Origin of the sequence: Ostreiculturibacter nitratireducens (assembly GCF_032670585.1) — a bacterium.
Lineage (GTDB): Bacteria > Pseudomonadota > Alphaproteobacteria > Rhodobacterales > Rhodobacteraceae > Ostreiculturibacter > Ostreiculturibacter nitratireducens.
The window spans coordinates 221,402-276,078 of sequence record NZ_JAVQHL010000003.1 but is presented as its reverse complement, the minus strand read 5'-3'; the positions used below and the strand labels follow the sequence as shown (position 1 = coordinate 276,078).

Here is a 54,677-nt window from a genome sequence, read left to right as displayed (position 1 = left end):
CGGCCGCCCCGTCGTACCGGACGTGTAGTTCAGCGCGAGGCTTTCCCATTCGTCCTCGGGCATGATCCAGTCGAAGGCCGGATCGCCTTCCGCCAGAAGATCCTCGTATTCGGTGTAGCGGCCGCTGGCCGGGTGGCCCGCCTCGGGGTCCGCGACCTCGATGATCTCCGGGCCCGGGCCCTCCATCGCGGCGATGGCCGCTTCGGCAAGCGGCAGGAGAGCGGTGTCGACGAGGACCATCTTCGCTTCGCCATGGCCGAAGATGTAGGCAACCGTGTCGACGTCGAGCCGCGTGTTGATCGTGTTCAGGATGGCGGCTGCGGCCGGCACCCCGAAATGCGCCTCGGCCTGGGCCGGGACGTTGGGCAGAAGCGTCGCCACCACGTCACCGGGGGCGATTCCCCGACCCGCGAGGGCCGAGGCGAGCCGACTCACCCGGCCGTAGTATTCGGGATACGAAAAACGACGCGATCCGTAGACCATGGCGGTCCGGTCTGCGAAGACGTCGGCGGCACGGATCAGGTGTGAAAGCGGTGTCAACGGCACGAAATTTGCCGTTCGTCTCTCAAGTCCGCGTTCGTCCTTCAGCCAGCCCATACGCTCCTCCGCGTCGATTTCGATGTCGTTTCCGGACGCGCATTTTGACGCGGCCCGGGGTTCTTGGAAAGCACCGAAAGGGCGAGAGGTGCAGGATGTCAATGGCCATGGTTATCGGAGGCAGCCGGACGCTGGCTGCGGCGGGGATGATCCTCGTCTACGCCGTGGTGATAGGCTTTACCGACAACTACGTCCGCCTGATCGCCTCCGAGGCCGGTCTGTGGCAGTTCCACGCGACGCGGACGGCGATGGCGCTGGTCCTGATCGCGCTGGCCGCGGCACCCTTCGGGCTGAAGCTTCGGCCGATCCGCCCCCGCGCCGTACTCGCGCGGAGCCTCGTTCACGGCACGGCGATGCTGTTCTACTTCGGGTCCCTCGCTTTCCTACCCGTGGCGCAAGTGGCGGCGGGCCTGTTCACGGCGCCGATCTTCGTCCTCCTGATCTCGCGCTTTGCCTTCGGCCGCAGGATCGGCCCGTTCCGGCTCGTCGCGGTGGCTATCGGCTTCGTTGGTGTCCTGTTCGTTCTCGGGCCGGGTCAGGAGGCGCCCATCGGGCTCGCGAGCATCCTGCCGGTCTTCGCGGGGGCGCTCTATGCGATGGGCAACATCGCAACGCGGGACTGGTGCGAGGGTGAAAGCGGGGCGGTCCTGACGCTCGGCTTCTTCCTTGCCCTTGGCTTCTACGGGCTGGTCGGGATGACCGTCCTCGCCCTCTGGCCCCTTCCCGTGCCCGCGGGCGAGGATGGCTTCATCCTTCGCGGCATTGTCGTTCCGAGCGCGACCTTCCTTGTCTGGACATTCGTGCAGGCGGCCGGCTCCCTCGTCGCCGTGGGGGCGATGGTGAAGGGTTACCAGCTTGCGGACGCAAGCCGCGTGTCGGTCTTCGAATACATGGTCCTGCCAGCGGCCGCGATGTGGGGCTGGGCGATCTGGGGCGAGGTGCTCAACGCCCGAGCCATATTCGGCGTCCTCCTGATCTTCGCGGCGGGCACCGTCATCGCCCTGCGCAACAAGTGAGCCCGCGCGGGACTTTCCTCTGCCCGCTGCCTTTGCTAGGCCTGCCCTAGCGCCCGGGTCCCGCCGCGAGGAGGTCTTCGTGACAACGCTGATCGTCACCGCCATGCGGGATGAAGCACCCTACCTGCTGGAGTGGGTCGCCTACCACCGAATGATCGGTGTGGATCATTTCCTGGCATTCTCGAACGACTGTTCCGACGGAACCGACGCGATGCTCGACCGGTTGGAGGAGGTGGGGCTCGTCACCCATGTCCGCAACGACAAGGTGACGCGGAAGGGTGTCCAGTGGACGGCGCTCGACCTCGCGCGAAAGCACCCGGTGACCGAGACGGCGGACTGGATCCTCGTCAGCGACGTGGACGAGTTCGTGAACGTCAAGGCCGGGAACGGGCGGATCGAGGATCTGGTCGCGGCCGTGCCCGATGCCGACGCGATCGCGCTGACATGGCGGCTCTTCGGATCGAACGGGGTCGTGGATCAGTGCGACCTTCCGGTGATCGGGCAATTCACCCGCGCCGCGCCGTTCCCCTGCCACGCGCCCTGGCAGGCGAGCCAGATCAAGACCCTGTTCCGCAACAACGGGCTTTACAGGAAGCTCGGCGTGCACCGGCCGAAGGACCGCGCGAAGGGAAAGCGGGAGCCGGTCTGGGCCAACGGTTCGGGCCAACGCCTTGGCCCCGAATTTCTGGACGAGGCCGTAATCACCTACGGGCAGGCCGCCGGAATGGAGCTTGCCTGCCTCAACCATTACTCGGTCAAGTCGGCCATGTCGTTCCTCGTCAAGTCAGAACGGGGGTTGCCGAACCGGGCGAGCAAGCCGATCGACATCGGCTACTGGGTTGACCGGAACTTCAACACGGTCAAGGAAACGTCGATCCTGCGGCACCTGCCGGACTTGCAGGCGGCGCTGGCGGAGCTGCTGCGGGACGAGACGCTCGGTCGGCTCCATGACGCGGCGCTGGCCTGGCACCAGGCGCGCGCGGCGGAGGTCATGGATCGACTGGACGGTCTGGTTCTTCTGCTGCGGATCGTCGGGACCGAAAGGCGTGACATCGACCCCGCTCTGGCGCGGAGGCTTCTCATGAAGCGGGTCGAGATCCGCAGGCGCGACCGGGCCGGCGACGACTAGCTCTCGACGGTCAGGCCGCCTTCTTTCCGGCGCCGAAGCGGCCGTAGAAGCTCTCGCCTCTCGCGGCCATCTCGCGCAGGAGATCCGGCGCCGCGAAGCGGGGACCGAACTTCGCCGCAAGCCCGCTGCAAAGGTTCACCGCGCGCTCCGCCCCAAGCATGTCGAGCCAGGAGAACGGCCCGCCGGACCAGGGCGCGAAGCCCCAGCCGAGGATTGCGCCCACGTCGCCCTCGCGTATGTCGGTCAGGACCCCGTCTTCCAGCGCGCGCACCGCTTCGAGCACTTGCGAGAAGAGAAGCCGGTGCTTGACCTCCGAAAGGTCGGGCTGTTCGGCGGCTTCGGCGTATTTCGCGGACAGCCCCTCCCAAAGGCCGATCCGCTTGCCTGCCTCGTCATAGGCGTAGAAGCCCGCATTGGCCTTGCGCCCAAGACGACCTTCGTCCGCCATCCAGAACAGCACCTCGTCCACCTCGCCGTCAGGGTAGGTGTCGCCCATCGCGGCCCTGGTGGCCTTGGCGATCTTCACGCCGAGGTCGATCGAGGTCTCGTCCACGAGTTGCAGCGGCCCGAGCGGCATGCCGACAAGCTTCGCCGCGTTCTCGATTAGCGCCGGGGCGACGCCTTCCCTCACCATCCGGATGCCTTCGTTGATGTAGGGGATTATGCAGCGGTTCGCGTAGAAGAACCGCGCGTCGTTCACCACGATCGGCGTCTTGCGGATCTGGCGGACGAAGTCGAGCGCCTTGGCAACCGCCGTGTCGCCGGTCTCGGCGCCCCTGATGATCTCGACAAGCATCATCTTGTCGACGGGCGAGAAGAAATGGATGCCGATGAACTGGTCCGGCCGCTTCGACGCCCTGGCGAGTTCAGTGATCGGCAGCGTCGAGGTGTTGGTGGCGAAGATGCAGTCCGCGCCGACAACGGCCTCGGTCCTTGCCGTTACCTCGGCCTTCACCTTCGGGTCCTCGAAGACGGCTTCCACGATCAGGTCGCAGCCCTCGAGCGCGGCGTAATCCGTCGTCGCGCTGATGCGGGACAGGACCTCTTCCTTCTTCTCCGCCGTGACCTTGCCGCGCTTCATGCCCTTGTCCAGCAGCGCCTCGGAATGCGCCTTGCCCCGGTCGGCTGCCTCCTGCGTCGCGTCGATGAGGACCACCTCGATCCCCGCACTGGCCGAGACATGGGCGATCCCGGCCCCCATCATCCCGGCACCGAGGACGCCGACCTTCTTGACGGACTGGTCGGGCACCGAGGGACGGTTCGCGCCCTTCTCAAGCGCCTCCTTGTTGATGAAGAGCGATCGGATCATCGCGGAGGAGGAGGGGTTCATCAGCACGTTGACGAACCAGCGCGCCTCGACCCTCAAGGCGGCGTCAAAGGGGACGAGCGCGCCTTCGTAGACCGCGCTCAGCAGCGCCTTCGCCGCCGGGTAGACGCCCATCGTCCGGCCCATGACCATGGCGTTCGCGCCGACGAAGGTCATGTAGCCTGCCGGATGATAGGGTGCGCCGCCGGGCATCTTGTAGCCCTTCTGGTCCCAGGGCTTCACGAGGTCGGCGTCCTTCGCCGAAAGCACCCATTCCTTCGCGCGGGCGAGAAGCTCACCGGCGGGCACGACCTCGTCGACGACGCCGGCGGCCTTCATCTTCTTCGGCTCCTGCATCTTGCCTTCCAGAAGGAAGGGAGCCGCCGCCATCGGCCCGAGCTTGCGGACGAGCCGCGTCGTGCCGCCCGCGCCCGGGAAGAGGCCCACCATGATCTCCGGCAGACCGATCTTGGCCTTCGGGTTGTCCGCCGCGATGATCCGGTGGCAGGCCAGAGGCACCTCGAGCCCGATCCCGGCGGCCGTGCCCGGAAGCGCCGCGACGACCGGCTTGCCGCCCTTCAGCGTCTTCGGGTCCATTCCGGCGCGCTCGATCTTCCTCAGAAGCCCGTGCATCCGCATGATGCCGTCGAAGAGGCCCTGGGCCGGGTTCTCACCTGCCTCATCCCTCATCCGGGCGAGGATGTTGAGATCCATCCCCCCCGCGAAGTCCTTCTTGCCCGAGGTGATGATCACGCCCTTGACGGCTGCGTCGGCCAGAGCCCTGTCGATGCATTCATCGAGTTCGGCGAGACCCTCGAAGGACATGACGTTCATCGACTTGCCCGGAACGTCCCAGGTGATCGTGGCGATGCCGTCCGGATCTTTCGCGTAATGGAATTCGGTCATTTCGTCCTCCTCCGGGCGTGTTCGGTTCCGTCGCTGCGAAGATAGCGCCGGGCGGTGCCGTCCTTGTGCGTGATCAGGTCGTGATCGGGGTAATGGATGGTGTCGCGTTCGTTCCTCGCGCCGATGACGAGGTAGCGCGCGGGCCGGTCCGACCGGTTGTCCAGCCGGTGGCCGACGGGCGATCCCGCAGGCCAGGCGGCGGCGTCGCCCGCCCGCAGGACCGTCTCGGCATCCTCGACCAGCACGACTTCGCCCGACAGGACGTAGATCATCTCGTCCTCCGTCTCGTGCCAGTGTCGCCGCCCCGAGCGGGAGCCGGGCGGCAGCTCCTCGATGAAGGCGCCGAACTGCGTCAGTCCACCGGGGTCCGAGAGCAGCCGGAACGAATAGGGTCCCGTCCCGCCGCCCAGCACCGGATGGACGGGGTCCGGTTCCTCCACGAAGCCGGCAGAAGCGACCTTCGGCATCACGGGGCCTCGTAGTCCCGGCCGTCCTTGTGTGTGAACCGGGCCCTTCCGTCCGTGATTTCCACCACCAGGTCAACGTCGGAATAGGTCGCGATTTCGTGCTTCGAGCGCGTCCCGACGACGAGGAAACGCGCCTCGCGGTCGCTGCGGTTGATGAAGTGATGCCCGTTCCGGTCTCCGGCCGGGAAGGCGGCGCAGTCGCCCGGCCGCATCACGAATTCGCCTTCGTCCTGGACGAGGACGCATTCGCCCTCCGTCACCATGACGAACTCGTCCTCGTTCTTGTGCCAGTGGCGGAGCGAGCTTTTCGCGCCGGGCTCGAGGATGATCAGGTTCGCCCCGAACTGCGTGAGCCCGCCCGCGTCGCCAAGGCGCAGCGAGGAGCGGCCATTCATCTGCGACGCGTAAGGCTCGGGATAGATCGAGCCGGTGCGCGGCGCGATCCTGGACTGGTCGATGATACCCATCATATCCTCTCGATGATCGTTGCGGCACCCATGCCGGACGCGACGCACAGCGTCGCGAGGCCCGTGCCCTTGCCGGTTCGTTCCAGTTCGTCGAGGAGCGTGCCGATGATGATCGCACCGGTCGCGCCCAGCGGATGGCCCATCGCGATGGCGCCTCCGTTCACGTTGACCTTGTCGGCGGGCACGTCGAAACGCTGCAGGAAGCGCAGGACGACCGCCGCGAAGGCCTCGTTCACCTCGAAGAGGTCGATGTCGGAGATCGACATCCCCGACTCCTTCAGGATCTTCTCGGTGACCGGAACGGGGCCCGTCAGCATGATCGTCGGATCGGTCCCGATCTTCGCCGTGGCCCTGATCCGGGCGCGCGGCTCGAGGCCGTGCGCCTCCCCGAATTCCTTGTTCCCGATCAGGAGGGCCGCAGCGCCATCCACGATCCCCGAGGAATTGCCCGCGTGGTGGATGTGGCGGATTCGTTCGAGGTGCGGGTATTTCATCAGCGCAACCTTGTCGAAGCCGGGCATCGTTTCGCCCATATCCTTGAAGGACGCCTTCAGCGCGCCAAGGGCCTGCATGTCGGTGCCCGGCCGCATGTATTCGTCGCGGTCGAGGATCGCGAGGCCGTTCTGGTCGCGGATCGGGACGATGGATTTCGCGAAGCGCCCGTCCTCCCACGCCGCCGCGGCCCTGCGCTGGCTTTCGACGGCGAGCGCGTCGGCCTCGTCCCGGGTGAAGCCGTATTCGGTGGCGATGAGGTCGGCCGAGATGCCCTGTGGAATGAAGTAGGTTTTCATCGCGATGCTCGGATCGACCGCGATCGCCGCGCCGTCAGAACCCATCGTGACCCGGCTCATCATTTCCACCCCGCCCGCGATGTAGGCCGATCCCGCGCCGCCCCTCACCTGGTTCGCCGCAAGGTTCACCGCCTCCATCCCCGACGCGCAGAAACGGTTGATGGACAGGCCGGGGATGCTTTCGTCAAGGTCGGACAGCAAGACCGCGGACCGAGCGAGGCAGCCGCCCTGTTCGCCGACCTGCGTGGCGTTGCCCCAGATCACGTCCTCGACCGCGTGGCCGTCGAGCCCGTTGCGCTCCTTCACGGCGTTCAGGATCTTCGCCGAAAGCGCGACCGAGGTGACCTCGTGCAGCGCGCCATCGGCGCGGCCCTTGCCGCGGGGGGAGCGGACGGCGTCGTAGATATAGGCTTCGGTCATGCTCTCCTCCGTCATGCCCGGTCCGAGGGGCGGCCGGGCATCATGTCATAAGGGTGCTTCCAGCCGGGCAGGGCCGCGATGCGGTCGAGCCAGCGGTCGATGTTCGGCCAGTCCTTCCGGTCGAAGCCGAAGGGTTCGGGGTAGTAGAGATAGCCGCAGCAGGCCATGTCGGCGATCGTCGGTCCGGCACCGACGATCCAGTCGCGCCCCTCGAGGTGCCGGTCGAGGACCTCCAGCGCCGCCTTGAGGCGCCCGGAGAGCCAGCGGATCACCTCTGCCGGGCGTTTCTCTTCCGGCACGAAGTTCATGAGGAACCGCAGCGTGCCGGCCTGTGAGGACATCTTGTGATTGTCCCAGAGAATCCAGCGCAGGACCTCGCGTTCTTCCCGCGGCGTCGCGCCGCCGAGTTTCCCGGTCTTCTCCACGACGAAATACTGGATGACGCCCGACTGGGTCAGAACCTCGTCGTCCGCAACCAGCACGGGCGCCTCGCCCATCTCGTTCAGGGCGCGGAATTCGGGGCTGCGCGTCGCGCCCTGGAAGAAGTCGACGAAGACCGGCTCCCATTCCAGCCCTGCGATGCTGAGGGTCAGTGCCGCCTTGTAGGCGTTTCCGCTCTCGCCGAAACAGTGGAGCTTCATGGCCATCTTGTCCTCCCTGGCCCTCCGTCTGGCGCGTCGGGCATCCGCTGCAAGGCTACCTCAGAAATCGACCTCGTCGAGCGCCATGACCGGTTCCGCGCCGGACTGGATGCGGGCGAGGTGCATCTTCGTCGCGGGCAATTGCCGCGCCATGTAGTAGCGCCCCGTCGCGATCTTCGCCTCGTGGAAGGGCCGGTCCGGCGCGCCCGCGGCCAGCGCCGCCATCGCGGCCCTTGCCATCCGCGCCCACATCAGGCCGAGGCACACATGCCCCATCAAGTGCATGAAGTCGTAGGACCCCGCGAGCGCGGCATTGGGGTTCTTCATCCCCTCCTGCACGAAGAACATGCTCGCCGCCTGAAGGTCCTTCGACGCCGCCTTGAGGGGGTCGAGGAACCCTGCCTTCAGCGCCTCGTCGCCGTCGTTTTCCCTGATGAAGGTCTTCACGATCTCGAAGAAGGCCATGACATGCTTGCCGCCATCCGCGGCGAGCTTCCGTCCGACGAGGTCGAGCGCCTGCACGCCGTTCGCGCCCTCGTAGATCATCGGGATCCGGGCATCGCGGGCGAACTGGCTCATCCCCCATTCCTCGATGTAGCCATGCCCGCCGTAGACCTGCTGCGCCCCGACCGTCGCCTCGAAGCCCTTGTCGGTAAGGAACCCCTTGATGACCGGCGTCAGGAGAGAGATCAGCCCCTCGGCCGCCGCGTCGTCGGCGCGGCGCGCCTTGTCGATCAGCGAGGCGCCCCAGTAGGTGAAGGCGCGGGCGCCTTCGACGAAGCTCTTCTGGTCCAACAGGTTCCGCCGCACGTCCGGGTGGACGATGATCGGGTCGGCGGGGCCGTCGGGGTTCTTCGCCCCGGTCACGTCGCGGCCCTGCAGGCGGTCCTTGGCATAGGCGACGGCATTCTGGTAGGCGGCTTCCGCCACGGCATAGCCCTGAAGGCCGACGCCGAGCCGCGCCTCGTTCATCATCGTGAACATGGCCTTCATGCCGCCGTGAAGCTCTCCGAGCAGATAGCCCGTCGCGCCGTCGTAGTTCATCACGCAGGTGGCGCTGCCGTGGATGCCCATCTTGTCCTCGATCTTGCCGACCGAGACGGCGTTCCGCCGCCCAGGGGAGCCATTCTCCATCACGAGGAACTTCGGCACGATGAAGAGAGAAATGCCCTTCGTCCCCTCGCCGCCGCCCGGCGCCTTCGCGAGGACGAGGTGGATCACGTTCTCCGACAGGTCGTGGTCGCCGGCGGAGATGAAGATCTTCTGCCCGGTGATGCTGTATGTCCCGTCGCCCTGCGGCTCTGCCTTCGTCCGCATGATGCCGAGGTCGGTGCCGGCATGGGGCTCGGTCAGGTTCATGGTGCCGGTCCAGTCGAGGCTGACCATCTTCGGCAGGTAGGTGGCCTTCTGCTCGTCTGTCCCATGGGCGAGGATCGCGCCGATCGCGCCGTGGGTCAGGCCCTGGTAGGTGTTGAACGCCATGTTGGCCGAGACGAAGATCTCGCCCACGGCCGTGCCCATGAGGTAGGGCAGGCCCTGGCCGCCGTATTCGGGGGGCAGGTCGAGCCCGTTCCAGCCACCCTCCCTGACCCGGTCGAATGCCTCCTTGAAGCCCTCGGGCGTGTAGACAATGCCGTTCTCCAGCCGGCATCCCTCCTTGTCGCCCACCGCGTTCAGGGGCGCGAGAACCTCGGAGGCGAGCTTGCCGGCCTCGTCGATGACCGCCGCGGTGAAGTCCTGCGCAAGCTCCTCGTAGCCGGGGATTCCGCTTTCGGTCACGTTCAGCACATCGTGCAGGATGAACTGAATGTCCTTCGCGGGGGCGGTGTAGCTTGGCATGTCCTGCTCCGTTCTTGTCGTCAGGCGGCGGTCTGCTTCTTCATTTCGGCGATGACCTTTTCGCCCCATTGGATCTGGTCGGTGAGCTCGGCGATGGCCTTTCCCAGCTCCTCATGCTGGGCACGCATCTCGGCCAGGCGTTGCCGCGCGACTTCGACCGTGCGCGTCAGCTGTGTCTGCTGCTGGTCGCCCATGTCATAGAGATCGAGAAGCTGGCGGATGTCCTCCAGCGAGAAGCCGAAGCGCTTGCCGCGCAGGATCAGCTTCAGCCGCGCCCTGTCTCGGCGGGTGAAGAGGCGCTTCTGGCCTTCGCGGATCGGGGAAAGAAGCTCTTTTGCCTCGTAGAAGCGGAGCGTGCGCGGCGTCACGTCGAAGGCGTCGCACATCTCTCGTATCGTCATCAGGGCATCATTCATGATGCTGCCTTTCATGAAACGGTCGTTTGCACTGAGCCGCAGATTGGGCACTCGATCATACGATACAAGCAAAGTTTACGTGCACGTCAACGTGACGTGGCGTCACGAGGCACTGGGCGAAATTTTCGCGAAAACACCGCGACGAACCGCGCAAGAATCTGAGCGCCGGAAAAGGTGAAAATCGCTTGGAATCAGGGATTCAGGGCTGTGATTGAAGCGTCGCTTCAGTCTCGTCCCGCAGCCGTCTCAGGTCCCGTATCGCGGCGTCGAGTTCGTCGCGCTGGCGTTCCAGTTCCTTCAGTTGCCGGTCCGCCATTCCGATCCAGACCTGGTACTGCTCACGCGTACCCTTCGCGTCGTACAGAAGAAGCCACTGCCGGATATCCTCCAGCGAAAAGCCGAAGCGGCGGCCGCGCAGGATGAGCGTCATCCGCGCGATCTCGCGGGGACCGTAGAGACGGCTGCGCCCGTCCTTCCGCGGCTCGAGAAGCTCGATGTATTCGTAATAGCGCAGCGTTCGCGGCGTGACGTCGAAACGCGCGCACATCTCCTTGAAGCTGAGTATCTGTTCGGCCATCGCGCTCCCTCGGGCGCAACACTAGTGCCCGCGAAGGTGCGGCGCAATTCCCCGTCAATCGGCGCCTTCCCCTTGCTAAGCGGCCGGCGTCGCGCCAGAAAAAGAACGCGATCGATTGGCGGCGAACGGGGGAACGGCACGTGGAAGACGAGCGGACGAAGGCGGCCCGCAAGTTCATCGAGGCGATCCCGCATTCCCGGGCCCTCGGCATGCAGCTGGAAGAACTCGGTGACGGGGTCGCGGTGATTTCCATGCCCTATGACCTCAGGCTCGTCGGCGACCCGCAGACCGGCGTGATTCACGGTGGCGCGGTCTCGGCGCTGATGGACACCTGCGGGGGCGCATCCGTGATGAGCCATCCGTCCGGGCCGAACGGCACGGCGACGATCGACCTCCGGATCGACTACATGCGCCCGGCGACGCCGGGCCAGAGGATCACGGCGCGCGCCGAATGCTACCATGTCACCCGTTCGGTGGCCTTCGTCCGCGCGACCGCGCATGACGAGGACGCCTCGCGGCCCGTCGCAACCGCGACCGGCGCCTTCACCGTCGAAGGCGCGAAGGAGATGAAGGAATGAGCCGCCCGCGCCCCGAGCCCGTGCAGATCGTGAAGCAGAGGCGCGACGCCGCGCTCCGCGCCCTCGTCCACGGGGTCCCCTACATCCAGTTCCTGGGCATCGAGTTCGACCGCAGGGGGGACGAGCTGACGGCAGTCCTGCCCTTCGACGACAAGCTCATCGGCAATCCGATCCTGCCCGCGATCCACGGCGGCGTCACGGCCGCCTTTCTGGAGGTAACCGCGATCATCGAACTGTCGTGGTCGCTCCTTTGGGAAGAGATGGAAACGGGCCGGCTCGACCTCGCGACGCTCGACCCGATGCACCTGCCTCGGCTGCCGAAGACCATCGACTTCACCGTGGACTACCTCCGCTCCGGGCTGCCGCGCGACGCTTATGCAAGGGCGCGCGTGAACCGTTCCGGCCGCCGCTACGCAAGCGTCCACGTGGAGGCCTGGCAGGACAACCGGTCCCGCCTGTTTGCGCAGGGCACCGGGCATTTCCTGATGCCGCGCAACGATGCGTGAGATAACGCACGCCCGCGTCCTGAGGATCGCGGGGCCCATCGTCCTTTCGAACGCGACGGTGCCGATCCTAGGCGCGGTGGATACCGGCGTCGTCGGCCAGCTGGGGGAGGCCGCTCCCATCGGCGCGGTGGGGATCGGCGCGGTGATCCTCACGACGATCTACTGGGCCTTCGGCTTTCTCCGGATGGGAACTTCGGGGCTCGTCGCGCAGGCGCATGGCGCCGGCGACGGACGGGAGACCGGCGCGATCTTGATGCGCGCGCTTCTCGTCGGCGGGGCGGCGGGGCTCCTGTTCATCCTCCTGCAACTCCCGCTTTTCGCCGCCGCCTTCGCGATCGCCCCGGCCTCCGAGGAGGTCGAGACGCTTGCACGCAGCTATCTCTCGATCCGCATCTGGGGAGCTCCGGCGACCATCGCGCTTTACGCCGTGACCGGCTGGCTCATCGCGATTGAACGGACGCGCGGCGTGCTGGTGCTGCAACTCTGGATGAACGGGCTTAACGTCGCGCTCGACATCTGGTTCGTGCTTGGCCTCGGCTGGGGGGTGGAGGGCGTCGCCATCGCCACCCTGATCGCGGAGTGGACGAGCCTCGCGCTCGGCCTCTGGCTCTGCCGCGCGGCCTTCGCGGGGGAGGAGTGGCACGACTGGGCGCGGATCTTCGACCGGGCGCGGATCGCCCGGATGATGCGCGTGAACGGCGACATCATGCTGCGGTCCGTACTCCTCCAAGGCAGCTTCACCGCCTTCATCTTCCTCGGCGCACATTTCGGCGACGTGACGCTTGCCGCCAACCAGGTGCTGATCCAGTTCCTCCAGATCACCGCCTACGCGCTCGACGGGTTCGCCTTCGCGGCGGAGTCGCTTGTCGGTCAGGCCGTGGGTGCGCGGGCGGCGATGCAGGTGCGGCGGGCCTCCGTCATGACCTCGCAATGGGGTGTCGGCGGCGCGGTGGTCCTGAGCCTCGGCTTCCTCGTCCTTGGGCCTCTGCTGATCGACCTCATGGCGAAGGCGCCCGAGGTGCAGTCCGCCGCGCGCCTCTACCTGCCCTGGATCGTCGCGGCGCCGGTGATCGGTATCGCCAGCTGGATGTTAGACGGCATCTTCATTGGCGCGACGATGACGCGGGACATGCGAAACGCGATGCTCGTTTCGGTCGCGATCTACGTCGTGGCGCTGGTGGCCCTGCTGCCGGTCTTCGGCAACCACGGGCTCTGGGCCGCGCTCATGGTGCTCAACTCGGCGCGCGGCGTGACGATGGCGCTGCGCTACCCGCGGGCGGAGAGACTGGCGGCAGCGGAGGCTTCGCCCGCCTGAACTCTGCACGGTCTCGAGTTCAGAGGATTTCCAGCACGGCCTCCGGCGGACGGCCGAGCGCCGCCTTGCCGTTCGCGAAGACCACTGGACGTTCGATCAGAACCGGATGCTCCGCCATCGCCGCGATGAGGGTGGCGTCGGGCGCGTCCTTCGTCAGGCCGAGGTCCCGGAAGGCCGCTTCCTTCGTCCGCACGAGCGCTATGGCCGGCTGGCCGAGAAGCTGAAGCGCCTCGGTGATCTCCTCGGCGCTGGGCTGGTCCTTGAGGTAGAGCCGCACCTCGGGCGCGATGCCGCGCGCCTCGAGAAGCGCGAGCGTCTCGCGCGATTTCGTGCAGCGCGGGTTGTGCCAGATCGTGACGGTCACAGCCATGCCTCCCTGCCGGAGCCCACCGCATCGGCGACCGAAGCGAAGCCGTCGCGGGCGAGGAGCGTATCAAGCCCCTTCGCGATGCGGGCCGCGAGCGACAGCCCGCCATAGACGAGGCCCGTGTAAAGCTGCACCGCCGTGGCCCCCGCACGGATCTTCGCATAGGCGTCCTCTGCCGAGGCAATGCCGCCCACGCCGACAATCGGCAGCCGGCCCTCGGTCATCGCGGACAGACGTGCCAGAACCCGCGTGGATTTCTGGAACAGGGGCGCGCCCGAAAGCCCTCCTGCCTCGCCGCGATGACGGCTCGCGAGGCCCTCGCGCGAGAGCGTCGTGTTGGTGGCGATCACGGCGTCGATGCCGGAGGTCAGCGCGATCTCCGCGATGTCGGCAAGCTCCGCCTCGGACAGGTCGGGCGATATCTTCAGGAAGACCGGGATTCGGCGTTCCAGACCGTCGCGCACGGACAGCACACCGGCAAGCAGACCGCTCAGCGCCTCCTTGCCCTGCAGGTCGCGCAGACGCTCCGTGTTCGGCGAGGACACGTTGACCGTGGCGAAGTCAACGTGCGGACCGCAGTGTGCCAGAACCGCGGCGAAATCGGCCGCGCGGTCGGTGCTGTCCTTGTTGGCGCCGAGGTTGAGGCCCACGGGGATGCCCTGCGGATGCCGCTCCAGGCGCGAGGCGATCGCCTCCATCCCCTCGTTGTTGAAGCCGAAGCGGTTGATCGCGGCGCGGTCCTCGGTCAGCCGGAAGAGGCGCGGGCGGGGGTTTCCGGGCTGCGGGCGGGGCGTCGCCGCGCCCACCTCGATGAAGCCGAAGCCCGCGCGCATCAATGGCGCGACGGCCTCCGCGTTCTTGTCGAAGCCCGCGGCAAGCCCCACGGGGTTCGGCAGCGACAGGCCGCAGAGCTTGGTCGCGAGACGCGGCGAGGTCACCGGGCCGGGCAACGGCACGAGGCCCATGCGCAGCGCGCGTATGGCGAGGCCATGCGCCTTTTCCGGATCGACACGACGCAGCGCGGCAAGGCCGAGTTGCTCGGGCAGGCTCATGGAACGCCCTCTGGAAAGATGTGGCCCGTGGCCCCGAGCGGCAGCGACTTGTCCCAGACGACCTCGTCGAGGCTGAGCGGCCGGTAGAGATGCGGAAAGAGCTGTCCGCCGCGCGACGGCTCCCACCGCAGCTCGGGACCGAGGCGCGTGCTGTCGAAGGCGACGAGGACGAGATCGCTTTCGCTGGCGAAGTGCTTCGCCGCGGTTTCCGTCACCTGCTGCGCGGTGGAGAAATGGATGAACCCGTCGGAAAGGTCGACGGGTGCGCCGAGGGTCTGGCCGGCGGCGCGGAACGCATCCCATTCGGGGCGGCGGAAGATCTTGTAGATCAGCATGGGCGTCACATGCCCGCTCCGGGCCCTTCGGTCAATCCCGGCCGCGCGGCGGTGCGTCATAGGTCTGTGACAACGTGCCGTTAGGTCACGGAAGCGCGGCCTTTGACTCAATGCGGAAGTGGCCGCAATCTATCGTCATCTGGCCCAGAAAGGAGTTTCCCATGAAGTCCCGGCTTCTTGCATCCGTCGGCGCACTGGCGCTTTCCGCCGGAGCCGCCTCGGCGGACTATTCCCTGACGATCCTGCACACGAATGATTTCCACGCGCGTTTCGAACAGATTTCGAGATTCGACTCGGCCTGTGGCGATGAGGACGCCGCCGAGGGCAAGTGCTTCGGCGGCACGGCACGGCTCGTGACCGCGATCAACGACGCCCGCGCACGCAGCAACAACAGCATCCTTCTCGATGGCGGCGACCAGTTCCAGGGCACGCTGTTCTACACCTACTACAAGGGCGCGGCCTCGGCCGAGTTCATGAACAAGATGGGCTATGACGCGATGACCGTGGGCAACCACGAATTCGACGACGGGCCGGAAACGCTCCGCGGCTTCATGGACACGGTGCAGTTCCCCATCCTCATGTCGAACGCCGACGTCTCGGCCGAGGGTCTGTTGTCGGGCGCGATCCAGAAATCCGTCGTCATCGAGCGCGGCGGAGAAAAGCTTGGCCTGATCGGCCTGACACCCGTCGACACGCCCGAGATATCCTCGCCGGGCAAGAACATCACCTTCACGGACCCGGTGGGGGCCGTTCAGGCAGAGGTCGATAAGCTGACGGCCGAGGGCGTGAACAAGATCATCGTGCTCAGCCATTCGGGCTACGAGGTGGACAAGCGCATCGCGGCAGAGGCGACGGGCGTCGACGTGATCGTGGGCGGGCACTCGCACACACTTCTGTCGAACACGGCCGAGAATGCCGCCGGTCCCTACCCGACGATGGTGGGCGCGACCGCGATCGTGCAGGCCTATGCCTATGGCAAGTTCCTGGGCGAGTTGAACGTCACGTTCAACGACGCGGGCGAAGTGACCGAGGCGACGGGCGAGCCGCTGATCCTCGACGCGGCCGTGGCGCAGGACGAGGCGACCTCGGCGCGGGTCCAGGAACTCGCGCAGCCCCTCGACGAGATCCGCCAGAAGGTCGTGGCCGAAAGCTCCGAGGAAATCGACGGCAGCCGCGAGAACTGCCGGGCGATGGAATGCGAAATGGGCAACCTCGTCGCCGACGCGATGCTCGACCGGGTCAAGGGTCAGGGCATCCAGATCGCGATCCAGAACGGCGGGGGTCTGCGCGCCTCCATTGACGCGGGTCCGGTCACGATGGGCGAGGTGCTGACGGTCCTGCCGTTCCAGAACACGCTGTCGACGTTCCACGTCAAGGGTTCGACGATCGTCGCGGCGCTCGAGAACGGCGTGAGCCAGGTCGAGGAGGGCGCCGGCCGCTTCCCGCAGGTCGCGGGCCTGTCGTTCGTCTGGGATCCGGCGGCCGAACCGGGCAGCCGCATCGTCTCTGTCAGCGTCATGGTGGACGGGCAGGCGCAGCCGATCGAGCCCGATACGGTCTATGGCGTCGTGTCGAACAACTTCGTCCGCAACGGCGGCGACGGCTACAGCATGTTCGCGACCGAGGCGACCGATGTCTATGACTTCGGCCCGGACCTCGCGGATGTGACGGCGGAATACCTGGCCGCGGCGGGCCCCTACACGCCCTATCTCGACGGCCGGATTTCGAAGAAGGAATAGTGGATAGATCCAGAAGGCCGCATCGGCCAGAGAAGGGCGCGCTGGACGGCGCGCCCTTTTTCCTTGGCGCATGGAACTCAAGTTACAGACGCCTAACCCTCGGTTTACGCGGCGCCGAATAAACCCTTGGTGCATGGTTGGCGCAGCGCGGAAGGGGCTAGGTCCGGGGCGTTGCCGGCATGTGGCCGGCGCGACCAAACGGAGTGACACAATGAAAAGACTTCTGATCGCCACCGCCTTCGCCGCCGTTGCCGTGCCCGCGCTTGCCGAGCCGAGCTGCGAAGCCACCGACGCCCCGGCGCCGGTTTGGGAAGCCATCAAGTCCTTCGAGGAGCAGGGCGGCCAGGTCGTGGCGTTCAAGATCAACGACGGCGGCTGCTACGAGATCTACGGCAAGGTCGATGGCGCCAAGTACGAGGTCTTCTTCGAGCCGAAGACGGGCGAAGAGATCGAGCGCATCGAAGACTGATCGATATTCCCTGGACAGAGGAGGCGCATCATGGCCGTTCCGAACGAATCGAAATCCGTCCGCGTCTGGGATCTCGGGGTGCGCCTCTTCCACTGGGCGCTGGTGACCTGCTTCGTCGCTGCGTATCTGATCGAGAGGCCGCGCGACCTGCATGAGGCATTCGGCTACGCCGTCGCGGGGCTGGTGGCGTTTCGCCTGGTCTGGGGGGTAATCGGCACGCGCCACGCGCGTTTCACCGATTTCGTCCCCGGCCCGCGCCGCTTTCTTGGATATCTCCGCGACATGATCCGCGGGGTGGAGGCGCGGTATCTGGGACACAACCCGGCGGGCGGCGCGATGATCATCGCGCTGCTGACGATCCTTGCGGGAATCTGCGCGACCGGCGTGATGATGGGCATGGACGCCTATTTCGGCGAGAGTTGGGTAGAAGAGGCCCATGAAGCTCTGGTCTCTGTCGCGCTGGCGCTCGTCGTCCTGCACGTCGCAGGCGTCGCGTTGTCGAGCCTGCGCCACGGGGAAAACCTCGTGCACGCCATGATCACCGGGCGCAAGGCGAAGGGCGAACACCGGGCCTGAACCGGGCGCTCGCGCCAATTCCCCCGGCTTGCGCGGGAAGCGGGGGAGGCTATCCTCCACCTCATGTGCGGACGTTTCGCGATCACACTGCCGCCCGAGGCGATGGCACGGCTATTCGAGGCCGTGCCGGGCAACGACGTGCCGGGGGGCGAAAGGTTCAACGTCTGCCCGACGCAGACGATCGCCGTCTGCACCGCCGGTAAGGGCGGGCGACGTCTTCGCGGGATGCGATGGGGGTTCCTGCCACACTGGTACAAGACACCGACGGATGGCCCCCTCCTGATCAACGCGCGGTCGGAAACGGTGGCGGACAAGCCGGCGTTCCGGGCGGCCTGCCGGGAGAGGCGCTGCCTTGTGCCCTCGGACGGGTTCTATGAATGGACGCGGGAGGAGGGCAAGCAGCCGTTGCCCTGGTTCATCCGCCGGGCGGATGGGGAGCCGATGGTCTTCGGCGGGATCTGGCAGGATTGGGAGAGGGAGGGCGAAAGCCTCACGACCTGCGCGATCGTGACCTGCGAGGCGGGCCCCGGCATGTCCTCAATCCACAACCGCGAGCCCCTGGTCCTCGAGAGGGAGGATTGGGGCAAGTGGCTCGGCGAGGAGGGAAAGGGTGCCGCCCTCCTGATGAAGCCCGCGGCGGAGGGGGTGCTGACCTGGCACCGGGTCGGGACAAAGGTGAATTCCAACCGCGCGGAGGGGGCGGGGCTGATCGAGCCCATCTGACGGCGGGCCGGGACATACGAAGCAAGGCAAGGCCCGGCGCAGAACGCCCGTCGGGTCGCGTCCGCACGGGACTTTCCGGACCGCTCCCGAAACCGAAAAAACGCGGCCGCGCTTTCTTGACCTGCGACCGAGTTTCGCTTACCTCAAGCCTCGTGCGGGTATGGTGAAATGGTATCATGAGAGCCTTCCAAGCTCCAGGTGCGGGTTCGATTCCCGCTACCCGCTCCAGCCTCCGAACCTTGAGTGTGATCGGCCGCTGCGCCAAAGCGCCGCTTGCCCTGACGTGCCACTGCCCCTAAACCCCTTCGGGACGTGGAAAAGGGGACGCCATGGCGCGAAGACCGGAAGTGGCTGGGAGCGAGGATAGAGCTTCGTCGAAGCGGGTGGGGGCGCTGCGCGCGCTGTTCCCGTTCGTTGCTCCCTATCGGAAGCTGGTCGTAGCCGCGGGCTTCGCGCTGACGCTGACCGCGACGATCAGCCTCGTCCTGCCGATGGCGGTCCGCCGCGTGGTCGACGGATTCGGCGCGGGGGCGGAACTCCTCGACCAGTATTTCGGGGCGGCGCTCGCGGTCGCGGCGCTTCTCGCGCTCGGGACCGGGCTTCGCTACTACCTCGTCACGCGGCTTGGCGAACGGGTCGTGGCGGACATCCGCCGCGCGGTCTTCGACCGGGTCATCGGCCTGTCGCCTGCCTTCTTCGAGAAGGTGATGACGGGCGAGGTGATCAGCCGCATCACGACCGACACGACGCTGATTCAGTCGGTCATCGGGTCCTCCGTCTCGGTCGCGCTCCGGAACGTGCTCATCCTCATCGGGGGCATGGCACTGATGCTCCTCACCTCGGCGAAGCTGACGGGGCTCGTCCTCCTGATCGTGCCGGCGGTGATCGTGCCGATCGTGGTGCTGGGGCGCCGGCTGCGTGCGCTGAGCCGCGAGAACCAGGACTGGATCGCGGCCTCCTCGGGCTCGGCATCGGAATCGCTTCTCGCTGTCCAGACGGTTCAGGCCTTCACCCATGAGGACGCGAGCCGGGAGAGCTTCGGCACGGTCACGGAGAAATCCTACGAAGCGGCTCGCAAGCGTGTTGGCACGCGGGCAGTGATGACGATCATCGTCATCTTCCTCGTCTTCGCGGGCGTCGTGGGTGTTCTATGGGTCGGCGCGCGGGACGTGCGGGAGAATGTCATGACGCCCGGCGAACTCGTGCAGTTCGTCATCTACGCGGTGATGGTCGCCGGCTCCGTGGGCGCCCTGTCGGAGATATGGGGCGAGCTTCAGCGCGCGGCGGGGGCGACGGAGCGGCTGGTGGAGCTTCTGTCGGCCGGGGACTCGGTCAACGACCCGGCGAAGCCCCTGGCGCTGCCCCGACCCGCGAAGGGCGAGATCGGGTTCGAGGGCGTCCGCTTTCACTACCCGGCGCGGCCGGAACATGCGGCCCTGGACGGTGTCGACCTGAAGGTAAAGGCGGGGGAAACCATCGCGCTCGTCGGCCCGTCGGGCGCGGGCAAGACCACCATCATCCAGCTTCTCCTGCGTTTCTACGACCCCGAGCAGGGCCGGGTCACGATCGACGGCATGGACCTTCGCGACCTGGCGCGGGACGATTTCCGCCGGGCGATCGCTCTCGTTCCGCAGGACCCGGTGATCTTCGCCGCCTCCGCGCGCGAAAACATCCGTTTCGGCAGACCCGAGGCGACGGACGCGGAGGTGGAGGAAGCCGCCAGGGCCGCCGCCGCGCACGAGTTCCTGACGTCCCTGCCGCAGGGCTACGACACCTATGTCGGCGAGCGTGGCGTGATGCTGTCGGGTGGCCAGAAGCAGCGCATCGCCATCGCGCGGGCGATCTTGCGCGACGCGCCGATCCTGCTTCTGGACGAGGCGACCTCGGCGCTCGATGCCGAAAGCGAGCGCGCGGTGCAGGAGGCGGTGGACCGGCTGTCCGCCGACCGGACGACGCTGATCGTCGCGCACCGCCTTGCCACGGTGAAGCGGGCTGACCGGATCGTGGTCTTCGATCACGGACGTATCGTCGCGGAAGGCACGCATGATGCGCTGGTCGCCGAGGGCGGGCTTTATGCGCGGCTCGCGCGGTTGCAGTTCACCGAGGGCCTGGCGGCGGAGTGATACAGGCCGCGCAGGCAGGGACGTTGGGGGCGGGATGATCATCAGGGACGCGGGGCCGGGCGACGCGGCGGCCATCGCTTCGATCTACAACGACGCCGTCATCAACACGACCGCGATCTGGAACGAGCGGACCGTGGATGACGCGAACCGGGCGGCATGGATCGCCGAGCGGCAGCGCGCCGGATACCCCGTCCTCGTAGCCGTCGACGACCGCGGAGAGGTCGTCGGATACGCCTCCTTCGGCGACTGGCGCGCCTTCGACGGTTATCGGCACACGGTCGAGAATTCCGTCTACGTCCGGAGCGACCGGCGTGGAGCCGGGATTGGCCGGACGCTTCTCGGGGCGCTCATCCCGCGGGGGCGGGCGCTGGGCAAGCACGCCATGATCGCCGGGATCGAGGCGAGCAACGAAGCCTCCATCCGGCTCCACGAGGCGCTGGGATTCGAAAGGGTCGGCCTGTTCAGGGAGGTCGGCACCAAGTTCGGGCGGTGGCTTGACCTCGTCTTTCTTGAACTGGTGCTGGATTCACGGAAAGAGCCGGAACTGCTGGAAGAGGAATGAGCCGCAGCGGTCCCGCCGCACCCCGGCGCAGGCTTGCGGGCCGGGCGGATTGACCGCATCCTTGCCGTAACGAACGCCCGTGCAAGGGGCGACGGGGGGAGGAGTGGTCAATGAGCAGATTCGCGAGCGTCGCGGACCGTGATGCGGTCGAGGACGAGATGCCCTGGGCGGAACGCCAGATTCCGCGCACGATCTACGAGTTTCTGACCTCGGTGCGCGACCGGCACGGGCAGCATCCGGCCGTGTCGTTCCAGATATTCTCGGCCCCCGATTCCCCGGCGGAGACACTGACCTGGAACGCGCTCCACGGCCGCGTGACGCAGGCGGCGAACCTCTTTCGCAAGCTTGGCGTGCGCGAAACGGATGTTGTCGCCTACCTCCTCCCGAACTCCACCGAAACGGTCGTGACGCTTCTGGCCGGTTCCGTCGCGGGGATCGTGAACCCCGTGAACCCGCTTCTGGAACCCGAACAGATCAGCGCGATCCTGCGCCAGACGAATGCCAAGGTCCTCGTGACGCTCAAGAGCTTTCCGAAGACCGACATCGCGCAGAAGGCCGCGGAAGCGGTGAAATTCGCGCCGAATGTGAGGGCCGTGGTCGAGGTGGACCTGAACCACTACCTGCCGGCGCCGAAGCGTTGGATCGTGCCGTTCCTGCGGCCGAAGAACCCGGTCGAGCACAGGGCGGACATCTACGACTTCAACGCTGAATGCGCGAAGATGCCGGCCGACCGGCTGACCTTCGAGGACAAGACGGAAGACCGTATCGCGGCCTATTTCCACACCGGCGGCACGACCGGCCTGCCGAAGATCGCGCTGCACCGCGCGTCGGGGATGATCTACAACGGCTGGCTGGGTGATCGGCTGCTTATCGACCGGGACGACGTGCTGATCTGTCCTCTGCCGCTTTTCCATGTCTTCGCGGCCTATCCGATCCTCATGTCCTGCCTCGCATCCGGCGCGCACATGGTGCTGCCGACACCAGCCGGCTACCGGGGTGAGGGGGTCTTCGACAATTTCTGGAAACTGATCGAGCGGTGGAAGGTGACGCTGCTCATCACCGTGCCGACGGCGATATCGGCCCTGATGCAGCGGCCGGTGGATGCGGACGTGTCCTCGCTCAAGACTGCGATCTCCGGTTCGGCGCCCTTGCCGGTCGAGCTTTACAACCGGTTCAAGGCCGCCACCGGCGTCGAGATCGCGGAGGGCTACGGGCTGACCGAGGCGACCTGCCTCGTCTCCCTCAATCCGGTGGAGGGGTTGAAGAAGGTGGGCTCCGTCGGGATCCCCGCGCCCTATACCGACGTGCGCATCCTCGCGCTTGACGGTGACGGGAGCGTCAAGCGGGAATGCGACGTCGACGAGGTGGGCGAGATCTGCATCGCGAGTCCGGGCGTCAACCTGGGCGGGACCTATCACGACCCCGACAAGAACCGCGGGCTGATCGCCGAGATGCGGTTCCTGAGGACGGGCGACCTCGGGCGGAAGGACTCGGACGGATACCTCTGGATCACCGGGCGCGCCAAGGACCTCATCATCCGGGGCGGTCACAACATCGACCCCGGCGAAATCGAGGAGGCGCTGGTGCGGCATCCGGCGGTGGCCTTCGCCGGCGCGATCGGCCAGCCCGACGCCTTCGCGGGCGAGTTGCCCTGCGCCTATGTCGAACTCGTGAAGGGGGCGACGGTCACGGTGGAGGAATTGATGGAGCACGCGCGCCACCACATCCACGAAAGGGCCGCGATCCCGAAGCATGTGGAGATCCTGCCCGAGCTTCCAAAGACGGCTGTGGGCAAGATCCTGAAGAACGAATTGCGGAAGCTCGCGATCCAGAGGGTCTACGACTCCGTCCTGACCGAGGCCGGGTTCGGCGCAAGGGTGGAAACCGTCTACGAGGACAAGAAGCGCGGCCTCGTCGCGCAACTGAGGCGCGCCGGCGAGGTGGACGAGAAGGCGCTGGGCGAGAAACTCGGTCACTTCACGCGGCCCTGGGAATGGGCGGAATAGTCCTTCGGGGTTGATCGCGCGGAACCGATCCGCGACACTTCAAGGCCCGGGGCCAGGGAAAGGACATGAGGTGAAGCGGCTCTTCAGGTTGATCGCTGCAGTCTGCGTTGCCTTGGCCCCTTTGGGCCTTAAGGCCGAAACGGTTTCGGAAATCGTCTTTCAATACAAGGCATGGGAAGTTCAGATCGTCGGCTTCGACGACGGCTCGATCGCCTGCGTCGCGCAGGTGCGGGAGGGAGGAGAAAGCTTTTCCATCTGGTCCGACGAACGTGAAATGGTTCGGCTCCAGTTCTACTCCGACATCTGGGAGTTCGACGGCGGATCCGCGGACCTGGAAATCCAGATCGATCGCCGTGCGCCATGGACGCTGACGAATGCAGAACTCTACATGCAAAGCGTTCTTTTCGACATCCCCGACACCGACGTTGGCCTTCGGTTCCTGGCCGAGGTGATGCGCGGCAATGTCCTCTACCTCAGGAACGACCGCGGCGACGATGTGCAGAGCTATTCGCTGGCGGGGTCCTCGGCGTCGATCCGGGCGCTGATCGACTGCGTGGACGTCCTGCAGGGCAATCCGAGCAATCCTTTCCAGTGACGAACCCGCTTTGAAAGCGCGCGTTCTTGGTGCCAGATAGGGGCCATGTCCTTCACGCTGCGCCAGCTTCAGTACTTCGTCGCGGTGGCCGAACACGGATCGGTCAGTCTCGCCGCGCAGAAACTCTCGATCTCGCAATCCGCGGTCACGGAGGCGCTGAAGCACCTCGAGGCGGACCTCGGCGTGAAGCTCTTCGACCGGCACGCGCGGGGACTTTCCACGACGCAGCAAGGGCACCAGTTCCTGCGGCATGCGAACGGCATCCTTGCCAGCGTCTCGGGCGCGCGCCGCGCGTTCGAGAAGCCGGGAGGGGCGCTGACGGGGAAGCTGCAACTGGGCGTCACCTCGCTGATGGCGGGTTATGTCATGTCCGACCTCCTCGCGAAGTTCCGGCGCGCCAACCCCGAGGTCGAGGTGACCGCGACGGAGGATACCGGGGAATACCTGGAACACCTGCTGATCGGCGGGGAACTTGACGTCGCGGTGATGGTGACGACCGCGCTGAGGGACCGGATGGCGCTTCAGACCGAGATCCTCGACGTCTCGCCCTACCGGCTCTGGCTGCCGCTGGGGCATCCGCTGGCCTCGCAGGAGAGCATCTCGCTGTCGGACGTCGCGCAGGAGAAGCTCATCGTCCTCACGCTCGACGAGATCGAGGAGGAGACGGTGAAGCTTCTGTCGGCCTTCGGGCGGCGGCCGCGGATCGCGTTCCGCACGCGGTCGGTCGAGGCGGTCCGAAGCCTAGTCGCGACGGGCGCGGGCGTGTCGCTTCTGCCGGATCTCGTCTACCGTCCCTGGTCGCTGGAAGGCGACCGGATCGAGTCCCGCGACGTTTCGGGCGCGCTGCCCGTGGTCCAGGTGGGAATCGTGTGGCGCAAGGGCTCCCCCCTGTCCCAGACGGCGCGGGATTTCATCGCGATTGCGCAGGCGCATCAGGCGCTTAGGGGGCGCTGAGGTAGAGGTATCGGTTTTTCCGATAATGTCTTTCTTCAATATGAAATTGCGAAGGCTTCCGGCGGGGCGCATCCTTCCCCCGGAAAAGGGCGGTCAACGCCCGCATTCGCACACGGGGAGCACATCAGATGACACATCGACTGAAATCCGGCTCGGCGCTTGCCCTGGTCATGGCCTTCGCGGGGCAGGTCGCACTTGCCCAGGTCACCGAGGTCGGGCCGGGCGAGGGGCAGGTGAACATCGTCGCCTGGCCGGGCTACATCGAACGCGGCGAAACCGACGCGGCCTTCGACTGGGTGACGAAGTTCGAGGAAGCCACGGGCTGCATGGTCAACGTCAAGACCGCCAACACCTCGGACGAGATGGTGGCGCTGATGAACGAGGGGGGCTTCGACCTCGTCACCGCCTCGGGCGACGCCTCGCTGAGGCTCATCGCCGGCAAGCGGGTGCAGCCGGTCAACGTCGACCTCATCCCGTCCTGGTCCACCGTCGACGACCGCCTGAAGGACGCGCCCTGGCACACCGTGGACGGGGTTCATTACGGCACGCCCTACATGTGGGGGCCGAACGTCCTGATGTACAACACGGACGCGTTCGCCGAGGCGCCCACGTCCTGGAACGTGGTCTTCGAGGAGATGACTCTGGCGGACGGGCAGTCCAACAAGGGCCGCGTGCAGGCCTATGACGGGCCGATCCACATTGCGGACGCCGCGCAGTACCTGATGTTTCACAAGCCGGAACTCGGCATCACCTCGCCCTACGAACTGAACGAGGATCAATATACCGCCGCGCTGGACCTCCTGCGTCAGCAGCGCCAGCTGGTGAGCCGCTACTGGCATGACGCCTTCATCCAGATGGACGACTTCAAGAACGAGGGCGTGGTGGCCTCCGGTTCCTGGCCGTTCCAGGTGAACCTCCTGAAGGCCGAGGGCCAGCCGATCGCATCGACGATCCCGCAGGAGGGCGCGACAGGCTGGGCGGACACGACGATGATGCACGTGGACGCGGCGAACCCGAACTGTTCCTACATGTGGATGGAACATACGCTGTCCTCGAACCTGCAATCCGACCTCTCGGTCTGGTTCGGCGCGGTTCCGTCGGTTCCGGCGGCCTGCTCCGACGGGCGCGGCATGCAGACCCAGGAGGGCTGTGATGCCAACGGTCTCGCCGATTTCGAGAAGATCCGGTTCTGGACCACGCCGGTGTCGAACTGCACCCAGGGCGATGGTGCCTGCGTGCCCTATTATCGCTGGGTCTCTGACTACATCGGCGTGATCGGCGGGCGCTGAATCGCCCTGAAACGGGGGCGGGCGACCCCGGGCCGATCGGTCCGGTGCCGCCCGCCCTGCGCCCCGGCTCCACTGGACAAGAACATGCCCGCCGCCGTCGAATTCCAGAAAGTATCCCGCCATTTCGGCCCCGTGCGCGCGGTCGACGCCGTGTCCGTCGAGATCGACGAAGGCGAGTTCTTCGCCATGCTCGGGCCGTCCGGGTCGGGCAAGACCACCTGCCTGAGGCTGATCGCCGGGTTCGAGCAGCCGACCTCGGGCGGGATCCGGATCTTCGGGGAGAGCATGACCGGCGTGCCGCCGTACCGGCGTGCGGTGAACACGGTTTTCCAGGATTACGCGCTCTTCCCGCACCTGAACGTCGTCGACAATGTCGCCTACGGCCTCAGGATCGCGGGCAAGGGCAGGGATGAGCGGCGACGCGAGGCCGAGGCGGCGCTGGAACTGGTGAAGCTGCCGGGATACGGCGACCGGAAGCCGGGGCAGCTTTCGGGCGGGCAGCGGCAGCGCGTGGCGCTGGCCCGCGCGCTGGTCATGAAGCCGCGGGTCCTTCTGCTGGACGAGCCTCTCGGCGCGCTCGACCTCAAGCTGCGGGAGCAGATGCAGGAAGAGTTGAAGGACCTGCAGAGAAAGGTCGGGATCACCTTCGTCTTCGTGACCCACGATCAGGGCGAGGCGCTTTCGATGGCCGACCGCGTGGCGGTTTTCAACGACGGCAGGATCGAGCAGGTCGGCACGCCGGAGGAAATCTACAACCGCCCGGCGAAGCCCTTCGTCGCGAATTTCGTCGGCTCCTCGAACGTCCTTGCGCCCGAGGTGACGGAACGGCTGACCGGACGGCGCGCGCATGCGAGCCTCAGGCCTGAGGCGGTGCGGATCGGCGGCGAGGGGCGCGCGGCGAAGGTTCTGGCGACCTCGTTCCTCGGAACGACGACTCGCGTGCATCTGGACATGGAGGGTGTGGACCTGACCGCGCTCCTCCCGCGTGGCGCGGGTGTCCCGCGTCAGGGCGAAGAGGTGCGGGTTTCCTGGGACGACGGCGACCTGCACCTGATGGAGGGAACATGAGCGCGCGGGCGACCTCCGGCCCGCTCGCGCGGGCATCGGATGCGCTATGGAGGCGGCCGCGGTTTCTCCTTGCGCTGCTGCTCCTGCCGCCGGCCCTGTGGCTCGGCGTCATCTACCTCGGATCGCTCTTCGCGCTGCTCGCGCAATCGTTCTTCTCGATCGACGAGTTCTCGGGCCTCATAAGGTACGAGTTCACGCTGAAGACCTACGGCGAACTCTTCACGCCCGCGAACCTCGACATCATCGTGCGCACCGTGACGATGGCGGCAATGGTGACGCTGGCGGCGGCCGTGGTCGGCTTCCCCATCGCCTATTTCGCGGCGCGGTATGCGCGCGGGGCCTGGAAGGCGGTGTTCTACCTCGGCGTCATGCTGCCCCTGTGGTCGAGCTATCTCGTAAAGGTCTATTCCTGGAAGCTGATCCTCGCGAAGGAGGGAATCCTCAGCTGGGCGCTGACGAAGCTGCACCTGATGTGGCTCCTGGACGCCTACCTCGCGCTGCCGGTGGTCGGGGGAAACTCGCTGTCCACGAGCCTGACGGGAACGTTCCTCGTCTTCCTCTATGTATGGATGCCGTTCATGATCCTGCCGATCCAGGCGTCGCTGGAGCGGGTCCCGCTGTCGATGCTGGAGGCGTCCGGCGATCTCGGCGCGCATCCGGCGCAAACTTTCCGCTACGTCCTCTTGCCGCTCGCCATGCCGGGAGTGATCGCGGGGTCGATCTTCACCTTCTCGCTGACCTTGGGCGATTACATCATCCCCCAGATCATCGGCACCTCGGCGCGGTTCATCGGGCAGGCGGTCTACCAGCACCAGGGAACGGCGGGGAACATCCCGCTGGCCGCGGCCTTCGCGGTCGTGCCGATCATCATCATGGGCTTCTACCTCTGGTGGGCCAAGCGGCAGGGAGCCTTCGATGCACTCTGATCGCGCGCCCCTCTGGCTGAAGATCGCCGCCGCCGCGGGGCTTCTGTTCCTGCACGTGCCGATCCTGCTGATCTTCGCCTATGCCTTCACGACCGAGGACAAGAGCTATCAGTGGCCGCCGCCGGGGCTGACGCTGCAATGGTTCGGCGTCACCTGGAACCGGCCCGACGTGTGGGAGGCCCTGTCGCTCTCGGTCCGGGTCGCGGCGGTTTCCACGGTAATCGCGCTGATCCTCGGCACGCTCTGCGCCGCCGCGATGGCGCGGTTCCGCTTCTTCGGGCGGGAGGCGATCTCGCTCCTCGTGATCCTGCCGATCGCGCTGCCGGGGATCATCACCGGGATCTCGCTGCGCTCGGCCTTCAACCTCGGCGGCATCCCGTTCAGCTTCTGGACCATCGTGCTTGGCCACGCGACCTTCTGCATCGTCGTCGTCTACAACAACGCGGTGGCGCGGTTCCGGCGGACTTCGTCGAGCCTTGTCGAGGCGTCCATGGACCTCGGCGCGAACGGGTTCCAGACCTTCGCGCACGTGATCCTGCCGAACATCTCGACCGCGCTTCTGGCCGGGGGGATGCTCGCCTTCGCGCTGTCCTTCGACGAGGTGATCGTGACGACCTTCACGGCGGGCCAGCAGCAGACGCTGCCGATCTGGATGCTCGAGGAACTGGTGCGGCCGCGGCAGCGGCCGGTGACGAACGTCGTGGCGATGGTGGTGGTGCTGGTCACCTTCCTGCCCATCCTCGCCGCCTATTACCTGACCCGAGGGACGGAAACCGTCGCCGGGCAGGGCAAGTGATCGAAAGGGAGGTTTCCAATGAACACGGAAATGCTGATCGGCGGCTCCTTCGAGAAGGGGACCGAGACCGAGGAGAAGGTGCTGAACCCGAGGACCGGCGAGGCGATCGTCGCCATGCCGGAGGCGAACGCGGGGCAGATCGACAAGGCCGTTGCCGCGGCGCGCAAGGCCTTCGGGGGCTGGTCGCGGACGACGCCGGCGGAGCGGTCGGCATGCCTTCTGAAGATCGCGGACCGGATCGAGGCCGAGGCGGAGGGCTTCGCCACGCTCGAGGCGCTGAACACCGGCAAGCCCATCAACGCGGCGCTGAATGACGAAATCCCGGCGATCGTGGATTGCTTCCGCTACTTCGCCGGGGCGGTCCGGAACATGCACGGGGCCGTCGCGGGGGAATACATGGAGGGGCATACCTCGATGATCCGGCGCGATCCGATCGGGGTCGTCGCCTCCATCGCGCCCTGGAACTATCCCCTGATGATGATGGCCTGGAAGCTCGCCCCGGCGATCGCGGGCGGCAATACCATCGTGATGAAGCCGTCCGAGCAGACGCCGCTCACGGCGCTGAAGCTCGCGAGGATCCTCGCGGACGTGCTGCCCGAGGGCGTTGTCAACGTGATCGTCGGGCAGGGCGGCTCGGTCGGCAACACGCTCGTCAACCATCCGGGCGTCGACATGATCTCCCTGACCGGGGACGTTGCGACGGGGAAGAAGATGCTGCTTGCCGCGTCGAAGACGGTGAAGCGGACGCATCTGGAACTGGGAGGCAAGGCGCCCGTCGTCGTCTTCGACGACGCCGATATCGGTCGCGTCGTGGAGGGCTTGCGCGCGTTTTCCTTCTACAACGCGGGGCAGGACTGCACGGCGGCCTGCCGCGTCTACGCGGGGGCGAAGGTCTACGACAACCTCGTGGCTGACCTGACCGCCGCTGCCTCCTCCATCGCCTATGCGCAGTCCGACGACACGATGAACGAGATCCCGCCGTTGATCTCCCAGCGCCAGCGCGACCGGGTGGCGAGCTTCGTGCAACGGGCGTCCGAACTGAACCATGTCGAGATCACGACAGGCGGGTCGGTGCATGAGGGGCCGGGCTTCTACTACCAGCCGACGGTCGTCGCGGGCGCGCAGCAGACGGACGAAATCGTGCGGCGCGAGGTCTTCGGGCCCGTCGTCTCCGTCACGCGGTTCGCCGATGTCGACGAGGCGGTGGCCTGGGCGAACGACAGCGACTACGGCCTCGCCTCCTCGGTCTGGACGAAGGACGTTGGCCGGGCCCTGGAGACGGCCGCGCGGCTGCAGTACGGCTGCACCTGGATCAACACGCACTTCATGCTGGTCAACGAGATGCCGCACGGCGGGCTGAAGCAATCGGGCTACGGCAAGGACATGTCGATGTACGCACTGGAGGACTACACGGCAGTCCGCCACGTCATGATCGCGCATTGAGGCGTCTGCCCGGCGGGCGCGATCAGCCGGCGGTCTGAGGGCGCGAGCGGGCAGGATGCAAGGCTGCGGAAAGCCTAGTTGCCGACCGGAACGCGCTGGCGCAGGGCGCCGGTGCGCGCGTCGAAGATCAGGATCTCGTCACCTTCTCCGGTGACCACGGCATACCAGCCCTTCCCGAACGTGACGGCGGAGGCGGTTTCGCCCTCGGGCAGGGTGATCTCTGCCGGAAGCTCCGGCCTCGCCTCCATCGCGGCGGGGAAGCGGATGACAATCAGCGTGACGATCGCTATGAGGCCGAGGATCATGGTCCCCGCGAGCGTGGCGACCAGTATCTTGAGGAAGCGCAGGTCGGGCGGAAGTTCCGGCTCCTGCTGGGGATCGTCGGTGTCGGACAAGGAAAATCGTATCCTTCGCGTCGTGATCGGGGAGGCCCCGCCTGAACGCCTTGATAAGGCGCTGGCGCGCGATGTGCCAGAGGAGGCGGCCCTGTCGCGGTCGCGGATCGCGAAGCTTCTGGCGGAAGGCGCTGTCTCGCGCGAGGGCGTGACCGTGACCGATGCCAAGGCGCGTGTCGCCGAAGGCGAGGTATTCGAGATCGCGCTGGGCGCCCCGGAACCGGTGGAGACGGCGGCGGAGAATATTCCGCTGAACGTCGTCTGGGAGGATGGCGACCTCATCGTGATCGACAAGCCGGCGGGAATGGTCGTCCACCCCGCGCCGGGTTCAAGGGAAGGGACGCTCGTCAACGCGCTCCTGCACCATTGCGGCGCGAGCCTTTCAGGGATCGGCGGGGAGCTTCGCCCAGGCATCGTGCACCGGATCGACAAGGAAACATCGGGTCTTCTGGTCGTCGCGAAGTCGGACCGGGCACACCACGGGCTCGCCGCGCAGTTCGAGGCGCATACCGTCACGCGCCATTACTACGCCGTGGTGCACGGCGTGCCGGACGCCGCCGATCCGAGGCTCCACGGCGTCCGCGGCGTGAGCTTCGAGCCGGGAGGCGTGATCCGCATCGCCACCGGGATCGGGCGGCATCGGACGGATCGGCAGAGGCAGGCCGTGACATTCGAGGGCGGGCGGCACGCCGTGACGCGGGTGAAGGTGCTGGAAGGTTTCGGCCATCCGCCCGCCGCCGCGCTGGTCGAATGCTGGCTTGAAACCGGGCGGACGCACCAGATCCGGGTGCACCTCGCGCACTGCGGCCACGGGCTGATCGGAGACCCGGTCTATGGCGGGCGGCGGAAGCTTTCGCCCGCTGCCGTGGGCGAGCGCGGCGCGGAAGCCGCCGCCGCCTTCCCGCGCCAGGCGCTGCACGCCGCGACCCTGGGTTTCACCCATCCCGTGACGGGCGAGCGGCTGGACTTCGCCTCCCCCCTGCCGGCCGACATGGAGGCGCTTCTGGCTGCTCTCAGGGGCTGATCGCGGCCTCTGACATCTGCGTGATGGAATTGACACAAAGGTGGCAGTGCGACCGGGCAATGTTCATGTAACGTTCAAAAGTCGGGTCTAGAGCTGCGCTCTTGTGCGGGCGCCGCCGATATAATACGTTCGGTGGTCCTCGACCGACCAGGAGGGGGTCAGAGATGAGCACGTATACGAATCTTCCAGCACCGAGCCCTGAACAGGGCCTCAACCGGTATCTGCAGGAAATCCGGAAGTTCCCGCTTCTGGAGCCTGAAGAGGAATACATGCTGGCCAAGCGCTGGGTGGATCATCACGACGCCGAGGCTGCGCATCAGCTTGTGACGTCGCACCTCAGGCTCGCGGCGAAGATCGCCATGGGCTACCGCGGCTACGGCCTTCCGCAGGCGGAAGTGATTTCGGAGGCCAATGTCGGCCTCATGCAGGCGGTCAAGCGCTTCGATCCGGAGAAGGGGTTCCGGCTTGCCACCTACGCGATGTGGTGGATCCGCGCCTCAATCCAGGAATACATCCTGAGGTCCTGGAGCCTCGTGAAGCTCGGCACGACCTCTGCGCAGAAGAAGCTGTTCTTCAACCTCCGCAAGGCGAAGTCGAAGATCGGCGCGCTGGAGGAAGGGGACCTTCGCCCCGAGAACGTGGCGAGGATCGCCCATGACCTGAACGTCACCGAGGACGAGGTCATCGACATGAACCGCCGCCTGTCGGGCGGGGACGCCTCGCTCAACGCCACGATCGGCGTGGAAGGCGACAGCTCGACGCAGTGGCAGGACTGGCTCGAGGACGAGGATGCCGACCAGGCGGAGGCCTTCGCGGAGAAGGACGAGCTCGAAGCGCGGCGCGAGATGCTGATCGCCGCGATGGACGTCCTCAACGACCGCGAGAAGGACATCCTGATCCAGCGGCGCCTGAAGGAAGACCCCGTGACGCTCGAGGAGCTTTCCGGCCAGTATGACGTCAGCCGGGAACGCATCCGGCAGATCGAGGTCCGCGCCTTCGAGAAACTCCAGGACCGTATGCGGGAACTGGCGAAGGACAAGGGGATGCTGGTCCCGGCCTGAGGACCGGTCAGATCGATTTGCGAAAAGGCGGCGCGGGTTTCCCGCGCCGTTGTGCTTTTTGGATGACTGGAATCCGTCTTGGCCCGGTTCGCGGACGAAGCAAACAGTCATGGGGCTGTCAGCAAGAAGTCCGAAACATCCTGCCGATACTTCCTGGCCTTGTCCAAGACCCAGTCCACGAAGTCGGCCCCGACATCCGTCCGAGGCTTGTTGGCAACCCAAATCAGTCGATAGGAGAACTGCGTTTCGCAGCGCAGTGCCGGACCGAATGGTGCGACAAGCAGACCAGCACGCATGGCATTGAATGCCTCAACGAGGCCGGAAAGCACAAGGCCCTGGCCCTCGATTGCCGACTTGAGGCCGGAACTGAAGCTTGAGTACCTGACGCCGGATCGTAGGCCCGCCGGTTCGAAGCCAAATGCCGCTCCCCAACCGTCAAAGCCGACCCAACCGGGGTCACTCGTGCGGTTATCGACATGAATGAGCGGAATGCCTTCAAGCGTACGACGGTCCGGGTGAATCGGATGACGCTTCAGGAACTCCGGGGAGCAGACTGGCAGAACAGCATCGTCGAACAGGAGCACTTCCTGCAGGGGTGGAGTGGTCGCGCGACCAAATCGAATTGCGAAGTCGAAGCCTTCCGTCACCAAGTCGACATCGCGGTTCGAGGCGTCCAGCCGCAGATCGATTTCCTCATGGCGACGATAGAACTCCCAGATAGAGGGCGCGAGCCAGTGCTCGGCAAACGAAGCGGGCAACGTGACGGAAAGTCGGCGTTCCGGGTCAGCGAGTGTGAGTTGTGCCATTGCCGCCGACAACGCTGACATTCCGGTATGCAGGAGAGCCTCTGCTCTCATGGCGTCGTCAGTAGGCACAACACCAGATCTTGTCCGTCGGAAAAGCTCGCGTCCCAGATACTCCTCCAAGGACCTGACCCTTTGGCCAACCGCAGCAGGAGTGACCCCGAGCTCTTCCGCAGCGCCGGAGAAACTCTTGTGCCGCAGTGATGCTTCAAGTGCCCGAAGCGCGTTCAAATGGGTTAACCGCATGACTGTAAAATAAAGGAAAGCTTTATCTACAACAAAGCAAATCTGCCGTGCATTGAGCGCAGGATCAGGGAAACATGGTTCAATCAGACATCAGCTTCGGCTTGCTGCCTGCGACGCTAAAGATTTCGAAAGGAAAGTTATGTACGTATTGCATTGGGAATACATGGCCGGTTCAATCGTAGCCCAGGCCTTGTTGGAGGAAATGGGTGCGCCCTATAGAATGAAGCATGTCGATATGGCAGCAGGCGAGCACAAGACGCCTGCATATCGGCGGCTAAACCCAGCGGCCCGAGTGCCGGCTCTGACGCTTCCGGACGGACGAACCATTGGGGAATCGGCAGCCATAGTTGTTGTCTTGGGCGAAAGTTCTCCGGCGTCAGGCCTTCTCCCTCAGCCTGGCACCTCCGATAGATCCGTTTTCTTCTTTTGGCTGAACGTCATGGCGACCTCCGGGTACATGACGGTTGCCCGAAAAGGGCATCCTGAGAGGTATGCCTTCGATGAAAGCGCCATCGCCCAAGTCGAACGAAGGGCGGCCGAGGACCTCGCTGCCTTCTTCGACGTGATGGAAGATGCAATCGAAGGAGACGGCACCTTCTTGGCATCTGGCCAATCGGCGCTCGATCTATATCTCGCGATGCTTACGGAGTGGTCCGAAGATAAGGATAAGTTGTTTGGAGGTCGCCCTTCCTTGGCCAAGCTGTCGAACGAAGTGTGCCTTAGACCGGGGTATCAGGCTGCCATGCGAACCCACCGTTTGAATTAGGCCGATCCGTGCCGACTGTCTTTGGTGGGCCAACGTCCTACGGAAGTCGAAAGCGCGTCGCACGCGCAGAGGTGTCCGCTACGGGCCCTGAACGGAACAACATGAATTCCCGATCCGGCCCTCTATCCACGCTCGCCGCATTGGCGGGTGCGCTCCGACCTTCGGTTGGGAAATCTTGGCCGGATGAAGGTGGGAAGATTGCGCCAGGCGGATGGCGGGCCTAACCTTCCGGCCATCAATTCGGGAGGACATCATGAAAGCGGTCAACTGGGGCGTCCTCGGCGCCGCGAACTTCGCGCTGCAGCACATGGCGCGGGCGATCCACGAGGCGGACGGGGCACGGTTCCATTCCCTGGCAACAGGCACGGCGGCCAAGGCGGAGCCGTTCCGGGCCTTCGCGCCCGATCTGAAGGTTCACGGCAGCTATGAAGCGCTTCTGGCCGATCCCGAGGTGGAGGCGGTCTACATTCCTCTGCCGAACACGCTTCACGTCGAATGGACGCGGAAGGCGATGGAGGCGGGCAAGCACGTCCTGACCGAAAAGCCGATCGCGATGAAGGCGGCGGAGATCGACGATCTCATCGCGCTGCGCGACAAGACCGGGCTGATGGCGACCGAAGCCTACATGATCGTGCACCACCCGCAGTGGAAGCGCTGCCGGGAGCTTGTGCGGGAAGGCGCGATCGGGCGCATCCTGCACGCCGACGCGGCGTTCAGCTACGACAACCGCGACGATCCCGGCAACATCCGCAACCGGCCGGAAACGGGCGGCGGCTCGATCCCCGATATCGGGGTCTACGCCTATGGCTCGGTGCGCTGGGTCACGGGCGCGGAGCCGGTGAGCCTGTCGTCGAAGATCGTGCGGGAGAACGACGTCGACGTCTTCGCGCAGGTCATCGGCGAGATGGAGGGTCCAGGGGGACGGTTCACCTATGGCGCCATGACCTCGATGCGGCTCTTCCCGAGGCAGGAGGTCGTGTTCCAGGGCGCGACTGGGCTCATCCGCATGACGGCGCCATTCAACGCGGGGCTTTTCGGCGAGGCGCAGCTGCACATGTTCCGGGCCGGCAAGGGCGATCACGTGGAGCGGTTCCCGGGCGCGCGGCAATACAGGCTGCAGGTCGAGGCTTTCGGCCGGGCGGTCCGCGAGGGCGCAGACTATCCGTGGAGCCTCGAGGACGCGCGAGGAACACAGGCGATGATCGACAAGGTTTTCGCCGCAGCCGGCTGAGCCACCGTTTGAGGCAGGTCAAGGTCCGCCCGATGCGGATCGGCGACACTTGTTTTGAGTATTCCAGGAGGGAAATGCGAAATGAAACCTGTCCGCACATTGATTGTCGTCGCCGACGAGGAAGCCGCGCGGTTCCTGATCAACGAGGGCGTCGGCAAGGGGCTTCAGGAAATCTGCGTCGTGTCCATCTCGCAGCTTGACGAGGGAACGCTTGAATTTGCCGACCGGCCGGGCCGTTCCTCTGCCGGTTCGAAGGTCGTCGGGCGTCATGGCATGGACCCGCGGACCGATCTGGAGGAGAACAACCGCGCCAAGTTCGCAAGCCACGTGATCGAGGCGCTGGACCAGGAATGGAAGGCGGCGAAGGCCGACCGTCTTGTCGTCGCGGCGCCGCCCAAGATGCTGGGCGAACTCAGGTCGAGGCTGTCCGGCGCGCCCGCTGCAGCACTTGCCGGCGACCTCGCGAAGGATCTGGTGAACGTGCCGCTCAACGACCTGCCGGGGCATTTCGCGGATATTCTTGCGGTTTGAAGCTGCCAGCCGTGGCCGCGTCCGGCACCGGCAGGGAGGAGCTGGAATGGGTCTTGTCGGCTTTCTTCGGGCGGCCTTGGTCGCGACGGCGATCTTGTCGGCGGCCGGCAGCTTCGCTCATGCAAAGGTAGCGGACTGCGCCCGAAGCCCGGCACAGATCTTCGCCACGACGGGAAATTCGGTGGTCGAGATATTCTCGATCGCGATCAACCCTTTCCTCGTCAGCGACCGGATCATTCCGCGTGGCGGGTCGGGCTACGTCATGGAGGACGGCTACGTGATCACGAACTACCACGTGGTCGCGGATGCGAAGACGGTCGTCGTGACCTACGATGGGACCGGCGTCGAAGCTGAAGTCGTCGGCATCGACCCGACGCTCGATATCGCGGTTCTCCGGCCGTATTTCATGGCGCCTGACGCGAAGGCGATAAGGATGGCCGGCGACGCCGACATCATGATCGGCCAGACGGCCTACACGATCGGATTCCCTCTGGGCCTCGGAAAGACGATCTCGACCGGGATCGTGTCGGGTTACGGCCGCGTCCTGCCCATCACGACATCCAGCTGGCTTTCGCCCTTCGTGCAGACGGACGCCGCGATCAGCCCCGGCAGCTCCGGCGGTGCGCTGGTGGATTCCTGCGGGCGGCTTATCGGCATGATCACGATGGGCGTCGATCCGGGGCGGGGGGAAAACGTCGGTTTCGCCATCCCCGTCTCCGTTCTGAGGCCCGTGATCGACGAACTGATCCGGACGGGGAAGGTCGCGCGGCCATGGCATGGGCTCTACGGCCAGTTCGTGACGCCGCCCATCCTTCTGATGCTCGGCATTCCGGCCGAGGCATGGGAAGAGAACACCGGCTTCCTTGTCGAAACGGTGGAGCCCGGCAGCGCGGCGGACCGCGTCGGCCTCAGGGGCGGGTCATGGCCCGTGAACTGGGGCGGGACGCAGATCCTCCTCGGGGGCGAGATCATCACCCACGTCAACGACATTCGCATCGACAGCCTCGAAACCGCGCTCAACGTCGTGCGGTCGCTGAAGATCGGGGATATGGTTCACCTCGTCGGCGTAAGGGAAGCGGGCAGGTTCGAGGTCTCCGTCACGCTGGAGGAAAGGCCGCTTCTGCGCGAGGAGCTGGAACTCTACCGCTGAGCCAACTAGGACGCCGGGCCCTCCGGGAGGGCGCGTTCCAGGAAGCGGATCATGTTCCGGCCCATTACCTTGGCGATGGCGCTCTCTTCCAGCCCCTCGTCGATCAGCGCCTGGGTCAGGGCCGGCAGTTCCGAGACGTCGAAAGAGGTTTCGATCGCTCCGTCGAAGTCCGAACCGATCGAGACGTGATCCTCGCCCACGAGAGCGACGGCGGCGGCGATGGCGCGGGCCACGCCCTTCGGCGTCGCATCGCAGGTGACCTCTTCCCAGAAACCGATGCCGATGAGGCCGCCCTTCTCCGTGATCTCGCGCATCAGGTCGTCGGGGAAGTTCCGGTGGGTCGGGCAATGACCGTGGGTGCCCGTGTGACTGACGATCACCGGCACGTCGACCATCGCCAGAACTTCCCGCGCCATCTTCGGCGAGGCATGGGCGAGATCGATGATCATGCGCCTTTCGACCATGCGTTCGACGACCTGGCGGCCGAATTCCGTGAGCCCCCCGTCGCCCCCGGCCTCGCCGTGGAGCGAGGCGCCGAGTTCGTTGTCGAAGAAATGGGTGAGCCCCATCAGGCGGAAGCCAGCGTCATGCAGCCTGTCGAGATTCGCGATGTCGCCCGAAAGCGCATGGCCGCCCTCGGCACCGAGAATCGCGCCGATCACGGTGGAACCCGCATCCCGGTCGGCCAGGACCTGCGCGAGGTCGGCCCGGCTCCGGACCAGGCGCAGTTCGTCCGGCCGGTCGTCGGCGAGGGCCTTCAGCGCCGTGGCCTGCGCGAGCGCTCGCTCGGTCAGGTCGAACCAGCTTTCGAGCGGGCGCAGCTGCGCGATCGAGAGAAGCGTGATGTCGTCGCGCGCGTCGGACGGGTTCGTGTCGTAATTGAGGCCCGCCGGGCTCTTCGTGACGGTAGTGAAGACCTGCACGGCGACGTTGCCTTCACGCAGCCGGGGAAGGTCGACATGACCGACGGAGGAACGCTGCGCGAGGTCGCGGTCCCACAGGAGGCTGTCGGCGTGCCAGTCGCCGATGATCAGGCGGGCGTGCATCGCCCGGGCTGCCGGGCTGACCGGCCAGGGATCGTGGGAAACCACCCGGTTCTGGACCTTCTCGACGATTCTCGGCCCGAACAGGAAGAAGCCCACGAGGCCAACAGCGAGGATCAGGAGCAGGATCAGGCGCATTCGGGTCTCCCTTTTCGGAAGCCTAGATCAGCGCGGCGCTCCGGCAAAGCCCGCAGATCATTGCGGAGTTCGGGGCGAGGCGGCAAGAAGGGGCATGGCGAAGGCGCGTATCATCATCCACCTGCCCGGCTCGGTCATCCTGGGCGCGGAGCCCTTGAAGCAGTTCTACCGCTCGCTGCGCGAAGGGCTGATCGCGCGCGGCGCGCGCGTCGAGTTCGCGATCCACGACCGGGCGACCCTGCCCGGAGAAGTCGAGGCGGACGAGGACTTCCACATCGTGGATCACGGCAACCTGCGCCACCCACGGGTGCTGAACACCGGCATCGCGTATGTCTACCCGTTCTGGCATCTCGATCCGTGGGGCATCAGGGCGGGATCTTCCATCGAGGCGAAGGAGTTTGATCCGCAGGCCATCGACACGGAAGCGGCGGCTGAGTTCATGGAGAAGCTCCGGCGGAGGCAGGTCCAGAAGCGCGCCTCGCGCTATCCGCAGCCGGAAGAGCGTGTGGCCTTCCCGGAGGGGTGTATCGCCGTCTTCCTCCAGAGCGAGGCGCATCGGCAGGTGGAAGAGACCTGCCATCTCGACCGGGCGACTATGGTGGAGGCGCTGCTGGCGCGGGACGATTCCCGGCCGATCGTGGTGAAGATCCATCCGCGCGACACGAGCGCCGGGACGCGGGACTGGCTGGGCGCGCTCGCCGCGCGGGACGGGCGCGTGATCGTGACCGAGGCCAATATTCACGACATCCTCGCCTCCGCCGCGGTGACGGTGACGATCAACTCGGCAGTCGGGATCGAGAGCATGATCCACGAGGTGCCGGTGGTGCTGTGCGGGCGGGCGGACTTTCACCACGCGGCGATCACGGTGGAACGGGCGGAGGACTTGGATGCCGCGATCATGGCGGCGGAACGGGGAGAATGGGACTTCCCCCGCTACCTCTACTGGTATTTCCGGCTGAACTGCGTCGGCTCGGGCAGCGGGACGCTGATCGACGACGTGCTGGCGCGGATATCTGCGACCGGGTTCGACACGGGGCGGTTCGGGTTGTCCTCGTGAGGCAACGGGGCTCCACGAGGACTGTTCCGGGCGCCTAGTCTTCCATCGCCTCAAGCTCGTCGATGAGGCCCGCGATCATGCCGAGGCCCTTGTCCCAGAACTTGGGGTCGGTCGCGTCGAGGCCGAAGGGTGCGAGAAGCTCCTTGTGGTGCTTCGATCCGCCTGCCTTCAGCATCTCGAAGTACTTGTCCTCGAAGCCCGGCAGCCCTTCCTCGTAGACGGCGTAAAGCGCGTTCACGAGGCCGTCGCCGAAGGCGTAGGCGTAGACGTAGAAGGGCGAGTGGACGAAGTGGGGGATGTAGGACCAGAAGGTCTCATACCCCTCCATGAATTCGAAGGCGTCGCCGAGGCTTTCGCCCTGCACGCTCATCCAGAGAGCGTTGATGTCGTCGGGCGTGAGTTCCCCCTGCTCGCGGCGCGCGGCGTGCAGCTTGCACTCGAAGTCGTAGAAGGCGATCTGGCGGACGACAGTGTTGATCATATCCTCGACCTTGCCGGCAAGGAGTGTCTTCTTCTCCTTCGCGTCCTTGGCATTCGCGAGGAGGCGGCGGAAGGTCAGCATCTCGCCGAAGACGGAGGCGGTTTCGGCGAGCGTGAGCGGCGTCGATGACAGAAGCTCCCCCTGGCCCGCGGCGAGGACCTGGTGGACGCCGTGGCCGAGTTCGTGGGCGAGCGTCATCACATCGCGCGGTTTGCCGAGGTAGTTGAGCATCACGTAGGGATGGACCTCGGTCACGGTCGGATGCGCGAAGGCGCCCGGCGCCTTGCCTGGCTTCACGCCCGCGTCGATCCAGCCCTTGTCGAAGAAGGGCTCCGCGAGCTTCGCCATTTCGGGGGCGAAGTCGGCATAGGCGCCCATGACGGTCTCGCGCGCCTCATCCCACTTGACGGCGCGGCTCACCTCGATCGGCAGGGGCGCGTTGCGGTCCCAGACCTGGAGCTTGTCGAGGCCCATCCACCTGGCCTTCAGCCGGTAATAGCGGTGCGACAGGCGCGGATAGGCGGCAGTGACCGCCGCACGCAGCGCCTCCACCACCTCCGGCTCGACGTGGTTCGACAGGTGCCGGGCGTGCTGCGGCGTCGGCATCTTGCGCCAGCGGTCCTCGATCTCCTTCTCCTTCGCCAGCGTGTTGTGGACGCGGGCGAAGAGCTTGACGTTCTCGCCGAAGACCTGAGCGAGTGCGCGCGCGGCGGCCTCGCGGCGCGGGCGTTCCTGTTCGGAGAGAAGGTTGAGCGTCGCCTCGAGGCTCAGGGGCTCCTCCTCGCCCGCGACGGTGAAGGTCAGCGCCGCCATCGTCTCGTCGAAGAGCTTGTTCCAGGCGGAGGCGCCGACGGTGGACTGGTCGTGCAGGAAGCGTTCCAGTTCGTCCGAAAGCTGGTGCGGCTTCAGCGCGCGCATGCGGTCGAAGACTGGCTTGTAGCGGCCGATCTCGGCGTTCGCGCCAAAGAGCGCGTCGTAGGCGTCGTCCTCGATCCGGTTGAATTCGAGGCTGAAGAAGACGAGGGGCGTCGTGAAGTCCGTCACCTTGTCCTGGCAGTCGGACATGAACTTCGCCCGCGCCGCGTCGACCGTGTTCTGGTAATAGCGAAGCCCCGCGTAGGACATGATCCGCCCGGCAATCGTCTCGATCCGCTCGTAGGCGCGGATGCAGGCAAGCATGGCGTCGGCGTCGAGGCTCGCAAGCTTGCCTTGATAGGTCGCGGCGAAGTCGGCGCAGGCCTTGCCGAGCCAGTCCATGTCGCGCTTCAGTTCCGGCGCGTCCGGCGCCGCGTAGAGGTCCGTCAGGTCCCAGTCCGGGAGCTGGCCGAGCCCCCCGGCAGAGATGTCGGCATCGAAGACGGGGCGGGCGAACGGACGGCGCATCGGGAACCTCTTTTCTATCTTCCGGTCACAGATAGGCGCGGGGGTGGGGCGAAGGCAAGGCAAAGGCGGCCGCCCTGAGCGCAGCGCCGCTTGAGGAGTGGCTGCGGGGAGGTTAAGTGGGGTCTGAAATCTGGAGTCCGCCGATGCCCGTCACGCTTTCCACCACCGAGCCCGGCTTCGAGGCCGGCTTCCGCACGCTTCTCGCGCAGAAACGCGAGGACGCGCCGGACGTGGATGCCGCCGTCGCCGCGATCATTGCCGACGTGCGGGAACGGGGCGATGCGGCGGTGATCGAACTGACCCGGAAATTCGACCGGCTGGAGCTGACGCCCGACCGGCTCGCCTTCACCGAGGCGGAGATCGACGCGGCCTGCGCCGAGGTGTCGGAAGAGGAACGCGACGCGCTCGAACTCGCGGCGGAGCGGATCCGGGCCTATCACATCCGCCAGATGCCGGAGGACGCGCGCTGGACCGATCCCGATGGTGCGACGCTCGGGTGGCGCTGGACGCCGGTCGCCTCGGCGGGGCTCTACGTGCCCGGCGGGCTCGCCTCCTATCCCTCGTCGGTGCTGATGAACGCGATCCCGGCAAAGGCCGCGGGCGTCGGGCGGCTGGTGATCTGCGCACCGACGCCGGGCGGCGTGGCCAATCCGCTGGTGCTTATGGCGGCGCGGATCGCGGGGGTCGAGACGGTCTACCGGATCGGCGGCGCGCAGGCGGTCGCTGCGATGGCCTACGGGACCGAGACGATAGCGGCGGTGGACAAGATCACTGGCCCCGGGAACGCCTACGTGGCTGCGGCGAAGCGGCGGGTCTTCGGCAAGGTCGGCATCGACATGATCGCGGGGCCGTCCGAGATCCTCGTCATCGCGGACAAGGACAACGATCCGGACTGGATCGCGCTCGACCTGCTTTCGCAGGCCGAACATGACGAGAGCGCGCAGTCGATCCTGATCACCGACGACGCGGCCTTCGGGCAGGCGGTAGCGGCGGCGGTCGAGAAGCGGCTCGAGACGCTGGAACGGCGCAAGATCGCCGGAGAAAGCTGGCGCGCGCATGGCGCGGTGATCGTCGTGCGGGACCTCGCCGAGGCGGTGGAGCTGGCCGACCGCATCGCACCCGAGCACCTGGAGCTCTGCGTGGCCGACCCCGAGGCGCTGGCCGCCAGGATCAGCCACGCGGGCGCGATGTTCCTTGGAGCCTTCACGCCGGAGGCGATCGGTGATTACGTCGGCGGGCCGAACCACGTCCTGCCCACGGCGCGGTCGGCGCGGTTTTCCTCGGGTTTGTCGGTCCTCGATTTCGTGAAGCGCACGACGATCGCGAAGATGACGCCCGGGGCGCTCAGGGCGATTGGCCCGGCCGCGGAACGGCTGGCGAAGTCGGAGAGCCTCGAGGCGCATGGCCTGTCGGTCCGCGCGAGGCTCGACCGGCTGAACGAAGGAGGCGCGTGATGTCGCGGATATCGAAGATCGAGATCGACGACAGCGGCCTGCCGCCGCCGACGCCCGAGATCGAGCAGGAACGGAAGGTCGCGATCTTCGACCTTCTGGAGGACAACACCTTCTCCATCCCTCCGCGCGGCGAGGGTCCCGCGCCTGACGGGCCCTTCAACCTGGCGCTGTCGATCCGCGACGGGCGGCTCGTCTTCGACACAACGACCGAGGCGGGCGACAAGGTGGCGGAGTTCCACCTGTCGCTCGGGCCGTTCCGGCAGGTCGTGAAAGATTATTTCCAGATCTGCGAAAGCTACTTCGACGCGGTGAAGCGGCTGCCGCCGAGCCAGATCGAGGCGATCGACATGGCGCGGCGGGGCATCCACAACGAGGGCGCCCGCGTCCTTCAGGAACGGCTGGAGGGCAAGGCGGACCTCGACATCGATACGGCCCGTCGCCTCTTCACGCTCATCTGCGTTCTGCATTTCGGGGGCTGAGGATTGGGCAAACTCCCCCACTCGGTGCTCTTCTGCTGCGACCACAATGCGATCCGCTCGCCCATGGCCGAGGGGATAATGAAGAAGTTGTACGGGCGGGATTGCTACGTCCAGTCCGTGGGGGTGAAAAGCGATCTGGAGATCGACGGATTCGCCGTCGCCGTCTGCCAGGAGATCGGCGTGGAGCTTTCGCGCCACCGGGCGCGCAGCTTCGACGAGATGGAGGAATGGGGGGACGACCTGTCGGCCTTCGATCTTGTGATCGCGCTTTCGCCCGCAAGCCAGCGGCGCGCCCTGGAACTCACGCGGTTCTTCCACCTCGAAGTGGAATACTGGCCGATCCTCGATCCGACAGGCATCGGTGACGGGCGCGATACGAAATTGGCCGCTTACAGGAAAACGCGCGACCAGATCCGCGACAAGATGTTCGAGCGGTTCGGTCCGCCATTAGAGGAAGAGGAACAAGAATGACGGCAAAGGATGTGATCGCGGCCTATTTCACGGCGTTCAACGCGGGCGACGTGGACGGCATGCTGGCGCTTCTGGATACGGATGTGGAGCATCACGTGAACGAGGGCGGCATCAGGCGCGGCAAGATCGCCTTCGCCGAGTTCTGCGCCCACATGAACCACTGCTACAAGGAATTCCTGACCGACATCGTGGTCTTCGGCAGCGAGGACAACACGCGCGGTGCGGCGGAGTTCGTGGTGAACGGAACCTACCTCAAGACGGACTCCGGCCTGCCGGAGGCCAATGGCCAGAAATACGTCCTGCCGGCCGGATCGTTCTTCACCCTGAAGGACGGGAAGATCTCGCGCGTCACGACCTACTACAACCTCAAGGACTGGGTCCGGCAGGTCTCTGCATGAGCCTTGAGGTCCTTCCTCTGACCGGCGAAGCGCTGGAGGCGGCGCTCGACGACGTCGCGCGCCTGCGGATCGCCGTGTTCCGGGACTGGCCCTATCTTTATGACGGCGACCTGAACTACGAGCGGCGCTATCTGAAGACCTACCGCAACTCGCCCCAGGCGATCGTCGTGGGCGCCTTCGACGGCGCGCGGCTGGTCGGCGCGGCGACGGGCACGCCAATGGAAGAACACGCCGAGGAATTCGCGGCCCCGTTCGAGGCGACGGGGCTCGACCTCAACGGGATCTTCTATTGTGCGGAGTCCGTTCTCCTGCCGGAGTATCGGGGGCGCGGCCTCGGCCATGCCTTCTTCGATGCGCGCGAGGCTCATGCGCGGTCGCTCGGGCGCCGCCATTCGGCCTTCTGCTCGGTGATCCGGCCTGCGGATCACCCGGCGCGGCCGAAGGAATACCGTCCGCTCGACGCCTTCTGGGAAAAGCGCGGATACCGCAAGCTGACCGGCGTGGTGGCGGAGTATTCGTGGCGGGACGTCGGCGAAGACGCGGAAACGAAGAAGCCTCTGCAGTTCTGGATCCGAGAGCTTTGAAGGCCGGCCAGGTCCGGAGGGGAATGATGCCGATCAAACTTGCAGCCGCTGCCTATCCGCTCGACTGGTTCGAGGATTGGGCCGCCTACGAGGCCAAGATCTCCGCCTGGGTTGCCGAGGCCGCGGCGGCGGGGGCCGATATCCTCGTCTTCCCCGAATACGGGGCGATGGAGCTTTCCTCGCTCGGCGGACCGAACGTCGCGGCCGACCTGGAAGGTGCGCTGCGCGAGGTGTCGCGGCACCGCCCGGCGATGGAGGCCCTGCACGCGAGGCTCGCCGCCCGGCACGGGGTGCACATCCTGGCGGCCTCGGGACCCGTCTTCTCAGGCGAGCGGCCGGTGAACCGCGCGAGTCTTTTCGGCCCCTCGGGCCTGATCGGGCATCAGGACAAGGCGATCATGACCCGCTTCGAGCGGGAGGACTGGGACGTCGTGCCGGGCAATGGCTTGACGGTCTTCGAAACCGAGCTTGGCCGCGTCGGCGTTCTCATCTGCTACGACAGCGAGTTCCCGCTTCTCGGCCGCGCGCTGGCCGAGGCGGGATGCGAGATCCTGCTGGTTCCTTCGGCGACCGAAACCCTCGCTGGCTTCACCCGAGTCCGCGTCGGGGCGATGGCGCGCGCGCTGGAGAACCAGTGCCCCGCCGTGCAATCGCCGGTGATCGGCGTCGCCGACTGGTGCGCCGGGATGGAAGAGAACACCGGCCGCGCCGCGATCTACGGTCCGCCCGACAGGGGCTGGCCGCCGACGGGAATCCTCGCCGAGGGCGATATGGCCGTTCCGGGCTGGACCTATGCCGAGGTGACGCTCGACGCGGTGCGCGAAGTGCGCGACGACGGCGGCGTTCTCAACTTCCGGCACTGGGCGGAGCAGGAAGACCGGCTTTCGGTCAGCATTTGCAGGGCGGAAGCCCCACAAACCGCTTGAAAATGCACCGCGTCGGGCGCATTTAAGGCACGCCCGCGCGCTTTTGGCGGGTAACCTCTAATGGAGCGACCATGGCCAAGGAAGAAGGACTCGAATTTCCGGGCGTCGTGAAGGAACTCCTGCCGAATGCGACGTTCAGGGTCGAGCTGGAAAACGGCCATGAGATCATCGCAACGATGGCAGGGAAGATGCGGAAGAACCGCATCCGCGTTCTTGCCGGCGACAAGGTGCAGGTGGAGATGACGCCCTATGACCTCTCCAAGGGGCGTATCAATTACCGTTTCAAGTAACCGACCGCGCCTCGTTCTCGGATCGGCCAGCCCGCGCAGGAGAGAGCTTCTGGCGCAGCTGGGGATCGTCGCGGACGACGTGCGCGCCCCCGACATCGACGAGGACCCGAGGAAGGGCGAACTTCCCCGGCCCTATTGCGCGCGGATGGCGGCCGAAAAGGCCCGCGCCGTGCCCGCCGGGCCCGAGGAGATCGTGCTTTGCGCCGACACCACGGTGGCGCTTGGCCGCCGGATCCTCGGGAAGCCCGCCAATTCAGGCGAAGCGGCGGAGTTTCTTGTCGGCCTCTCGGGCCGTCGCCACCGCGTCATCACGGCCGTGGCCGTGCGGCGCGGCGAACGGCTTTGGGAACGCGTCGTCGAGACGGTTGTGAAGGTGAAGCCCCTCTCGGACGAGGAGATCAACGCGTATCTCGCCTCGGGCGAGTGGGAGGGGAAGGCCGGGGGCTACGGGATCCAGGGGGTCTTCGGGGCCTTCATTCCTTGGATCCAGGGTTCCTACACTGCCGTCATGGGCCTGCCTGTGGCCGAGGCGGCAAATTTGTTGCAGGCTGCGGGCTATCCTGTCTTCGGAGGGCATGACCAATGAAGGGCCGGTTGATCGTTCTGGGCGAAGTGCGGGGCCGCGAGGCGGCGGGGCTCATCGTGGACGGGCGGCTGGAGGATCTTCTGGTCGCGGGCCCCGAAGACTTCGCGCCAGCGCCGGGGGCCATCTACCGCGCGGTCGTCGATCGCCAGGTCAAGGGGCAGGGCGGGGTCTTCCTGAAACTTCCCGAGGGCGGCAAGGCCTTCCTGCGCGAAACTTCGGGCCTTGCGCCGGGCCAGCCGGTGCTGGTGCAGGTCTCTGGCGCCGCCGAACCGGGCAAGGCGACGCCGGTTACGACACGCCTTCTCTTCAAGTCGCGCCTCGCGATTGTCACGCCGGGCGCGCCGGGAACGAACGTCTCGCGCCGGATCAAGGACGCCGACGAACGCGCGCGGCTCGAGGCCGTTGCGGCGGGGGCGATGGATGGCGCGGCGGAGGACCTCGGGCTGATCCTGCGTTCGGCCGCGGAGGGTGTGGACGAGGCCGACCTCGTCGAGGATATCGCCACGATGCGCGACCTCGCGGAACAGGTGCTCGAGGATGTGAAGGGCGCGCCAGAGCTTCTGGTCGACGGGGCCGGCCCGCACGAGACCGCCTGGCGCGACTGGTCCGACCCTGCGCCCGACGCTGTCGAAGAGGGTCCGCGGGTTGCCGAGGCCGCAGGGCTCGACGAGATGGTCGAGATGATCTTGCGGCCGGAAGTGGAGCTGCCCGGCGGTGGGCGCATGACGATCGAGCCGACGCGCGCGCTTGTCGCCGTCGATGTGAACACGGGCGCGGACACCTCGCCCGCCGCGAGCCTCAAGGCGAACATCGCCGCGGCGCGGGACCTGCCGCGTCAGCTCAGGCTCCGGGGGCTTGGCGGCATGGTGACGGTCGATTTCGCGCCGATGCCGAAGCGCGACCGCGCGACGCTGGAACAGCAGCTGCGCGCCGCCTTCAAGGGCGAATCAGCCGAGACGAGCCTCGCCGGATGGACGCCGCTCGGAAACTTCGAACTTCAGCGCAAACGCGACCGGATGCCGCTCGCTGAGGCGCTGAGAGGAACGACGCCGTGACCTGCCCGATCTGCAAGAAGCCCTCGGACCCGAAGTACCGGCCCTTCTGCTCCAAGCGCTGCGCAGACATCGATCTCGGCCGCTGGCTCACCGGCGCCTACGTGATTCCGGGCGACGAGGACGAGAGCGCGGAAGAAGAACGCCCGCGCCCGGACACTTCCCTCCCGCACTGAAGACAGGTTTGTCAAATACCTCGTTCGGGCGCTATTGACTTCGCTCCGGGGCTATTTCATACGGTGCGGGCTCGATTCACCCGGCACCCCAGCCGATCCGGATCGGGCCAAACGCGCGGCGCTGATACCCCATCGCCGCCATGGTGCGCCCGGGTAGCTCAGGGGTAGAGCAGTGGATTGAAAATCCTCGTGTCGGTGGTTCGATTCCGCCCCCGGGCACCACTTAAAATATTGACTTAAAAAGATAATTTTACTTTGCCGCTATGAGCGGCCGAAGCCTTTTGTTCTTTGGGTAGCATGTGGGTAGCGAACGAGCGAAATCACCATGTTTTGCCCCAGGTCCTCGTGACGCTGCGATCACCTGAGCTTTCAGATGCGTGATGTTGACCCTAGGTCTGCCTGGTGCCGGACAGATATTGCGTGAAGGAAAAAAGCGCCGCAAGATATGGTAGCTGCGTTGACCTTGACGCCGTTCTGAAACATACTCGCGGCAAAAATAGCGGGGCAGGACGTGACCTATCTCCATGCAGAGGCAGTCTCATCAGTAGTAACGGCGGCATTGGACAGATCCACTGTAAGCGGCGCTACACACAAGTTCTATCGGTATCCAGCCAGGTTCTCACCCAAGTTTGCTCGGGCGGTGATCGAAGCGTTTTCAGAGCCTGGAGATATTGTCCTCGATCCGTTCGTTGGTGGAGGAACGACAGCAGTAGAAGCCCTACGCGCAGGTCGTCGTTGTATCGGCACAGACATCAACGAATTGGCTCTGTTTGTATCCAAAGTAAAGACTACAATCCTTTCAGAAGAAGAACTCGACTTCTTGCGCTCTTGGTTCGAGATTTTTGAGCAGCAACTCAAGATTTCCAAGACGAGTGGTGCGCACGAGACTTGGCGCGAGAAAGGCTACTTTCGTCATCTGGAATCACAAGAAACATGGCGCCATCGCAATTTGATCCAAGTGGCACTTGAACAGATTGATCAATTGAAATCTGAAAACCTTTCGGACTTCATGAGATGTGTTGTGCTGCGTTCCATGCAGCTTTCTCTGGATGGTCGCCGAAACGTAATGACTATTGACGAGGTCCGTTCGAAAATCTCGTCTCATTTTCATGAAATGATCTTGGACATGTCGGCGCTTCGCGAGGAGCTTCCTAGTTCGTCTCTGGCTCAGCACCCAAACCTGGCGAAGTGTAATGCAGCCGATTTGCACACCAATTCCGACGTTCTAGGAATGGGAACACCAAGGCTTGTAGTGACATCTCCCCCTTACCCAGGTGTGCACGTGCTGTACCATCGCTGGCAAGTGAGAGGAAGGCGTGAGACCGCAGCGCCTTATTGGATCGCAAACAAACTAGATGGGGATGGCGAGCGCTACTACACGCTCGGCAATCGACACGAAAAAGAACTCAAGACATACTTTGAGAACTTGAAAGGCGTCTTTTCATCCATTTCAAAAGTAATAGGTCCCGACACCACTGTGGTCCAGATGGTTGCTTTCTCCGAACCGGATTGGCAGCTTCCGAAGTACCTTGAAGTTATGGAAGAATCTGGCCTTAAAGAGATCGTTCCAACTTTCGGTGACGAACAAAGGATTTGGCGCGATGTGCCCAATCGAAAATGGCACGCGGAACGCCAAACCCGACGCGAGGGTTCTCGTGAAGTGGTCTTGTTCCACAGAAAGGGTTAAGCTGCGACCTCGGCGTTCAGTTCGCTGGGGTCCAAGTCGCCCAGGAAGTTAATCATGGGGATCAGCATCATTGACATGGCGCGTGTCGAATAGGCGACTAGTTCCGCGATTTCTTCACCATCTTTATCCTTGCCCGCCTCATGGATAAGAGCAAGACCCACCAAGACTATACCGATTTTGAATTGCTCGCGAAGCAAATCTTCCGTGCCTTTCGCGCGTTCAAGTTCCTTTTGAAAATATATATTCTCGGCGTTGATGAAGAAGTCGAAAGACCTGTGCTTCTGGTCACTTCCGTCCTCTGCTTGGATGACCTTCAAGGCAGAGAATTTGTCGAAGCCATATGCGTCCCACTCGTCGCGCTCAACCCACTGCACATGAGGAAGTGTTAGACCAGATGGGATGAGGCTGTCGTCGCCGGATTTCTTGGAAGGAGCATCGCGTCGCTTTCCTTGCTTTCCTTCACGATCAACGAATGGGACAACGGTGATCTCTGCAAAGTTTGTGAACGGCTCCAGTCTGCTGTTGTCGGTAACAAGGATCTTGAGGTTGACGACATCTCCGGCCTTTGCATCAGGTAGCTCGAGCTTTAGACTTGCCGTTCCGTTATGCAAGCTCATTGAGTGGTTTGGGATGACGGTCTCATTGCCATTTTCATCAACCTTCAGAACACCATAACGGCCCTTTTCTTTGGCACGCCCAAAGTAATTGTTCTCGGCATCGGTTTCGAAGGTAAGGCGAACTTCGCGACCCTCCTCACAGTTGCGCTTTTTCACTTCCCCGTAGTTCATTTTCCGAAATCTGAAGTAAGTCGGGAACTCTTCACCTTCAAATTCCGGCTGTGATCCAGAGGGAGCCGTGGCAGTCAGATCAGTAAGTCGGTCACCAGTGAGAAAAAGAGCACTCAGCGTCGGTGACTTCTTCATGACGCTCTTGAGCACGTCCTCAAGAGTCTTGTCATCCTTTACCTTTTCCTTGATCTTTTCCGCACGACGCTGATGATTGAACTCTTTCAACGCCGCGTTTTCGCCAACCTTTTTTTGAAGTGCGCCTTCGACCTTTCGGCGAAACTCGGAGTCAGCCAGCGCCTCCCGTGTATTCATGAAGAGTTCTTCATGAGCCCACTGGTCAATCTTCGAACAATCTACGCGCGCAAGCAGCGAGTCAGAGACATAGCTGAAGTTGATGCCCTTGCGCGTGAAGAAACGTGAATGAAGAACGCCCTGCGTCTGCCCGTTCACAACAAACAGGACACCTTCCGATTTGTTGAGATAAGTCTTGGCCTTACCATCTTTGAAGCCGAAATATCGAATGGTGAACTCCTGCCCGTCCACCGTCATGCTTTCGTCATACGGGAACCCATCAGCAAGGTTGCCCGCACGGTTGTCAGACAAGCGGACCGAAAGCCCCGTGCTAGGGTTGGAGAAGCTACCTTCATTGCCGGAGTAGTCTCTGCATTCATGAAACATGATGGGCAAGGCCGGACTCGGGAGGCGCACATCTACCTGGCGAAGGAGGCCATCGCTCATGAGAATATTGGAGGTTCCAGAGAATTTGTATTCGTAGAGCTTGACGAGCGAGCCGAATGTCAGCGGTTTTTCATAAGCTTTGTTGCCGTCTGGCTTCACCTGAAGGGTATCGGCCGCAAATCGAAGAACCCCGCCGTGTCTCTCTGCGTCTGCATTGATGGGGGCAAGGTAGCGGTAGACGCTATTGCGTTCGCCCGTGGTTGGTGTCTCCCGGCGAACCACAGTGAAGCTCCAAAGACCAGCCTCGTTTTCATCTCCCGAGACGATTGCGGGGTTCCTGCGGGTTACGATGAGCTGCATTCGGCGGTCTCCGCAGAACCGCAAAGCACCAGTGCCACCCATGTTGAAGCGCCCCTGGACGAATGGCACCCGTAGCTTGTTTGACTTATTGAGTGACAGGAACGTGTGTGGCACTCGCTCTGGTGTCTGTCCTTCACCTTCATCGACGATGGTAATTGAGGGGCGGCCTTTGAGACCAGTTGCAGCGAGCGTGATCCCCCTGGCCAGGGTAGTTCTTTCTTCCCTGGTCATGTTCTCGATCAGACCATTCGTCTCGTTTTCAGGATGCGCCGACTTCTGGATGAGTTGCGCTACTGCGTAGCGCACCGAGGGTGGGGCGGCGGGGCCCTGCGGATCAATTCCTGCAACCAAACACTCGTTCATGAGTCGAGCATCTGCGGCGTTCACAAGCTTTTCGACCAAAGCGGCCACGGGGTCGGACTGCTGAGCGCCAGCAGTCGAGAAGTTGTTCTCCATGTCGCCCAAGTCGCGCCAACAGTCATGATTGTCCCAGAACCCCGCCTCCTCAAGTAGGGCGACCACTTGCTCTTCCTTGTCGGCGGAAATCAGTTGGAGGCAGAGTTCTTTGGGATCAATCATGTCATCACCACTACAGCTTGAATTTGTTTTCTTTAGCCCCTTTCGGCGCAGCAAATCTGCTCTCCACGTCTGACACCGCGTCCCGAAGCGCCTTTACGATCTTGCGAATTTCGGCGTCGTCCCACTCATAGAGCTGGCGATTGGATAGCTTACCGATGCGGACAATTGCCTCAAGGGCCTTGTTGGTACGCCCCTCGGCGAGCTCCCGAAATTTGTCGTGTTTCTCGGTCATGACAGTGCGCTCCTCAACGTCGCTGATCTGGTAGATACTGTCTCGACCTTCATGGGTCAAGGACTGACGCAGTATTTTACGAATACTGTGATTATGATGCGGTCTCCCCTGTTCGCCCAGAGTATCGATAAGTTGCTGAAAATGTTGCCCTCATGCCAGCAAAGACAGCCTGTTTTACCGCCAGATGTGTCTGCTAAAATGGCTCTCTTGGCCCCATGATGCCTCGGAAAAGAACCTCTGGGTGAGATTTTTTCGGGCGATACTGTTCGGAAGAGTTGCGCAGATTACGGTGATTCTTTGTGGAGTACGCTTGATGAGGCTAACAAAAACGCGGCATCGATGATGCCGCGCACTCTGCCTTGATCCTGGTCGTCTTCGCTTTTGTGTGCGTCTACGGTTTAGGTTGCAGCGTCCGCCTCGCCTCCTTCTCGGCTGCGGACCCCTTCACCCACTGCCACGGGGTGCGCGGCTTCCTCGCCTTCGCTAGTTCAGGGTTCGCCTTGGCGTCGCTGGCGGCGGCGCGCAGGCGTTCGCGGGCCTCGCGCGGGTCGATCTTGAGTTCGTCGCAGATGGCCTTGAGCGTCACGATATCGGTCATGTCGATCTCCTAAGTTGCTGATGAAGATCGATAAGACGAAGGCTGGCAGCGTGTCAGGGATAACCCCAGAACATCTTTAGCTTTTCTCGATCTGCTGCTATGACTGATCTCGACGCGGCAGACGCAGCCGTGTTGGGGCGTGGAAACCCCTCTCTGACTAGGCCGGGCAACCGGCTGAACACCTTTGACCTATGGTCGGGGTGCCTGTGTTATACAACAGGCCGCCCGGCTAAAGGCACAGGGTCCGTGTCAGAGCGGATTTCCAACACCCCGATCACCAGTCAATTGCGAGGGCGCTCGCAGATCGGGGTTTGGTGGAACTGGTGCTGTCCCATCCCGTCGCGTGGACCGACCGTGCAAGCCTGCCTGACCGTGCAGGCGTGTATCTGATCGCGCGTAGCGAACCGGGCAACACCGTTTACATCGGTCGGACATGGGGTGCGAAGGGGATACGGCACAGGATACGGACGTTCCACAGGTCAGCGACCACCGGGCAGAAAGGCCATGCCGGGGGCGTCACGTTCCATGGCGTGTTCGATGGTGACATGACTGGCCTGTTCGTTTCGGTGCACCTGCCTGACGGCATCGACCCCAAGCCGAAAATCCTGCATCCTTACATCGCTTATGCCGAGCGACGGCTGATCTGGGAGCATGTCGAGGCGCATGGCGGCTTGCCGGTGTGCAACTCGGAATGACCTGCACCTAACCCCGAGCATCGAGAGCGAAACGCGCGCGCGGCGGCGTTGTATTGAGCCAGGAACGCCGGGGCGTGCTTCGCGCATGGTGATCCCTCCGTGAACCCGGCTGGCGCGCTGTGCGCCGCACTCACGGCGATCCTCCCGGCATCTGGACCGACATGGCTTCCCCTGTGGTCTTCCTCGATGGCACGGGAATTACCCTGACGGGCGATAGCCCCCGATCTTATTGCGCTGGCATCGAAACCAGCCAGCGAGGAAATCGGCAATGACGATACGCGCGACATGGGCCTTCAACGGCCAGACGAAAACCATCCTGGGAAACTGGCACCGCCTCTGGTGCCTGCTGTTCGGGCCAATCTATTACCTGTTCAAGGGCATGTTCCTGTGGGCGATCCTGTCACTGATCACGGCCAACGGCCTGTGGGTCGGCTTCCCCCTGTTCAACCGCGCCATCGTGCTGCGCCACTACCACCGCAAGGGATGGGTTCAAGAATGACCGCCCGAGCAGTTTGCCACCCGAGTGGAACCCGGCGCGCGATGTCGAAACCCAGCGGGAATGCGGACCGCATGAAAACACACGGCAATTTGGGTCCGGCTCGCATCCGACAGACTGATAGATAGTCAACGGGTCGGTCCGAGGCGTTCCGCGCGGCGCTGTCACAGGGCGACCACAAGGGGGATGGGGGGAGGCGTTTTTTTTAACGGCGCGCACCCTATGGGCAGACAAGGGGTCATGCATACTGCCGAGATTTTCGGCCCCTAGCCGATTTCAAGACCGTCAAGAACGCCAAGGCCGTCATGCATGTTCGTGGCGATGTTGAGGGGTTGAAGTGCGCCAACAAACACGATGGCGCTGTTGGCGTTCTTGGCGCACTTCACATCCTACCTGTGGTCACTCTTCGTCTGGCAGCGACAAGACCCAGCCTTTGCCCTTCTTCTTCGACACCACGCCCAAGGATCGCCGGGCGCGTTCCAGCGTCTTCTCGGAAATGTCGCGCGCGGCTGCCTCCTTCTCGACCTTGGTCGTTGCCTCTGGCCCATTCTTGAGGAACACGCGCAGGAACTGGATCGCCTCGTCGAGCGCGGACATCTGGGGCTTGCCACCCTCGAACGAAATCAGGTCGTCGATGGTGATGTCTGACGGCCCCAGCCAGTTCAACGTCGCCATGCCCCCGTCATCGGCGTAAATCTCGTAGCTCTGGGTTTGACCGCGCTTCGCGATGTTGTGCTTGATGTGAACCACCAGCTTGGTCGAACTGTCGTTCGGATGCTCGCAGACCAGAAACGCCGACCGCGCCGCGCCGATCACGTCCATCGACCCACCACCCCGATAGATGG

At 64.9% G+C, this 54,677-nt stretch carries 59 protein-coding genes, 2 tRNA genes and 1 pseudogene (2 of these 62 running past the window's edge); 41 read left to right on the top strand and 21 right to left on the bottom strand.

Annotated features, from left to right (window positions below):
* Positions 1-597, bottom strand: partial view of an AMP-binding protein gene (locus ABCN56_RS15670; RefSeq protein ID WP_343081758.1) — the start only. It extends 1,029 nt beyond the left edge of the window; 597 of the gene's 1,626 nt are visible here — the first part of the coding sequence; the start codon lies at positions 595-597; its stop codon lies off the left edge, out of view.
* A gap of 95 nt (positions 598-692) precedes the next feature.
* Between ABCN56_RS15670 and ABCN56_RS15665 the strand changes: the two genes are divergently transcribed.
* Positions 693-1,613: a DMT family transporter gene (locus tag ABCN56_RS15665; RefSeq protein WP_343081757.1), complete on the top strand. Its 921-nt coding sequence runs from the start codon at positions 693-695 to the stop codon at positions 1,611-1,613.
* Between the two features lie 79 nt (positions 1,614-1,692).
* Positions 1,693-2,742, top strand: a complete 1,050-nt coding sequence (locus tag ABCN56_RS15660) for a glycosyltransferase family 2 protein (RefSeq protein WP_343081756.1) — start codon at positions 1,693-1,695, stop codon at positions 2,740-2,742.
* A gap of 10 nt (positions 2,743-2,752) precedes the next feature.
* Here ABCN56_RS15660 and ABCN56_RS15655 read toward each other — a convergent pair whose 3' ends face one another.
* The 8 genes from ABCN56_RS15655 to ABCN56_RS15620 form a co-directional block, all read right to left on the bottom strand.
* Entirely contained in the window at positions 2,753-4,954 is a 2,202-nt protein-coding gene (locus ABCN56_RS15655; RefSeq protein ID WP_343081755.1) for a 3-hydroxyacyl-CoA dehydrogenase NAD-binding domain-containing protein, read from the bottom strand.
* The gene (locus ABCN56_RS15650) at positions 4,951-5,421 is read right to left on the bottom strand and encodes a cupin domain-containing protein (protein ID WP_343081754.1); all 471 of its coding nucleotides are present in this window, start codon (positions 5,419-5,421) and stop codon (positions 4,951-4,953) included. Before ABCN56_RS15650 ends, ABCN56_RS15655 begins: the two co-directional genes overlap by 4 nt.
* Positions 5,421-5,888: a cupin domain-containing protein gene (locus tag ABCN56_RS15645; protein ID WP_343081753.1), complete on the bottom strand. Its 468-nt coding sequence runs from the start codon at positions 5,886-5,888 to the stop codon at positions 5,421-5,423. Before ABCN56_RS15645 ends, ABCN56_RS15650 begins: the two co-directional genes overlap by 1 nt.
* Entirely contained in the window at positions 5,888-7,099 is a 1,212-nt protein-coding gene (locus ABCN56_RS15640; protein ID WP_343081752.1) for an acetyl-CoA C-acetyltransferase, read from the bottom strand. The genes ABCN56_RS15645 and ABCN56_RS15640 overlap by 1 nt, the downstream gene beginning before the upstream one ends.
* A gap of 11 nt (positions 7,100-7,110) precedes the next feature.
* Positions 7,111-7,746 (bottom strand): glutathione S-transferase family protein, encoded by a 636-nt coding sequence (locus tag ABCN56_RS15635; protein WP_343081751.1) that lies wholly within the window; start codon positions 7,744-7,746, stop codon positions 7,111-7,113.
* 54 nt (positions 7,747-7,800) lie between these two features.
* Positions 7,801-9,579 (bottom strand): acyl-CoA dehydrogenase C-terminal domain-containing protein, encoded by a 1,779-nt coding sequence (locus ABCN56_RS15630; protein ID WP_343081750.1) that lies wholly within the window; start codon positions 9,577-9,579, stop codon positions 7,801-7,803.
* A gap of 20 nt (positions 9,580-9,599) precedes the next feature.
* Positions 9,600-9,995 carry a MerR family transcriptional regulator gene (locus ABCN56_RS15625; RefSeq protein ID WP_343081973.1) on the bottom strand — a complete coding sequence of 132 codons (396 nt, stop codon included), beginning with the start codon at positions 9,993-9,995 and terminating at the stop codon, positions 9,600-9,602.
* A gap of 199 nt (positions 9,996-10,194) precedes the next feature.
* Positions 10,195-10,572 (bottom strand): MerR family transcriptional regulator, encoded by a 378-nt coding sequence (locus tag ABCN56_RS15620; protein WP_343081749.1) that lies wholly within the window; start codon positions 10,570-10,572, stop codon positions 10,195-10,197.
* A 140-nt stretch (positions 10,573-10,712) separates the two neighbouring features.
* On the opposite strand from ABCN56_RS15620, the gene ABCN56_RS15615 reads away from it, so the two are divergent.
* Genes ABCN56_RS15615 through ABCN56_RS15605 form a run of 3 tightly spaced genes read left to right on the top strand, consistent with a single transcriptional unit; the run spans position 10,713 to position 12,971 of the window.
* On the top strand, positions 10,713-11,150 hold the full coding sequence (locus ABCN56_RS15615; protein WP_343081748.1) for a PaaI family thioesterase: 438 nt from the start codon (positions 10,713-10,715) through the stop codon (positions 11,148-11,150).
* Complete coding sequence (locus ABCN56_RS15610) at positions 11,147-11,656, top strand: PaaI family thioesterase (protein WP_343081747.1); 510 nt, start codon at positions 11,147-11,149, stop codon at positions 11,654-11,656. Before ABCN56_RS15615 ends, ABCN56_RS15610 begins: the two co-directional genes overlap by 4 nt.
* Positions 11,649-12,971 (top strand): MATE family efflux transporter, encoded by a 1,323-nt coding sequence (locus tag ABCN56_RS15605; protein ID WP_343081746.1) that lies wholly within the window; start codon positions 11,649-11,651, stop codon positions 12,969-12,971. Before ABCN56_RS15610 ends, ABCN56_RS15605 begins: the two co-directional genes overlap by 8 nt.
* A 19-nt stretch (positions 12,972-12,990) precedes the next feature.
* Here the strand turns inward: ABCN56_RS15605 and arsC are convergent, their stop codons facing one another.
* Genes arsC through ABCN56_RS15590 form a run of 3 tightly spaced genes read right to left on the bottom strand, consistent with a single transcriptional unit; the run spans position 12,991 to position 14,725 of the window.
* Positions 12,991-13,341, bottom strand: a complete 351-nt coding sequence (gene arsC, locus ABCN56_RS15600; RefSeq protein ID WP_343081745.1) for an arsenate reductase (glutaredoxin) — start codon at positions 13,339-13,341, stop codon at positions 12,991-12,993.
* On the bottom strand, positions 13,332-14,390 hold the full coding sequence (locus ABCN56_RS15595) for a quinone-dependent dihydroorotate dehydrogenase (RefSeq protein ID WP_343081744.1): 1,059 nt from the start codon (positions 14,388-14,390) through the stop codon (positions 13,332-13,334). Before ABCN56_RS15595 ends, arsC begins: the two co-directional genes overlap by 10 nt.
* Complete coding sequence (locus tag ABCN56_RS15590; protein ID WP_343081743.1) at positions 14,387-14,725, bottom strand: DUF952 domain-containing protein; 339 nt, start codon at positions 14,723-14,725, stop codon at positions 14,387-14,389. Before ABCN56_RS15590 ends, ABCN56_RS15595 begins: the two co-directional genes overlap by 4 nt.
* Before the next feature lie 161 nt (positions 14,726-14,886).
* Here ABCN56_RS15590 and ABCN56_RS15585 point away from each other — a divergent pair, with 161 nt between their 5' ends.
* The 15 genes from ABCN56_RS15585 (at position 14,887) to ABCN56_RS15515 (ending at position 29,994) form a co-directional block, all read left to right on the top strand.
* On the top strand, positions 14,887-16,464 hold the full coding sequence (locus ABCN56_RS15585) for a bifunctional metallophosphatase/5'-nucleotidase (RefSeq protein WP_343081742.1): 1,578 nt from the start codon (positions 14,887-14,889) through the stop codon (positions 16,462-16,464).
* Between the two features lie 211 nt (positions 16,465-16,675).
* Positions 16,676-16,933 carry a PepSY domain-containing protein gene (locus tag ABCN56_RS15580; protein WP_343081741.1) on the top strand — a complete coding sequence of 86 codons (258 nt, stop codon included), beginning with the start codon at positions 16,676-16,678 and terminating at the stop codon, positions 16,931-16,933.
* Positions 16,934-16,963: 30 nt separating this feature from the next.
* The gene (locus tag ABCN56_RS15575) at positions 16,964-17,509 is read left to right on the top strand and encodes a cytochrome b/b6 domain-containing protein (protein ID WP_343081740.1); all 546 of its coding nucleotides are present in this window, start codon (positions 16,964-16,966) and stop codon (positions 17,507-17,509) included.
* Between the two features lie 63 nt (positions 17,510-17,572).
* Entirely contained in the window at positions 17,573-18,232 is a 660-nt protein-coding gene (locus ABCN56_RS15570) for an SOS response-associated peptidase (RefSeq protein ID WP_343081739.1), read from the top strand.
* Between the two features lie 154 nt (positions 18,233-18,386).
* Positions 18,387-18,460 (top strand) — tRNA-Gly (locus ABCN56_RS15565).
* A gap of 101 nt (positions 18,461-18,561) precedes the next feature.
* Positions 18,562-20,355 (top strand): ABC transporter transmembrane domain-containing protein, encoded by a 1,794-nt coding sequence (locus ABCN56_RS15560; RefSeq protein WP_343081738.1) that lies wholly within the window; start codon positions 18,562-18,564, stop codon positions 20,353-20,355.
* A gap of 34 nt (positions 20,356-20,389) precedes the next feature.
* Positions 20,390-20,917 (top strand): GNAT family N-acetyltransferase, encoded by a 528-nt coding sequence (locus tag ABCN56_RS15555; RefSeq protein ID WP_343081737.1) that lies wholly within the window; start codon positions 20,390-20,392, stop codon positions 20,915-20,917.
* A gap of 110 nt (positions 20,918-21,027) precedes the next feature.
* Positions 21,028-22,923 (top strand): acyl-CoA synthetase, encoded by a 1,896-nt coding sequence (locus tag ABCN56_RS15550; protein ID WP_343081736.1) that lies wholly within the window; start codon positions 21,028-21,030, stop codon positions 22,921-22,923.
* A 70-nt stretch (positions 22,924-22,993) separates the two neighbouring features.
* Positions 22,994-23,518 (top strand): hypothetical protein, encoded by a 525-nt coding sequence (locus ABCN56_RS15545; RefSeq protein WP_343081735.1) that lies wholly within the window; start codon positions 22,994-22,996, stop codon positions 23,516-23,518.
* 45 nt (positions 23,519-23,563) lie between these two features.
* On the top strand, positions 23,564-24,472 hold the full coding sequence (locus tag ABCN56_RS15540) for a LysR family transcriptional regulator (RefSeq protein WP_343081734.1): 909 nt from the start codon (positions 23,564-23,566) through the stop codon (positions 24,470-24,472).
* A gap of 128 nt (positions 24,473-24,600) precedes the next feature.
* Positions 24,601-25,761: an ABC transporter substrate-binding protein gene (locus tag ABCN56_RS15535; protein WP_343081733.1), complete on the top strand. Its 1,161-nt coding sequence runs from the start codon at positions 24,601-24,603 to the stop codon at positions 25,759-25,761.
* Positions 25,762-25,845: 84 nt separating this feature from the next.
* Positions 25,846-26,829, top strand: coding sequence for an ABC transporter ATP-binding protein (locus ABCN56_RS15530; RefSeq protein WP_343081732.1), 984 nt, complete (start codon positions 25,846-25,848; stop codon positions 26,827-26,829).
* The gene (locus tag ABCN56_RS15525; protein WP_343081731.1) at positions 26,826-27,755 is read left to right on the top strand and encodes an ABC transporter permease; all 930 of its coding nucleotides are present in this window, start codon (positions 26,826-26,828) and stop codon (positions 27,753-27,755) included. The genes ABCN56_RS15530 and ABCN56_RS15525 overlap by 4 nt, the downstream gene beginning before the upstream one ends.
* On the top strand, positions 27,745-28,551 hold the full coding sequence (locus tag ABCN56_RS15520) for an ABC transporter permease (protein ID WP_343081730.1): 807 nt from the start codon (positions 27,745-27,747) through the stop codon (positions 28,549-28,551). The genes ABCN56_RS15525 and ABCN56_RS15520 overlap by 11 nt, the downstream gene beginning before the upstream one ends.
* A gap of 18 nt (positions 28,552-28,569) precedes the next feature.
* Positions 28,570-29,994 (top strand): gamma-aminobutyraldehyde dehydrogenase, encoded by a 1,425-nt coding sequence (locus tag ABCN56_RS15515; RefSeq protein WP_343081729.1) that lies wholly within the window; start codon positions 28,570-28,572, stop codon positions 29,992-29,994.
* Between the two features lie 74 nt (positions 29,995-30,068).
* Here the strand turns inward: ABCN56_RS15515 and ABCN56_RS15510 are convergent, their stop codons facing one another.
* Entirely contained in the window at positions 30,069-30,389 is a 321-nt protein-coding gene (locus tag ABCN56_RS15510; RefSeq protein WP_343081728.1) for a DUF6476 family protein, read from the bottom strand.
* Here ABCN56_RS15510 and ABCN56_RS15505 point away from each other — a divergent pair.
* Entirely contained in the window at positions 30,379-31,413 is a 1,035-nt protein-coding gene (locus ABCN56_RS15505) for an RluA family pseudouridine synthase (protein ID WP_343081727.1), read from the top strand. The genes ABCN56_RS15510 and ABCN56_RS15505 overlap by 11 nt on opposite strands.
* 164 nt (positions 31,414-31,577) lie before the next feature.
* Positions 31,578-32,474 (top strand): RNA polymerase sigma factor RpoH, encoded by an 897-nt coding sequence (gene rpoH, locus ABCN56_RS15500; protein ID WP_343081726.1) that lies wholly within the window; start codon positions 31,578-31,580, stop codon positions 32,472-32,474.
* A gap of 107 nt (positions 32,475-32,581) precedes the next feature.
* Here rpoH and ABCN56_RS15495 read toward each other — a convergent pair whose 3' ends face one another.
* A complete protein-coding gene (locus tag ABCN56_RS15495) occupies positions 32,582-33,280 on the bottom strand; it encodes a LysR substrate-binding domain-containing protein (RefSeq protein ID WP_343081725.1) in 699 nt (232 codons plus the stop codon).
* Positions 33,281-33,343: 63 nt separating this feature from the next.
* Positions 33,344-33,523: pseudogene (locus tag ABCN56_RS19700) on the bottom strand (LysR family transcriptional regulator); the annotation flags it as partial.
* Positions 33,524-33,662: 139 nt separating this feature from the next.
* Between ABCN56_RS19700 and ABCN56_RS15490 the strand changes: the two are divergent.
* From ABCN56_RS15490 to ABCN56_RS15475, 4 genes are all read left to right on the top strand, one after another.
* Positions 33,663-34,289 carry a glutathione S-transferase family protein gene (locus ABCN56_RS15490; protein WP_343081724.1) on the top strand — a complete coding sequence of 209 codons (627 nt, stop codon included), beginning with the start codon at positions 33,663-33,665 and terminating at the stop codon, positions 34,287-34,289.
* A gap of 253 nt (positions 34,290-34,542) precedes the next feature.
* Positions 34,543-35,520, top strand: coding sequence for a Gfo/Idh/MocA family protein (locus ABCN56_RS15485; protein ID WP_343081723.1), 978 nt, complete (start codon positions 34,543-34,545; stop codon positions 35,518-35,520).
* 81 nt (positions 35,521-35,601) lie between these two features.
* Positions 35,602-36,051: a host attachment protein gene (locus ABCN56_RS15480; RefSeq protein ID WP_343081722.1), complete on the top strand. Its 450-nt coding sequence runs from the start codon at positions 35,602-35,604 to the stop codon at positions 36,049-36,051.
* A 46-nt stretch (positions 36,052-36,097) separates the two neighbouring features.
* Positions 36,098-37,201, top strand: coding sequence for a S1C family serine protease (locus ABCN56_RS15475; RefSeq protein ID WP_343081721.1), 1,104 nt, complete (start codon positions 36,098-36,100; stop codon positions 37,199-37,201).
* A 5-nt stretch (positions 37,202-37,206) separates the two neighbouring features.
* On the opposite strand, the gene ABCN56_RS15470 is transcribed toward ABCN56_RS15475, so the two are convergent.
* Positions 37,207-38,382 (bottom strand): dipeptidase, encoded by a 1,176-nt coding sequence (locus ABCN56_RS15470; protein ID WP_343081720.1) that lies wholly within the window; start codon positions 38,380-38,382, stop codon positions 37,207-37,209.
* A 94-nt stretch (positions 38,383-38,476) separates the two neighbouring features.
* Between ABCN56_RS15470 and ABCN56_RS15465 the strand changes: the two genes are divergently transcribed.
* Positions 38,477-39,439: a capsular polysaccharide export protein, LipB/KpsS family gene (locus ABCN56_RS15465; RefSeq protein ID WP_343081719.1), complete on the top strand. Its 963-nt coding sequence runs from the start codon at positions 38,477-38,479 to the stop codon at positions 39,437-39,439.
* Between the two features lie 34 nt (positions 39,440-39,473).
* Here the strand turns inward: ABCN56_RS15465 and ABCN56_RS15460 are convergent, their stop codons facing one another.
* On the bottom strand, positions 39,474-41,303 hold the full coding sequence (locus ABCN56_RS15460) for a M3 family oligoendopeptidase (protein WP_343081718.1): 1,830 nt from the start codon (positions 41,301-41,303) through the stop codon (positions 39,474-39,476).
* 143 nt (positions 41,304-41,446) lie between these two features.
* On the opposite strand from ABCN56_RS15460, the gene hisD reads away from it, so the two are divergent.
* From hisD to ABCN56_RS15400, 12 genes are all read left to right on the top strand, one after another.
* Entirely contained in the window at positions 41,447-42,757 is a 1,311-nt protein-coding gene (gene hisD, locus ABCN56_RS15455; protein ID WP_343081717.1) for a histidinol dehydrogenase, read from the top strand.
* Positions 42,757-43,236, top strand: coding sequence for a UPF0262 family protein (locus ABCN56_RS15450; protein WP_343081716.1), 480 nt, complete (start codon positions 42,757-42,759; stop codon positions 43,234-43,236). The genes hisD and ABCN56_RS15450 overlap by 1 nt, the downstream gene beginning before the upstream one ends.
* A 63-nt stretch (positions 43,237-43,299) precedes the next feature.
* Entirely contained in the window at positions 43,300-43,707 is a 408-nt protein-coding gene (locus ABCN56_RS15445) for an arsenate-mycothiol transferase ArsC (RefSeq protein ID WP_343081972.1), read from the top strand.
* A complete protein-coding gene (locus tag ABCN56_RS15440; protein WP_343081715.1) occupies positions 43,704-44,105 on the top strand; it encodes a ketosteroid isomerase-related protein in 402 nt (133 codons plus the stop codon). Before ABCN56_RS15445 ends, ABCN56_RS15440 begins: the two co-directional genes overlap by 4 nt.
* Complete coding sequence (locus ABCN56_RS15435) at positions 44,102-44,689, top strand: GNAT family N-acetyltransferase (RefSeq protein WP_343081714.1); 588 nt, start codon at positions 44,102-44,104, stop codon at positions 44,687-44,689. The genes ABCN56_RS15440 and ABCN56_RS15435 overlap by 4 nt, the downstream gene beginning before the upstream one ends.
* A gap of 32 nt (positions 44,690-44,721) precedes the next feature.
* Entirely contained in the window at positions 44,722-45,615 is an 894-nt protein-coding gene (locus ABCN56_RS15430) for a carbon-nitrogen hydrolase family protein (RefSeq protein WP_343081971.1), read from the top strand.
* 71 nt (positions 45,616-45,686) lie between these two features.
* Entirely contained in the window at positions 45,687-45,905 is a 219-nt protein-coding gene (infA, locus tag ABCN56_RS15425; protein WP_343081713.1) for a translation initiation factor IF-1, read from the top strand.
* Positions 45,865-46,491, top strand: coding sequence for a Maf family protein (locus ABCN56_RS15420; protein WP_343081712.1), 627 nt, complete (start codon positions 45,865-45,867; stop codon positions 46,489-46,491). The genes infA and ABCN56_RS15420 overlap by 41 nt, the downstream gene beginning before the upstream one ends.
* On the top strand, positions 46,488-47,546 hold the full coding sequence (locus tag ABCN56_RS15415; RefSeq protein WP_343081711.1) for a ribonuclease E/G: 1,059 nt from the start codon (positions 46,488-46,490) through the stop codon (positions 47,544-47,546). The genes ABCN56_RS15420 and ABCN56_RS15415 overlap by 4 nt, the downstream gene beginning before the upstream one ends.
* Positions 47,543-47,719 carry a DNA gyrase inhibitor YacG gene (locus ABCN56_RS15410; RefSeq protein ID WP_343081710.1) on the top strand — a complete coding sequence of 59 codons (177 nt, stop codon included), beginning with the start codon at positions 47,543-47,545 and terminating at the stop codon, positions 47,717-47,719. The genes ABCN56_RS15415 and ABCN56_RS15410 overlap by 4 nt, the downstream gene beginning before the upstream one ends.
* 147 nt (positions 47,720-47,866) lie before the next feature.
* Positions 47,867-47,941: transfer RNA gene (locus ABCN56_RS15405), tRNA-Phe, on the top strand.
* Positions 47,942-48,230: 289 nt separating this feature from the next.
* Positions 48,231-49,406, top strand: coding sequence for a TRM11 family SAM-dependent methyltransferase (locus ABCN56_RS15400; protein ID WP_343081709.1), 1,176 nt, complete (start codon positions 48,231-48,233; stop codon positions 49,404-49,406).
* On the opposite strand, the gene ABCN56_RS15395 is transcribed toward ABCN56_RS15400, so the two are convergent.
* The 3 genes from ABCN56_RS15395 to ABCN56_RS15385 form a co-directional block, all read right to left on the bottom strand.
* Complete coding sequence (locus tag ABCN56_RS15395) at positions 49,403-51,811, bottom strand: hypothetical protein (protein WP_343081708.1); 2,409 nt, start codon at positions 51,809-51,811, stop codon at positions 49,403-49,405. The two genes, ABCN56_RS15400 and ABCN56_RS15395, sit on opposite strands and share 4 nt — an antisense overlap.
* A 10-nt stretch (positions 51,812-51,821) precedes the next feature.
* Positions 51,822-52,043, bottom strand: a complete 222-nt coding sequence (locus ABCN56_RS15390) for a hypothetical protein (protein WP_343081707.1) — start codon at positions 52,041-52,043, stop codon at positions 51,822-51,824.
* A 391-nt stretch (positions 52,044-52,434) separates the two neighbouring features.
* Positions 52,435-52,641, bottom strand: coding sequence for a hypothetical protein (locus tag ABCN56_RS15385; RefSeq protein ID WP_343081706.1), 207 nt, complete (start codon positions 52,639-52,641; stop codon positions 52,435-52,437).
* 314 nt (positions 52,642-52,955) lie between these two features.
* Between ABCN56_RS15385 and ABCN56_RS15380 the strand changes: the two genes are divergently transcribed.
* Together ABCN56_RS15380 and ABCN56_RS15375 are read left to right on the top strand one after the other, a co-directional pair.
* On the top strand, positions 52,956-53,336 hold the full coding sequence (locus tag ABCN56_RS15380; RefSeq protein WP_343081705.1) for a GIY-YIG nuclease family protein: 381 nt from the start codon (positions 52,956-52,958) through the stop codon (positions 53,334-53,336).
* 268 nt (positions 53,337-53,604) lie between these two features.
* Entirely contained in the window at positions 53,605-53,835 is a 231-nt protein-coding gene (locus tag ABCN56_RS15375; RefSeq protein ID WP_343081704.1) for a hypothetical protein, read from the top strand.
* A gap of 396 nt (positions 53,836-54,231) precedes the next feature.
* Here ABCN56_RS15375 and ABCN56_RS15370 read toward each other — a convergent pair whose 3' ends face one another.
* Positions 54,232-54,677 carry the final stretch of an AAA family ATPase gene (locus tag ABCN56_RS15370; RefSeq protein ID WP_343081703.1) on the bottom strand. Its footprint extends 541 nt past the window's final position, so the window shows 446 of its 987 coding nt (coding positions 542-987); its start codon lies off the right edge, out of view; its stop codon occupies positions 54,232-54,234.

Coding starts and splice junctions, on each gene's coding strand:
- ABCN56_RS15665 (WP_343081757.1), top strand. CDS start 693: ATGTCAATGGCCATGGTTATCGGAGGCAGCCGGACGCTGGCTGCGGCG.
- ABCN56_RS15655 (WP_343081755.1), bottom strand. CDS start 4,954: ATGACCGAATTCCATTACGCGAAAGATCCGGACGGCATCGCCACGATC.
- ABCN56_RS15650 (WP_343081754.1), bottom strand. CDS start 5,421: ATGCCGAAGGTCGCTTCTGCCGGCTTCGTGGAGGAACCGGACCCCGTC.
- ABCN56_RS15645 (WP_343081753.1), bottom strand. CDS start 5,888: ATGGGTATCATCGACCAGTCCAGGATCGCGCCGCGCACCGGCTCGATC.
- ABCN56_RS15640 (WP_343081752.1), bottom strand. CDS start 7,099: ATGACCGAAGCCTATATCTACGACGCCGTCCGCTCCCCCCGCGGCAAG.
- ABCN56_RS15635 (WP_343081751.1), bottom strand. CDS start 7,746: ATGGCCATGAAGCTCCACTGTTTCGGCGAGAGCGGAAACGCCTACAAG.
- ABCN56_RS15630 (WP_343081750.1), bottom strand. CDS start 9,579: ATGCCAAGCTACACCGCCCCCGCGAAGGACATTCAGTTCATCCTGCAC.
- ABCN56_RS15625 (WP_343081973.1), bottom strand. CDS start 9,995: ATGAATGATGCCCTGATGACGATACGAGAGATGTGCGACGCCTTCGAC.
- ABCN56_RS15620 (WP_343081749.1), bottom strand. CDS start 10,572: ATGGCCGAACAGATACTCAGCTTCAAGGAGATGTGCGCGCGTTTCGAC.
- ABCN56_RS15610 (WP_343081747.1), top strand. CDS start 11,147: ATGAGCCGCCCGCGCCCCGAGCCCGTGCAGATCGTGAAGCAGAGGCGC.
- ABCN56_RS15605 (WP_343081746.1), top strand. CDS start 11,649: ATGCGTGAGATAACGCACGCCCGCGTCCTGAGGATCGCGGGGCCCATC.
- arsC (WP_343081745.1), bottom strand. CDS start 13,341: ATGGCTGTGACCGTCACGATCTGGCACAACCCGCGCTGCACGAAATCG.
- ABCN56_RS15595 (WP_343081744.1), bottom strand. CDS start 14,390: ATGAGCCTGCCCGAGCAACTCGGCCTTGCCGCGCTGCGTCGTGTCGAT.
- ABCN56_RS15590 (WP_343081743.1), bottom strand. CDS start 14,725: ATGCTGATCTACAAGATCTTCCGCCGCCCCGAATGGGATGCGTTCCGC.
- ABCN56_RS15585 (WP_343081742.1), top strand. CDS start 14,887: ATGAAGTCCCGGCTTCTTGCATCCGTCGGCGCACTGGCGCTTTCCGCC.
- ABCN56_RS15580 (WP_343081741.1), top strand. CDS start 16,676: ATGAAAAGACTTCTGATCGCCACCGCCTTCGCCGCCGTTGCCGTGCCC.
- ABCN56_RS15575 (WP_343081740.1), top strand. CDS start 16,964: ATGGCCGTTCCGAACGAATCGAAATCCGTCCGCGTCTGGGATCTCGGG.
- ABCN56_RS15570 (WP_343081739.1), top strand. CDS start 17,573: ATGTGCGGACGTTTCGCGATCACACTGCCGCCCGAGGCGATGGCACGG.
- ABCN56_RS15560 (WP_343081738.1), top strand. CDS start 18,562: ATGGCGCGAAGACCGGAAGTGGCTGGGAGCGAGGATAGAGCTTCGTCG.
- ABCN56_RS15555 (WP_343081737.1), top strand. CDS start 20,390: ATGATCATCAGGGACGCGGGGCCGGGCGACGCGGCGGCCATCGCTTCG.
- ABCN56_RS15550 (WP_343081736.1), top strand. CDS start 21,028: ATGAGCAGATTCGCGAGCGTCGCGGACCGTGATGCGGTCGAGGACGAG.
- ABCN56_RS15540 (WP_343081734.1), top strand. CDS start 23,564: ATGTCCTTCACGCTGCGCCAGCTTCAGTACTTCGTCGCGGTGGCCGAA.
- ABCN56_RS15535 (WP_343081733.1), top strand. CDS start 24,601: ATGACACATCGACTGAAATCCGGCTCGGCGCTTGCCCTGGTCATGGCC.
- ABCN56_RS15530 (WP_343081732.1), top strand. CDS start 25,846: ATGCCCGCCGCCGTCGAATTCCAGAAAGTATCCCGCCATTTCGGCCCC.
- ABCN56_RS15525 (WP_343081731.1), top strand. CDS start 26,826: ATGAGCGCGCGGGCGACCTCCGGCCCGCTCGCGCGGGCATCGGATGCG.
- ABCN56_RS15520 (WP_343081730.1), top strand. CDS start 27,745: ATGCACTCTGATCGCGCGCCCCTCTGGCTGAAGATCGCCGCCGCCGCG.
- ABCN56_RS15515 (WP_343081729.1), top strand. CDS start 28,570: ATGAACACGGAAATGCTGATCGGCGGCTCCTTCGAGAAGGGGACCGAG.
- rpoH (WP_343081726.1), top strand. CDS start 31,578: ATGAGCACGTATACGAATCTTCCAGCACCGAGCCCTGAACAGGGCCTC.
- ABCN56_RS15495 (WP_343081725.1), bottom strand. CDS start 33,280: ATGGCACAACTCACACTCGCTGACCCGGAACGCCGACTTTCCGTCACG.
- ABCN56_RS15490 (WP_343081724.1), top strand. CDS start 33,663: ATGTACGTATTGCATTGGGAATACATGGCCGGTTCAATCGTAGCCCAG.
- ABCN56_RS15485 (WP_343081723.1), top strand. CDS start 34,543: ATGAAAGCGGTCAACTGGGGCGTCCTCGGCGCCGCGAACTTCGCGCTG.
- ABCN56_RS15480 (WP_343081722.1), top strand. CDS start 35,602: ATGAAACCTGTCCGCACATTGATTGTCGTCGCCGACGAGGAAGCCGCG.
- ABCN56_RS15475 (WP_343081721.1), top strand. CDS start 36,098: ATGGGTCTTGTCGGCTTTCTTCGGGCGGCCTTGGTCGCGACGGCGATC.
- ABCN56_RS15470 (WP_343081720.1), bottom strand. CDS start 38,382: ATGCGCCTGATCCTGCTCCTGATCCTCGCTGTTGGCCTCGTGGGCTTC.
- ABCN56_RS15465 (WP_343081719.1), top strand. CDS start 38,477: ATGGCGAAGGCGCGTATCATCATCCACCTGCCCGGCTCGGTCATCCTG.
- ABCN56_RS15460 (WP_343081718.1), bottom strand. CDS start 41,303: ATGCGCCGTCCGTTCGCCCGCCCCGTCTTCGATGCCGACATCTCTGCC.
- hisD (WP_343081717.1), top strand. CDS start 41,447: ATGCCCGTCACGCTTTCCACCACCGAGCCCGGCTTCGAGGCCGGCTTC.
- ABCN56_RS15450 (WP_343081716.1), top strand. CDS start 42,757: ATGTCGCGGATATCGAAGATCGAGATCGACGACAGCGGCCTGCCGCCG.
- ABCN56_RS15445 (WP_343081972.1), top strand. CDS start 43,300: ATGGCCGAGGGGATAATGAAGAAGTTGTACGGGCGGGATTGCTACGTC.
- ABCN56_RS15440 (WP_343081715.1), top strand. CDS start 43,704: ATGACGGCAAAGGATGTGATCGCGGCCTATTTCACGGCGTTCAACGCG.
- ABCN56_RS15435 (WP_343081714.1), top strand. CDS start 44,102: ATGAGCCTTGAGGTCCTTCCTCTGACCGGCGAAGCGCTGGAGGCGGCG.
- infA (WP_343081713.1), top strand. CDS start 45,687: ATGGCCAAGGAAGAAGGACTCGAATTTCCGGGCGTCGTGAAGGAACTC.
- ABCN56_RS15420 (WP_343081712.1), top strand. CDS start 45,865: ATGACCTCTCCAAGGGGCGTATCAATTACCGTTTCAAGTAACCGACCG.
- ABCN56_RS15415 (WP_343081711.1), top strand. CDS start 46,488: ATGAAGGGCCGGTTGATCGTTCTGGGCGAAGTGCGGGGCCGCGAGGCG.
- ABCN56_RS15395 (WP_343081708.1), bottom strand. CDS start 51,811: ATGATTGATCCCAAAGAACTCTGCCTCCAACTGATTTCCGCCGACAAG.
- ABCN56_RS15390 (WP_343081707.1), bottom strand. CDS start 52,043: ATGACCGAGAAACACGACAAATTTCGGGAGCTCGCCGAGGGGCGTACC.
- ABCN56_RS15385 (WP_343081706.1), bottom strand. CDS start 52,641: ATGACCGATATCGTGACGCTCAAGGCCATCTGCGACGAACTCAAGATC.
- ABCN56_RS15375 (WP_343081704.1), top strand. CDS start 53,605: ATGACGATACGCGCGACATGGGCCTTCAACGGCCAGACGAAAACCATC.